We start from the raw sequence: 56398 nt of genomic DNA, 5'->3' as shown, positions 1-56398 counted from the left end.
CAGCCACATGCTCCTCGACCTTTTCCAGAGCCGGCAGGTCGATCAACGGACCAAGAATAACGCCCTCATCGAAGCCGTTGCCGATCTTGAGCTTGCCGACAGCCGTCGAAAGCTTCTGTGAAAAAGCTTCATAGATACCTTCCTGGACGTATAGCCGGTTGGCGCAAACGCAGGTCTGGCCATTGTTGCGGAACTTGGCGATCAGTGCGCCTTCAACCGCAGAATCAAGATCGGCATCGTCGAAAACAATGAACGGCGCGTTACCCCCTAGTTCCAGCCCGAGTTTCTTGATGGTGGGGGCGCTCTGCCTGTAAAGCTCGGCGCCGATTTCGGTGGAGCCCGTGAAGGTCAATTTGCGCACGATCGGATTGGCGGTCATTTCCGCACCGATCTCCCTCGCTGAACCGGTGATCACGGAGAACAGCCCGGCGGGCAGCCCGGCACGCCCTGCAAGCACGGCGATCGCTATCGCCGAGAACGGCGTCTGGCTGGCAGGCTTCAACACCATGGCGCAACCCGATGCCAATGCTGGACCTGCCTTGCGAGTGATCATTGCATTGGGAAAGTTCCAGGGCGTAATGGCGGCAACCACGCCGATTGGCTGCTTCATCACCATGATGCGCTTGTCCGGCTGGTGGCCGGGAACCATATCGCCATAGACGCGCCGACCCTCCTCTGCGAACCACTCGATGAAGCTTGCGCCGTAGACGATTTCGCCTGTCGCTTCGGCAACCGGCTTGCCCTGTTCCAGCGTTAGGATGCGACCAAGATCATCCTTGTTTTCGATCATCAGGTCGTACCATTTGCGCAGAATCATTGCGCGGTCCCGGGCCGTGCGAGCTGCCCAGGCCTTTTGCGCCGTGGCCGCCGCCTCGATTGCAGCTCTGGTCTCCGCAGCGCCAAGCTTCGGCACGCGTGCGATGACGTTGCCGGTGGCCGGGTTGTTGACCTCGATCGCGTTCGATGGATCGGCGTCGATCCATCGGTCGCCGATCAGGGCCGCCTCGCGAAAAAGTGCAGGATCCTTGAGGTTCATCTTGTTCATCCCATTCAGAAACGGTGTCGGCACTGTCGGCATCCTTTGTCCCCGTGTCAAATGACCATAAATTGTTGATCTGGTCCGGTAAGGCGATCCACCCGGAGCGCACCATGGACCAAGCCGGAAATCCTGCTGGTTGCAGATCCTGATGCTGGACGAGGTGTGCTTGGCGCTCCCGGTGTGCAGTGTATCACCAAGGCCCGATAGGCTGGTCGTTCCGCCGGCTCCGCCGCTTGTTAAAGCCGCAGACGCCACCTGGCACTGAGTGACTTACGCCGATCGCGACGCTGGAGTGTCGCCACCACGCAAGGCATGCGGGAGCAAACTGCGCAACTGCTTCGCGCTATCGAAGCCGCCAGAATTGACAGCTTCCGCGAGCAGCTCGCCTGTGTTTTCGAACCATCTGCCGGGCACACGAAGCGCAGCTGGTCAGAGTTTCTGCTGAGACTTTGGACACCGCTCCGCGCTTCCTGAATTTTCAGCTGAGGTTGAAACCATTTCAGCACCTGGGCGTTCATGTCTCTGAATTATAATGGAGAATGGAATGAACAAATTTATCATTGCTGCTGCTTTCGCGGTTTCGTCCTTTGCTGTAACGGCCGCCCCCTCTTATGCCGACAGCGTGACAATTCGTATCGGAGAACCAGGGTATCATGGTCACTCAAGCAACCGATATTACGACAATCGTTATTATCGTGATCGCGATCGCCACCACGTCCGCTACGACAGATGCTGGAAGCAACCCTATCAAGTCCGCAGTCACCATCACGAAATCACCAAGTATCGTACGGTTTGCCGCTAACAGCCAAATTTCCGCCGCCCAGCCCTAAAAGGTTGGGCGGCTTTTTGTGATTGGCCAAGGATCAAGTGCGTCCAGTCCGACAGCTTCATTGTCTTGCTACGAACTTTCCATGGTGACAAAGGTAGGGCGTCTGCAGCCTGCTTCTGACTGCTCGTAAGGGCGATGCCCGGTTCTATCTCGGATCGGATCCGCTGGTACCGGCTTTAACGAACGCTGCCGAACAATTCCGTAAGATGCTGAACACCATCGAGAGCAAAAAGCGTTATTGTAAGCACGCGAAGCAACCGTAGAAAAAGGCCGGCACTCTCAGTGTCGACCTTTCGACGGAGTCTTGCGAAGTTTTAGGTTACCGAACAGCGGTCAGGCCCAAAATAACGCCTGTGGCAACGCTCAACAGCACAAATTGGTTATCGACTCTGACCCATTGCTGGCCGCGCCCTGGTTCGCGCAAACCGTAACGACGGTATTCCCTCACGGCCTGATGGCGGCGCCAATCGGCCATGCGCTGACCTCTGGCCCAGCGGCGCTTTTCCTCGTAATCCCGATAATCCCGATAATCGCGCCTGTCGTCATATCTGCGATCGTGATGGGGTGGTTCGCGCCATTCCTGCGCCTGTGCAAATGGAGCTACCAACATCGTGCCAGCGAGGGCGAGAGCGAAAGGCTTCTTCATAGGGTATCCTCTTCATTGAACGGATGACACCTAGGGAGCGCCTGGTTAACGATGCGTTAAATTTTCTTACGGGAACTGATGTCGCCACCTCAAAATCCGTTCAGTTCCGAACTTGCCTTCGTGAGCGCATACTGCAAATCCCCACCTGCTTTTCCCGAAACCTGAGCAGCGCCGTTCTCAAATGGCCATTTGATCGAGGTCGATCCGTGGGCGGTTCAGTTTTCTGGCTGATAACGGGAACCTAATCGGCGGACCGACATCCAACACATGTACCGAGATAAAACTGTCCGGCCTTTCGGCACGGACGAAGGAGGTTCCATGCATATGCGACTGATGACAGCAGTGACCACGATCTGCCTGCTTGGACTAGCACCTTGTGCACCGGCTGCAGAAAAGCCGACAGACCCCCAGATCGCTCATATCGCCTATACGGCCGGGTCGATCGACATCGAGGCGGCAAAGCAGGCGCTCGCGAAATCCAAGGACAAGCAGGTTTTGAGCTTCGCAGAGGACATGGTCAGAGACCATGAGGCGGTCAACAAGCAGGCGCTGGACTTGGCCAAGAAGCTCAAAGTCACACCGGAGGACAATGATACGAGCAAGGCGCTCACCAAGGCTGCTGCCGATGAGCGGGCAAAGCTTGCCAAGCTGAAAGGAAAGGATTTCGACAAGGCCTATGTCGCCAACGAGGTTGCCTACCACAAGCAGGTCAATGGTGCGCTCGAGACGGTACTGATCCCCTCGGCCAGTAACGCGGACCTCAAGGAACTTCTCCAGACCGGCCTGAAGATCTTTCAGGGCCACGAGCAGCATGCCGAGCACGTTGCCGCCGAGCTGAAGTAGGAGGCCATGTTGATGCGGCATCGGTGGTCGATTATGGTATTCGTGCTGGCCCTCGGTGCCGCTCCGGCGCAGGCGCAGACAATCACGGTAACGATCGAGAAGATGATGTTTACCCCCGCTGAGGTTACTGCCGGGCCGGGCGAGACGGTCGAATGGGTCAACAAGGATATTTTTGCCCACACGGCGACCGTGGACGGTAGCTTCGAGGTGATCATCCCTCCCGGCAAGTCGGCGAGCATCGAGTTCAAGGGATCGCGGTCGGTTGACTACTAGTCGGTTTCATCCCAACATGAAGGGACGGATTGCAACGCCGGGCGGTGACGGGTAGGGGCCGTTCTGGTGCGAGGCCAAGCTCAAAGGAACCGGGATTAATGCCCTTCGCCAGGCCCCAATGGTGGCGTATACAGCTGCGATGTATTCACTAGAACGCCCCGTCGCCTTCGAGCAGATCGTCAAAAAGAGCAGGTTTCTGGCGCTGGGCATTCCGATTGCGAGCGAAGCCGACGCGAAGGATGCACTGGCGACTTACGCCCATGCCGATGCCAACCACAACTGCTTTGCCTGGCGAAGCGGTCAGACCTATCGGTTCAGCGACGACGGTGAACCGGGTGGGACCGCCGGCAAGCCGATCCTGCAGGCAATCGACGGGCAATCGCTCGACAGGGTCATCGTTATCGTCACACGCTGGTTTGGAGGTGTTCTCCTTGGCACGGGCGGCCTGATCCGAGCCTATGGCGGAACGGCTGCCGCCTGCTTGCGGGCTGGCGAGACGATTGAGATCGTCCCGACGCTAGAAGGAAACATCCGGGCAGCCTATTCGGACCTGGCGATCCTGAAGGCACGCCTGGCGGCTTTTCCCGGCGTCATCATCCTGAAGGAGACATTTCATGGCGGCGGCGCTGAGCTGACGATAAGTTTTCCCGAATGGAAGTTGGATGACGTCGAGCGCCTTGTCGCGGACACAACAAGTGGACGCAGCACGCTCTTTGTGAAACTCTGACCGCGGACCAGGCAACCCGCGCAGCCCACCCGTCAGACGGGCAACGGGTATTGCACCGCCCTGATGCGTGTCGATCAACGCCAGCCGAGTGCCGGCGCGACATGTTTCAGGATCGAACCGATGACATGGGCATTATAGTCGACGCCCAGCTGGTTGGGCACGGTGAGGAGCAGGGTATCGGCCTCCGCAATAGCTTCGTCCGATGCAAGCTGTTTTACGAGAGCGTCCGGTTCCGCCGCAAAGGATCGCCCAAATATGGCTCTGGTGGTCTGGTCGATATAACCGATCGAATCCTGTTCCCTGCCACCGCCGCCGAAGTAGGCACGATCGCGATCATCGACCAGCGCGAAGATGCTGCGGCTCACCGATACGCGGGGCGTTCTCTGATGGCCGGCGTCCTTCCACGCTTGCTTGTAGGCGCGGATCTGGGCCGCCTGCTGGACATGGAAGGGTTCACCGGTCTCGTCATCCTTCAAGGTTGAACTCTGCAGATTCATCCCGAGCTTGGCCGCCCAGATCGCGGTGGCGTTGGATCCCGCGCCCCACCAGATGCGCTCGCCGAGACCATCCGAGTATGGCTCGAGACGCAGGAGACCGGGTGGGTTTGGAAACATCGGTCGTGGATTGGGCTCGGCAAAGCCCTCACCCTTCAGCGCCCTCAGAAAGACTTCTGCATGGCTGCGGCCCATGTCGGCATCACTTTTCCCTTCGTCAGGCTGATAGCCGAAATAGCGCCAGCCATCGATCACCTGCTCCGGCGATCCGCGGCTGAGACCCAGTTGCAGCCGCCCCTTCGCAATGAGGTCGGCGGCACCGGCGTCCTCGGCCATGTAGAGCGGGTTCTCGTAGCGCATGTCGATGACCGCGGTTCCAATCTCAATGTTCTTCGTCCTCGCGCCGACTGCGGCAAGCAGCGGAAATGGTGAGGCGAGCTGCCGGGCAAAATGATGGACACGGAAATAGGCGCCATCCGCCCCGAGCTCTTCGGCGGCGACAGCAAGGTCGATTGATTGCAGGAGTGCGTCGCCGGCAGAACGGGTCTCAGACTGCGGCGAGGGCGACCAGTGGCCAAAGGAAAGGAAACCAATTTTCTTCATGATGACTACCGTGAGTGTGACGGTCTGCGCCGTCGGATCGTGATGGTCATAACATGGGAACCGGGGATCGCCATAAAAAGACGGTTGAACGATGCGTTCACCGTTTGCGGCGGTCCGCGCCATCGGACGCAGAAAACGCCGGATGACCACAATGATCAAAGCTCAGCGCGGCGCTTCGACCGGCTTTGCGAATGGAAGGATAAGCAATGCGCAGGTAGTCAGGACCGCAGCTATCATCCAGGCCTCGTTGATCGCCTGAACACTTGCTGCCGTTTGCACCAGCGGGTCGAGTGCCGCCACGGTATCCGGAGTGAAGGTCCCTCCGTGGCCGACGACCTCGTCAGCCGGCGCGCCGACAAAGGCAGCGGCCGCCTGGTCACCCGCGCGCAGCCGGTCCCACAATAATTGCGTCAGCGGCTCTGACCGGGTGTAGATGATCGTATCGATCATCGCGATGCCGATCGCGCCCCCAAGGTTGCGCATCAGGTTGAAAAGGCCGCTGGCATCCGGAACCTGATCAGGCGGCAGGGTCCCGAGGGCAAGTCGTGTCGGCGGAAGCAGACAGAACATGATCGCTGCCCCACGGACCACCTGCGGCCAGAACATCGCATCATAACCGGACCGGGGATTCTCAAACGCACTCATCCCCAATCCGAGCGCAAAGAGAAAAAAGCCGACGGCTGAGAGAAGGCGCGGATCCGTCCGCTTCTCGAGGTAGACGGCGATCGGCGCGGCAATTAGTTGCGTGATCCCGGTCACGAGCATCGTCCAGCCGATCTCGAGCGCGTTTTGTCCCCTGATGAAAGCAAGGAAAACAGGCATGAGATACACGGAACCGAAGAGCCCGATCCCGAGGACGAAACTCAGGGCGGAACCGATGAGGAAATTTCGATCCCGGAAATGACCCAAATCGACGATCGGGCGCTTCCGGCGAAGGGAGCGGACCGTAAAACCGGCCCCAGAGACCAGGCTGGCGACAAGCAGGCCAGCCACAAAGGACGAGGTCCAGCCGGCTGTGGGCGCCTCCTTCAATCCCAGTTCGAGGCTGGCGAGCGAGATCGCCAGCATGACGAGGGAGACAAGGTCGAGGCTCTTGAGTTCGCCGAGGTCTGCCTTGTGGCGCGGAAGGCATCGCCAGGCCACCAGCGCCGAGACAAGTCCCGGAATGATGTTGATCAGAAACAACCAGTGCCAGGAATAGGTCGATGTCAGCCAGCCGCCGATGATCGGGCCGATGGTGGGCGCCAGGACGGCCAGCACGCCTGCGATGGTCGTGGCGATCGCCTGCCGCTCGTTCGGAAAGAGGACGAACACCGCCGAGAACACGGCGGGGATCAGGGTTCCGCCCGAAAATCCCTGCAGCACCCTCCAGGAAACCAGCGTGCTGAAGGTTCCGCTCGCCGCGCATCCGGCGGAAGCCACAACGAACAGGAGGATTGAAACGATGAACAGCCACCGCATCGTAAGAACCCGGGTGAGAAGTCCCGTCAGCGGGATCGCGACCACTTCCGCGATCAGGTAGGCCGTCTGGATCCAGCTCATCTTGTCTGGATCGATGTCGATGCCTTGCTGGATCGTCGGCAGGGACGTTGCCACGACCTGGACGTCCAGGATGGCCATGAACATTCCGGTACACATCGCGATAAAGCCGACCCAAACCATCGCTGACGGCGCATGAAGGGAGGCGGGCTGTCGGTGCTGTGGCATGCGATGGCCTTGCTTTTGATCTATGGCAGAGGTCCGCTTCCGAGGTCATTCAGGACGGCGGAAAAAGGCCTCCAGGCGATAGCCATCGGGGTCGATCATAAAGGCTGCATAGTAAAATGATCCGTATTCGGGCCGGACACCAGGTTCTCCGTTATCGGTCCCGCCATTGGCAACGCCGTTTTTGTAAAAGGACCGAACAGCCTCTTCGCTGTTGGCGACAAAGCAGAAATGCAATCCTGAGTCAATGTCCGGGACAACTGGTCGTGCGGCCCGCTTGATCCAGAACTGCGGCTGTTCGGCGCCGTAACCGACCCAATTGTCGCTCGTTGAAAGCCTGGTGTATCCGAGAGGCGTAAGCGCCTGGTCATAGAATTTGCGTGCACGCTCGAGATCGGACACGCCGATGGAAACATGGTCGAACATCGTTTCTCCCCTGAAGTCGGCAGGTCGATCTCGCTGCCGCGGACATTGGCCCGCGGGGAGACTACAGTGTCGCACCCGCGAAGGAAATGACCTCGAGGGGTCTTGTTTCATCGACACTTTGGACGTGTGACGAGCAGCTGATAGGAAGTGGGAAACTACAGGTTCTGCATGAGCCAGATCTTGCCTGCCATCGTGATGCCGTAGACGGCTTGGTGCTCGTCTGCTTCAGGCGCAAGATTTTGGAGCAGTCCGAATTGTTTCAGATCTTCTACAGTCGCCGTGCTGACAACTTTGACCTTCTGCGGTCGTTCCTTGAATCTGTCGTTCTTCGCATAGGTAACGGTTGCATTCAGATGAGTCCATTTTCCGTTATCGCCACGGAACAAATCTCCATCCTTTGCAAGTTTTAGTCCTCTGACTTGCGCTGGCGTAAGCGTGATCGGCATTATTCCGTCCTTGAATTGTTGGTTCACCTTGCTGTGCAGGGCGATTTGACTGATTACATCTGGAGCCTGTCAGGCAGCTTTTGCTGCAAGGGAGGCTTCGCGAAAGGAAATCAGCTTCCCGTTCGCTTCGTCCCAGAGCACGAGCCTTACACATCTCAGGCTATCATAAAGCGTGATGCGGCCGAGAGTTCTAAGTTCCGGGTAGTCCCTCAATACTTCGGGCAGCCTGTAGTAAGGGATCCTGCTCGACAGGTGATGAACATGATGAATCCCGATATTCCCGGTTATCCATCGAAGCAACGGCGGCAGATCGTAGTGCGAAGCGCCATGAAGCGCAGCTTCGGCAAACTGCCATTCGTCGGCTTTCGACCAGTGAGTCTCCTCGAACTGGTGCTGTACGTAAAAGAGCCAAATACCTGCCGCACCTGCGAGCGTCACGATTGGCAGGTGGATTGCGAGAAAATGGCCAAGACCGACAGTCCAGATCATTCCGAACGAAAGGACTGCGATCGCGAGATTGGTCGTCATGGTGGAAATCCACGGCTGCGGACCTTCGCGCATCATTCCGAACGGCAGGCGCTGCTTAAAAAGGAACAGCCAGACGGGTCCGATGCCGAACATGACCAGCGGATGCCGATAGAGTCGATAAGCAAGCTTCTTCGATCTTGAGAACGAATTGTACTCAGCCACCGTCAGGGTGTGGATGTCACCCGTGCCTCGCTCGTCCAGATTTCCCGCGGATGCATGATGGGTGGCATGGGCCCGCCTCCAGTAGTCATAGGGGGTCAGGGTCAGAACGCCGATGGCTCGTCCGGTCCAGTCGTCGAGACGTCGGCGACCAAAAAACGCCCCATGCCCACAATCGTGCTGGATCATGAACAGGCGCAGCAGGAACGCAGCCGCCGGAACGAGCGCTATCATTCCCACCCAAATTCCTTGGGAGAGGGATATGAAAGCAACGCCCCAAAAAATCGCAAAGGGGATCAGTGTAACCACGATCTCAAAGCTGCTACGCCCGAGGAGGGGTTGGCGGTACGCAGAAAGCGCCTTCAACCACGCGCGATCATTGGCCCTCACCGGATCGGTAAGTACTGCGACACTGCCTTCCATTTATTCTAACTTGCCTTCCTGGGCGACGAAGCGATGCGGCAGCCTCGCCTGTTCTCTGCCGCCAACTTCTGCTTCAGGGACGTCGCCTTAACGAGTGACTGAACCTCGTATCGGGAAACTTGTTCCTTCCCGCGTGATCTTGGCCACACGCTGGGTGCTTTTCGACTTGTGAGAGGGGAAGTTCGTTACGAAGCGCCGAGCGCAGCAAAAACAAATATCGGCAAACAAGTTTCGATGCTGCGTCTTATAGTGGCCACCACTGGGCGTCAACCCTGCAGGAAGGGTCAGGGCGCTTGCCAGATAGGTGCCCCAAAAATGAACTTGCCGCTTCGCGATGGTGCGCGAAGCGGCAGGCACTCGGGCCGACCCAAAGGGTCCGGCATACTCGCGCCCTCCCCAGCAGGGCGCGAATGCTACGCGATACTAGTTTGCCTTCACCCTTCGAGCGAGTGCCATGACATAATCATCGGCAATGTCTGCCAACGTCAGTGCCACTTCTGCTTCCTTCCAGCCGGCACCCACGGCGCGCTGTACAAAGGCTTGGAAAGCCTGTGCAAGCACTTCCTCGCGCTCGACTACGCGATACGGATCATTCGCAGCATAATGAGGATTGTTAATCTGGATCGTAGGATTGGTCGGGTCCATTGCGTGTGCCTCTGAAAGTTGCCTTATTGATCGGAGGGCATTTGCCGTGCACTCCATCTCCGCTGCCTGCACTTGATTATGCTTGATTTTTAGAGGCTTACCCGACCCTTGTCGTTAGCCAAGCATCCGGAAACTTGCAGCAGCGTCCATTTCTGAAGTAGCAACCCCAGGTAATCATAATTTTGGATGGGGAAGGTAAGTCGGGCTCCTTGGGTTGAGCCGACCCCGTGGCCATGGACAGGTTGCCTGCTTACGCTCAATAGCAGCAACAGGCGGAGCGACGGCGAGCTGACCCCCGCGTCCTAACTCGCTGCGTTTTTGAAACGGAAGTGCCGTTAGTCCCGATTGCGATGGCCAAGTGACCTCAGCCACTTGTCAAAGGAATCTGCGCCTTCGACCCCGGAGACCGGTTCGACCGCCTGTCCGAGATAGGAAGGCACGACGATATGTCGCGCTTCGCGCGGGGTGTAACCGAATTCCTTGTTGAAGGCCCGGCTAAAGTGGGCGGCGGAGGAGAACCCGGCGGCAAAGGCGATATCGATGATCTGCTGTCGGTTGGCAGCATCGCTGAGAGCAGCGTGAGCAGAGAGCAGGCGCCGTCGCTGAATATAGTGATGGACGCCGCCGTCGCGCTCGAAAGCCTGGTAAAGCCTGGTCCGTGAAACCCCGAGTTCGCGACATATTCGCTCTGTCGTCAGGTCGTCAGCCGTCAGATTGGCCTGGACGAAACGGAAAACCCGTTCCTTCAAAGGTGGGGACGACGGCAGTTCTGCCGAAGGATGGTCCGCCGCCGACGGCGACACACAGGTCAGGATCATATCACGGACCGTCTGCACCACGTGAGGAAGATCCGTCTCCGACAATTGAGCAAGTTTCTCCTCGAGCCCGTCAAGATAATCGATCAGCAGGGTTGTGCGCGTTCCCGACAGCGTCGTGTTGTTCTTGATCTCGGTGGAGGTGAGATAGAGCAGTTCCCGCGGCAGGTAGAGAGAGAGGATCTGCGCATCCGTCGAACGGCCGCGGAAAGGATGTCCGAGGGTTCGCAACTCTACCTTGCCTGCTTCGCCATGGCAGACGCGACCGTCGACTTCGGTCCATGTCCTTCCACTGCGCACGACCATGACATGCCAGTGGTCCATGAGGCTTGACCGGACCTTTGCCTCCAGGCGCAGAAAACTATGTGCCGGGGCCGTTTGTTGAACAACCAGCATTCCGCCCAGGTTCCACGCTGCGTGGTCGGCAATGAAGCCCGGTTGGGGCGGGGCACTGTCTGGCAGTCGCACATCGACCAACGGCGCCATATATGCCTGCCAGGCAGAGAACTGCCGGGCCGGCTCGAATTCCCGCGTGGTGAAGCGGAGCGGCTTCAGGACCGAGGGCGGAGGGAGCGGCTCCGGCGGCTTTTCCTCACGCGGAAACCGGCGACGTTCGATCCCGGTCGTCTTGCTCTCTTCGGCCCGCTGGCCCTCACTTCCAGGCGGGGGGGCTGCTCGTGATGGTCCGTTGTCCGGCAATCATGCCTCCTTGACGAACCAGGCAAGGACCATCCTCGCCCGGTCCTGAACAGTTTACACCCTACGTCATCCTCAAATCGACGCCCGGGTGCAGTTTCTTCAGGTTCGGCAGGGATTTCATCTGCCAGGACACCTGAGACGAGCCAAGCACCGTCAAATGCAGCTCCGGACGCTTGCGCGCTTCTATTGTCAGTTTAGCAAGCAAATTTATCCCTGAAGAGTTGAGGAATTCAAGCCCGGTCAGATCCAAGGTAGTCTTGCCGCCACCTTCTTCAATAGCTTTCATCGCAAGCGCATGGACTGGCGCATAGGCATCGGGTCCGGCCAGTCTCATCGTGCCGTCGAAATAGACGGTGCCGCCCTCGGACCAGACGCGGTATGCTTCTTCTCTAATCTCCATTCAGCACCTTTGATGTTTCAGGACGGGGGAATTGCCATTGCGGCATAGATCTGGATCCTGGTCGGCCCGGAGTCATCCTCGCCTTCGAAAAGCCAGGCAAACTGCACCTCGTAGTCACTCATCAGCGTCAGGAGGCCGAGACCAGACGCATTCCCGCTCGTCGCGGTCGCACTGGCCTCGATCTGCTCGATGAGCAGCACGCCAGGATCACCGCTCGTTACGGTTGTGAGCAATTGCTGAAACCTGTCGGCGGTTTCGCGGTCGACGAGGTTGGACACGCGCAACCGGAAGCAGTCCGACTGCGCCAGCGCCTCCACGACCACCTCGCCGCGGCTGCGAAATTTGATGGCATTTTCGATCAACTCGTTTGCAAGATAGCCAATATCTTGTCGGAGCTGGTTGTAAAGCCGCTTTGATGGGCGAAATCTCGGCGTCATCATTTCTGCAATGAAGTCCGACGTCATGCCGGAGTGTTTCCAGGCAAGATCAAGCGGGCCGTCAAGCAGACGCAGTCGAACGGAGTGGTTTATCTCCGGCGACGCCAGATATTCCTGTCCAAAAAGCACGGTCGTCATCTATCACCTATGCCGCATCACAACCAGCGTGATGTCATCATGAATTTTTTGCGTTCCGATATAGGCCATGAGGCCGTCGATGATGCCGTCCTTGACCTCCTCGGCCGATTGACCGTGCAGACGACGCGCGCTCTGGCAAAGCCGGTCGATGCCGAACAATTCCCCACTGGAATTTTCGGCCTCGGTCACCCCGTCCGTGTGGAGCACGATCAGGTCGCCTTTCTCGAACGAGATCTCGCGCGTGTCGACGAATGGCGTGATGTCGGATTCCAGCCCGACCGGCAATCCGAGATCGCCAGTATCGATGCGCTCGACCTCGCCGGTCTGGCGAATGACGATCAAGTCTTCATGCTGTCCCGAGATCGTCAGGCGGTCGCCATCGTAATCCAGGAAGGACAATGTAAGGTGCTTGTCGGTTCTCGTCCGCTCGATGTTCTTGAAGATCGCGCTATTCAGATGGGCCAGGAATTTTGAAGGATCCGTTTCTCCAGCCTCCAGCAATGCGCGAGCCACAGACTGCACCATGAGCATCAGCACCCCGCTCTCCAGGCCATGACCGGTCACGTCGCCGATACCGATTTTCAGGCTCCTGCCACTCTGCAGCACGTCATAATAGTCGCCTCCGACCTCGTCTGCGGGACGCATGTAGGCAGCAATTTCCAGGTGCTCGACGGCACCGAGTTCGGCGGCGCGCGGCAGGACCATCATCTGAATGTGTCTTGCGACATCCAACTCCGCGCCGAGACGCAGGTTCTCGCTCTTCAGCTGCGTGTTCAGAGCCTGGATTTCCTCCTTGGCCTCTTCGATCTCCCGTGTCCGTTCGGCCACGATGTTTTCGAGGTTCTCGGTGTGGAAGCTGATCTGTTCGGCCATTCGATTGAAGGCGAGCCCGGCCTCTGCCACCTCGTCCTTGGTACGAATGTCGACCCTGACGGAATAGTCCTTGGCCTGAATGCGCCTGGCAGCTGCCGCAAGCGCACTGATGCCGCCGGTAATGCGCTTCGATGCGGCAAAGACCGCGGCGGTGACAATCAGAAGCGAGATGAGGACCGCAAGCACCTGGTAGATCAGGATACGATTGGTGGCCCTGGTGATTTGCTCCCTGGCCGCGATAAGGGACGCGTAAATCTCTCGCTCGGGAACGACGATGCCGAGTGACATGGCTTCGCGCTTGACCGGACCGTCCACCCACAGATTGGATGGGGTAAGCTGCTTGGTGACAAGGAGATAGGGCACGTCCTCGCCGTTTTCCGTCAACGAGATGCGCTGGACCTTTCCATCTTCGTCAAGCGGCAGAGAGGCGACGGCCTTTTGCGAGCTCTTTGGCAGGGAACGGTCAAGCCCGGTTACGCCGGTGCCGGTCGCTTCATTCGCCGCCCGCAGGCCCATCACCTTCTCGCCAGCCGAATTGATAGCCACGACATTACCGTTCGACATGGTGAGGAAACCGAAGCCGGTTTCTGCCACCTTCACATGCTCGACGACTTCGGCGAGCTGGTCGAGAGTGATGTCGGCGCCGGCCGTCCCGGCGACGCCGCGACGATCCGGCGTCCACAAAGGATGGAAGAAGCTGACGATCAGCTTGCCGGTAATGGCGTCAGTATAGGGCGCAGTTTGCGTGATGTTGTCTGGAGCTGGACGAGACGCGGGATCAAGCGCCCACCGTTCCCATGACTCGTATAGGCCGGGAAAGAAGAAATCCCAGAAGTTCTGGTCATTATGTTTCGGATAGAGGCGGTCGAACGTCTGCGCCTGATCCGTATAGGGCGCGGTTCTGAAGATTGGCCGGTCCTTCGGGCCGATGTAGTACATCTGCAGTTTCGATGCGCCCGTCCGCAGGAGGTTCGGCGCAACGAGATCAAGCACGGCGCTTGTTTCGATGTCGGCCTGGACCCTGGGCAGTGGACGGTGGTCCTTGTCGAGGAGATAGCCCCAGACACTGACAACGGAGGGGGACCCGGGAAGGTTCTGTGCCCAGTTGCCCGTCGCGTCGTAGGCAACCGTCACCCCATTGGGTTCGGCACCTGCCATCGCGGCGCCAACCGCATTATTCCTGGTCGGCTGATCGATCTGGTCTTGCAGAACGCCTGCGAGTGCTTTCACATCGGAATGGACCTGGCCAAGAAGCAGGCTGACCTGCGCGGCCGTCGAATCCGTGGAGGTGCGGATATAATCCTGGCTTGCCTTTTCCAGGCCCTGACCGACTTGTGCGGTCGCGTCCCTTGACAATCGCTGCACGTTCCACAGGGCGAGACCGCCGCTGACGAGAAGGTCGAACAGCACCGCACCACCGACCACGATGATGAATTTCGTGCGAAACGACCGAAGTCCCAGGCGTTGCCTGCCAGCGGTTTCCGTCATAGTGGCTTTTGTCCAGATGCGGCCCAGATCGGCCAGCCGGCATAGCCGCGCGGATGGAGGGCGGCGAAGATATGATCAGCGAACCCCTGCCTGAAACGCTCGATGAAATCCGGGGAGTCGCCGCGCTTTACGGCCATTTCGCCGGCATAGACATCTTCCCATGCCTGGATGATGTCAGCGAACTCCTGAGGATCGCCGTCGAGATTGGTGACCATGAAGCTCTCGATCTTCACATCGTCGAACCCGGCGTCCCGCAACAGGCGTGAGCCCTTCGGCCCCATCTCGACATCCATGTCAAAGTGACGAAACAGCCTGGCGACCTCGGTATAGGTCCACTGGATACTGTCAGCGCGCGGCTCTCCCAGGCAGTGGGAGTTCTTCTCGTTCGTGATGTAGACGCGGCCGCCCGGCTTGCAGATCCGATAGAGTTCCCTGAGGAGAAGTTCTGGCCGGTCGAAAATCTGCAGCGAATGGCGGCATGTCACGAAATCGAACTGGTCGCTTTCGAACAGCATCTGCGAGGCATCGCCGTAGGTATATTCTATGTCCCGGACGCAGAATTTCTCCGCGACGGAGCGTGCGTAGTCGAGGCTTGCCATCGAATGATCGAGTGCAACCATTCTGGCTGGGTTGAATTCCTTCCTGACGAGCATCGCGAAATCGCCGATGCCACAACAGATGTCGGCAATCGCCATGCCGCTACGCAAGCCGTGGCGTGGCAGGATTTCCCGTTCATGGCGCCAGGTCATCTTGGTCTGCGTTCTCAGAATTGGGATGAAACTCTGGTTCTCGACGAAGGTCTGGCCGGGATAGAAGGCGGAATCGTAGATCTCCATCGAAATGTTCGGGGAGAGGTCGCCGAGGTGCCTGAACATCTGCGTTGCCCAAGTCACGACGCTCGATACGACAACGACGATCTGGAGTTCCGGCCTCGAGTGTGACGCGTCAACCAGGACGCGGGTTAGCGCGTGAAAGGCCGTGCTGTTCATATGCGTCACGCGCTTCAGATTGACATAGAAAACGCCCTTTACGGTTTCGATGCCATCCCGCAGGAGCCTGAGGTCGTCGGCGATATCGGCGATGGAGCGAGGGCGGCAGACGCCCGCGGCGAGAAATTCCTGATTGCTGGTGTCGAACTGGGTCGTGAAGGCCGGCGAAAGATTGTTGGCGGTCAATTGAGCAACCTTTCGAGCGGCAAGTCCACGACGAAGGTTAGCGTGTCGGCAGCCGACGACCGCAGCTCGATGCCCGCGTCATAATTGACCGCCAGCCCCATCAGGACCGCTTGCTCGATAGGCGCCGTCTCGTCTGCAATGATCTCGACATAGCCGGCCAGCTTGTTCCCATCCTTTAGAGAGTCGACAACCTCGGTATAGTGCCGTTGCTGTTGCGACGGGCAGGGGAAGCTCAGCTCGATGCGCTCGACATGCTGGTGGCGATAAAAGCCGAAGACAAGTTCACCATCCTGGACGTCCGAGCGGAAGGACATCTCGAGAAGTTCGTTCAGAGCTGACGACAGCAGGTTGGAGTGGCGTAACGGGTCGCGCCGGTCATGGCTGACCATTCGGGCGACATAGTTCGACAGCTGGTCGCAATGCAGCCAATCAGCCGTGAAGGTTGCCATCTCCATTTCGAGTTTGAGCAGTTGCTCGAACGCGGGCTCTTTCATTGCATTCGGACCTTTCAATTGCTTCCCTGGCCGATGGCCATTTGCGTATCCTGGGCACGCGTTGTGCCCGCGGCTGCGCCCATCCTTGCCTTTTTGCCATGACGGATGAACGATCCAAGCCGGTCGACATGCAGCGGCGGGCTCAGGAAGTAGCCCTGCAAACGGTCGCATCCCTCTGCAAGGAGCCAGGACGCCTGTTCCGCGGTCTCGACGCCCTCGGCGGTCACACGCATGTCCAGACCGTGCGACAGGGAAATGATCGATCTAACGATCGTCTGGCTCTTTTCGTCATCAAGCAGATCGTTGATGAAATACTTGTCGATCTTGATGTTGTCGAAGGGAAAATTCTTGAGATAACTCAACGAGGAATATTCGGTCCCGAAATCATCGAGCGAGATCTGGATGCCAAGCACGTTGAGAGTGTTCAAGGTGTCCAGATTATTGGTCGTCCGCTCAAGAAGCACCGTTTCGGTAATCTCGAGTTCCAGGCGCTCGGCGGGGAAACCGACGAGGTCGAGCGTTTGCGAGACGCGATCGGTAAAGCCCACCGTCAGGAACTCGGCCGGGGACAGATTAACCGCAACCGTATAATGGTCCGGCCAGTTGAGGGCGGCCCGGCAGGCCTCCTCCAGCACCCATTGGCCGATTTCGCTCATCAGCCCATCGGCTTCGGCCATGGGAATGAAGGCGATCGGCGGGATGACGCCGAGCCTTGGGTGGCGCCATCGCAACAGGGCCTCAAACCCGGTGACCGTTCGGCAGCGGTCAACGAGGGGCTGGTATTCCAGGAAAAACTCCTTGTGCTGCAGCGCGACCCGCAGGCTCCGCCTCAAGAGCTCCCGCTGCTCGAGGACGAGAAGCATCGCCGGATCGAAGGTGCGTGCGCGTCGCCGCCCCTCTTTCTTTGCTGCATAGAGGGCGACGTCGGCGGCTTTCATCAGTTGCTCGCCCTCGTCGCCGTCGCGTGGTGCGATTGCGATTCCAACGCTCGCCCCGACAAAGACCGTGATGCCATCCACCACGAAGGGCTTCTTGAACTCGGCAACCAGTGTGTCGGCCAGTCTCTCTCCTGCGCTTGGTTGACCCTGTGCGATCTGAATGATCGCGAACTCATCACCGGCGAGACGAAAGGCGGTATCATCTGTGCCGAGTACGCTTCGGATGCGGTTGGCGGCAAGCTTGAGCACGATATCGCCGGCGCCGTGCCCAAGCGTATCGTTGACTGGCTTGAAGTCGTCCAGATCGATCTGCATCAGCGCGAGATTGCTTCCTTTGGTCGGAAGGAGGCGTGCGAGTTCGTCACTGAATCGACGGCGATTGGGAAGCCCTGTCAGCACATCGTGCGTTGCCTGATGCCGCAAGAGCGCCCGCTCGTCGTCCTTTGCATGTGTTTCCCCGGCGAGATCACCGGCGTCGATCTCGATGATTGCAAGCCCATCCTTGGCTGGAAGCAGCAACAGGTCGCAGGGCTCGTCGGTCGTCCTCATCAGGCGGACGGACCGGGGCCTGCCGGATTCGATGACATGCCTGACAAGCGCGGCGATCGGAGGATTAGCGAGCGCCGGATAAACATCCCATAGTTTCGCAGTGGATTGACCATCAAAGCCCTCTCGCTTCGTGAGTTCGTCGGACCAGTCGATAATGACGAGGTCGAGATCCCAGAGCGAGAACGTCGCCGCAGCGCGATGAAAAAATTCGGATCCTTGTGGAACCAGCTTTGGCCAATCCGGACGGTTTTCCGGCATATAGCTTGAACCTCCTCATCCCGCCGCGCTCGGGGTGTTGGCTTCTGAATGCTGCCGGTCGGGGCAGCTTATTTAAGAGCTAGCGTATACCGTGTCTCAGTCAACAGAAAACGCTACCTTAACACAGCATTCTGCACGTTTGTGGCGATCGGCCGGTCAATGCAACGCGAGCTCCCCGTGTGTTTCAGGGCAGGGTTGCATCCTATGACAACCGAATCTCGGTTTCCGCGGCCAGAGGAAGGATTTCATGCAGGCCGGTCCTAGCCCTCACTTGGGGGGCGAATCAGGCGCTTGGACGGAGGATGGCCTATAAAAGTCTCCTGGATTAGACAGCCGAGGGATTGCCTGCCGGTGCGTGAACCAGTGCGGGCCATCCTGTACCACGAAGATGTAATCCTCGAGACGAACGCCGAATGCGCCGGGAAAGACGACCATGGCTCATTCGAAAAACACATGCCCTTGACGAGCGGTGTGCAGTTTCCCCTGATGATGAAAGGTGCCTCGTGGATGTCGAGGCCAAGCCCATGGCCGGCGCGGTGCGGGAGACCGGGGAGGCGGTAGTCAGGACCGAGGCCATGCCGGGCAAAGACGGCGCGCGCCGCAGCATCAAGGTTTTCGCAGGGAGCATCCCGCTTCGCAGCGTCAAAGACAGCCTGCTGGACCGTCGAGCACGTATGTGCGTGTCAGATCGGAGTGATAGCCGTCAATGCGGCAGCCGGTGTCGCCGACAATTCATCCACCTTCAGCATCGTGTCGTTCGGCTGCCACCGCACTGGCCCATGGAGCGGACGGCGAGCAGTTTCTCGAGGCGGGTGACGTTATTCTCGTCGATTCCGGCGGCAGACCTGCCCGTCGCACCTATCCTTCGTCAATCTGTGCAAGCGATGCCGCGTGGTACCCATATTATCAGGCGACGCCCTCGCCCGCTCCCATTCAAAAACCAAGCACTGATTTGATGGCCGAAAGATCTCCCGTCAATAATGTTCCCGCCGGATACGAACTTCCGAAGGTCTGGACCTGGGAGAAGGGTGATGGCGGGCAATTCGCCAATATCAACCGCCCTGTCGATGGCGCGACGCATGATCAGGACCTGCCGGTCGGAAAGCATCCACTGCAGCTTTATTCATTGGCTACTCCAAACGGCGTCAAGATAGGCATCATGCTGGAGGAATTGCTGGCAAAAGGTCACGAAGGTGCCGAGTACGATGCTTGGCTGATCAGGATCGGAGATGGGGAGCAATTCGGGTCAGGCTTTGTGGAGATCAATCCAAACTGGAAAATTCCTGCATTGATGGATCGATCAACCCCTAAGCCGACCCGTGTTTTCGAGAGCGGCGCCATTCTTCTTTATCTTGCAAGCAAGTTGGATGCTTTCCTTCCAAAGGACCATCAGGCGCGCACCGAGGCCATGAACTGGCTCTTCTGGCAAATGGCGTCCGCGCCCTATTTCGGTGGCGGTTTCGGTCATTTCTACGCATACGCCCCCATGCATATAAAATGTGCGGTCGATCGCTTCTCGATGGAGGTCAAGCGTCAGCTCGACGTGCTGGATCGCCATCTTGCCGCAAACGCGTATCTGGCTGGCGACGAATATTCGATCGCCGACATGGCCGTCTGGCCCTGGTATGGCAATCTTGCGCTAGGAAGGGCTTACGGGGATGCGGGCACATTTCTTGATGTGCAGAGCTACAGCCATCTGCAGCGATGGACAAACGAGATCGCTGAACGTCCGGCCGTCAAACGCGGCCGGATGATCAATCGCATCTCCCTCGACCCGTCTGAACAACTGCACGAACGCCACGATGCCTCCGATTTCGACACCAGGACCGAGGACAAGATCAAGGCGGCGTGATGCGGTCCACTCCAAGAAGCGACGGATAGATCCGAAGCATATCTTCAGTCGGAGGACTGCCGGGAGCCGGTCAATGTCTAGGAGGAAACGGGGCTGTCTTGGCGGACGATTGATCCCTCGGGCCTTGCCCGGCTTGAACTAAAGCATTGTGGGTTCGGTCGGCTCCCCGGAGGGTGACACGATGGTCGATCCCCATTGCTCGCGTCCGATCACCCTGATCGCGTCGTCAGGTGCGGGGCGCACGAGCGCTTTTGCGTCCTCCCAAGGCGCATTCAGCCAGATGTCTGTTTCCTCCTGCGTCAGCAGCAGAACAGGCATCGCCCTTTCATGGATCGGCTTTACGACGGCATTGGGGTCCGTCGTCAGGAAGCCGTAAAGATCGTCGGTTGACAGTCCGTCCTTGACTTTGCGCACGCTTGTCCAGCCCGGCACGTGAAGACCGGCAAAGAACATCACGGGTCGCTCCTCATTGCGTGCAAACCACGCATTCGGAACACGGTCGCCGTCGCGCGTTGCGGCGGGATCAGGTTCCGCGAAGGACGTGACGGGGACAATGCATCGATGCTCCCGGCCAAGCCAGCGTTTCCAATGCGCCAGATGAAATTGCCTCACATTGGTTGTCCCACGGTCCGGCTCCATGCGGATCAGGGCGTCCATGTCCACGGTTTCACCCTTCTTCCGGAGCTTTTCGGCACGAGCTTCGGCAGCTTTCTTCTGCGCGAAAAAAGGGGATGGGAGCCCCCAGCGGGCATGAACGAGCTGCCTGCGGCCATCAAGGGTGTTCCTGACGATCGGGCCGGGCTGATCGGGATTCATCTGATAGGCGGGCATGAGATTGACGAGGCTCTCGACGTCGAGAGCCCACTTGTTGACCCAATCCTTGTCGTCCATGCGATACAAATTGCACATTTGCAGCCCATCCCGTTTCGAAGGCTATCACGGTAGACGAGGCCATGACCGGTGCCAACTGCTGCGATCGGTTAACGTCAGTAGGGCGGGCTGAGCGGCACTCTCATTGCCGTAGAATTGGATGTGACGGTTTCGATGCGCTCCATTCTTCCAGCGTCTTGACGAAGCGGGTCAACCACGCGTTCGTCTGATGAGCGTCCAACGCGCGGTGGTCGATCGTCAGGGAGACATAGGCGACCGGTCGGATCTGTATTGTGTCGGTCCCGTCGATAGTTCGCACGACAACCCGCTTTTCTATCTTCCCGACGCCAAGGATGGCTGATTGCGGCTGATTGATGATGATCGGGGCAGCGACAAGCGATCCCGACACGCCATGGTTCGAGATGGTGAAAGTGCCGCCGCGCAGGTCCGCGTTAGTGAGCTTGCCGTCCCGTCCCCTGGTGGTTGCGTCCTGGAGCCTCGCGGCGACGGCGGCGAGCTCCAGATCCTGCGCGTTATGGATGACAGGAACAACCAGCCCCCTGTCGCCGAGAGCGACGCCAATACCTATGTTGAGGTTATCGAAGATCTCCAGATGGTCATCGTGCCAGCGGCTATTGACCTCAGGCGCCGCCTGCATGGCTTCGACAACCGCCATGATGATGTAGGCAGAGTAGGAAAGATCGATGCCTTCGGCAGCAAACTCCGCCTTGAACATGTCACGGTGGCGCATCACGGCAGTGAAGTCGGCTTCGAAAATAGACGTGACGTGGGGCGCTGTTGTCACCGACTCCAGCATGTGACGCGCGATCGACAGCCTCATTGGCGTGTGAGCGACGATGTGCGACGCATGGCGGGCAGGCGGTCGATCAGATTGTCTGGGATCAATGCCGGGCGGCGTTTCGTCGCCGCCCGCCGATTTCCTCGCCTGGAAGGCGACGTCCATATCCACGCGCGTAACGCGACCATTCCGGCCGGTGCCGGCAATGGTTGCCGGATCGATGCCGTATTCCTTAGCGGCGCTTCCCACCGCTGGCGAGAAACGATCTCTGCTGCCCTTTGCGACGGATTTCCCACCCGTTGTCGATCCGTGGTCAGGTGCGGCACTGACCCTGTCGCCGGGGATCGCAACTTCTGTCCGAATTCGTGCCAACACGGCCCCGGGCACGGCATCGGCGCCTGGCATCATGAGGATTTCGGCGACAATCCCGGCAACGGGTGCAGGTATCTCCTGGGTCACCTTGTCGGTTTCGATCTCGACAAGGGGATCGTCCTGCGCAACGGCTTCTCCAGCCTGTTTAAGCCAGTTGCGAACAACGGCCGTTGTCCCCTCCTGTTCGAGGGGGACGAGAACCTCGATAAAGTCGACCATCGTTAGTACTCCAGCAGATCCTTGATTTTCTGTCTGATCCGATCCGCCGACGGCACCGCCCACTCGAGCAGGACCGGATTGTGAGGACTCGGTATGTCCGGCATCGTCAGTCGCGTAACCGGTGCGTCGAGGTCGATGAACGCCTCATTTGCGATGACGGCAGCAATCTCGGCGCCAAAGCCCGCTGTGCCAAGATCCTCGTGTACCACAAGGCACCGCCGTGTCCGACGTACCGAGGAGACGACGCTCTCTCGGTCCCAGGGCATCAATGTGCGAAGATCAATAAGATCCGCCGAGATTCCTTCTGCTGCCTCCTCGCAACGAGGAACCATCGCGCCCCAACTCACGATTGTGATCGCATCGCCCTTACCGGTGAACCGTGCCTTGCCGAAGGGAAGTGCGTAGTGGTCGCCAGGATAGGGTCGACGTGCCCACTGGTGATCGAGCATCGCGCGGTGCTCGAAAAAGATGACCGGATCATTGCCACGCAGCGCCGTGCGCAGTAACCCGACGGCATCTTCCGCATTCGAGGGAACCGCGACCTTCCAGCCCGGTTGATGGATGAAGGCGACTTCGTTGGTCTGACTGTGCCATGGGTCGCCGCATTTGAAGAATCCACCTGGCATGCGCAGGACAACAGGCGCTGCGAACCGGTTGTTGGTACGCCAGCGAATCGTCCCGCAATCATTGATCTGCTCCGTCGCCGGTTCTGCATATTTGCGGAACTGGATTTCCGGAACCGGAACAAGCCCGGCAAGCGCCATTCCGACGGCACGCCCGACGATCCCTTCCTCGGAGAGCGAGGTATCAAACACGCGCGCCTTCCCGAATTTTTCCTGCAATCCGAGTGTCACGGCATGGACGCCACCCTTCTGACCGATGTCCTCGCCGAACAACACGACGCGCTCGTTGATGCTGAGTTCGTGATCCAGCGTGCGTCTGATCGCCGTGACCATGTTGATGCGCTGGCCGTCCGGCGCAGCTTCGTCGCTCGACTCGGGAGGGCGATAGCCGGCGCTGTACTGCCCACCCATCGATTGCAGATCGCCCTCGAAGAAAACATGGCGCACCACGCTCTCGGGCGACGACACGTCCCGGCTCTCCGCCTCGATGCGCGCCTGTTCGGCAATATTGTCTGCTTCTGTTTTTGCATCATCCCATGCGTCTGCACTCATGACCGAAGGGACCAGAAAATCTCGCAGACGTGGCAAGGGGTCGCGAGCCCACTCCGCCTTGAGAAGTGCTTCGCTCTTGTAGGCCTGCGTATCCTGGAAGCTGTGGCCCTCAAGGCGCGGGACACTCAGGCGCAAAAGGGCCGGCATCCTCCGGCTGCGGACGAAGTCGACCGCATGCCGGGTCAGGTGGGCGACATCGACAGGGTTGCAGCCATCGCCTTCAAAAATGGCGAGGTTCCGCCAGCTCGCGAGGTTGGCGGCGATGTTTCCGCCGGGTGTCTGCACATCGGATGGCACCGAGATCCCAAAACCGTTGTCCTCGATGAAGAACAGCATCGGCAGCTTCTGTGTCGTGGCAATCGTCAAGGCCGACCAGAAGCCATTCGACGCAACCGATCCGTCGCCACCGAGAACGACTGCGATTGCGTCGCGGTATTCAGCCTTTCCCATTGGCCCGGCATAATACTGAAGCGCCTCAGCCCAGCCGGCTGTTGGTGTATACTGGGCGCCGACACCGCCGCACATCGGCAAGGCAGAGGCGCCGTTGCTGTTCGGATAGTTGAAGACCACGCCAATGTCGCGACCGTCGGAATAGCCGCCTGCCCGTCCCATGGCGGAGCCGAGGGCATCGGCGGGATCGACGCCAAGGGACAGAAGCAAGGGTCGAGACCGGTAGTAGCCGCAGGTGGCGTCATGCCTTTTTGTCAGTTGCAGGCCGAGAATGATTTGCGCCATGTCATGACCGCGGGCGGAAAACTGGTAGAGGACCTTCTTTTCGGGAACGAGGCGCGCTTCCTCCATTTCGTCGAGGCTGCGCGACAGATGGAGGAGATAGGCCACGCGTGGCCAGTCTATGCCTACGTCAGGCACCTCCCTGTCTCTGAAACGGGTCGCGACTACCTGTGCCATCTTCATTCCTCCCGAACTCATTGGTCCTGAGGAGAGTAACCCAATATCAGAGGCGGAACGTTTCAGGTTTCAGCCTGAATCACCGCCCATTGAAACGTTTATTTCAAGAACGCGTCCATGAGCGTAAGTGTTCAATCAGCCCCGCGCCGAGGGCAGCCAGTGCAGCAGCAGAAACTCGTCGTCCCTCGGCCATTGGGCTGAGGACGTGAAATGGTCAACTCCTCGGCCACACTGCTTTTGCGAACAGTCTAACGAGCGCACGCCCCACGTAAAAACTCCCGTGATGCACACCCGCAGGTCGAGGTTGCAAATTCGAGATGCCACATATGCGGTTTTCGAAGTGCTCATTTGGAAAGCAGTGAGCTATATATTTGTGCAACGCACAAGGAGTTTGACATGAAAATCGGCAACCGGATCGGAGAATTCCTACAGCTCCGCAAAGCATACAGAGACCTTTCCAGATTGGATGATGCAGCCCTCAAGGATATTGGCGTCACGCGCGGCGACATCAAGCGTCTGGTTTACGGTCGCTAATACGACAAGAATATCGAGACCTGCCTCAAGGCCCGCCCGAGCGGGCCTTTGTTGTGTTTAGGTCACCGCGTGGGTCCAGCCTGGACTATAGGCCACCAGATTGGCTCGCGCGTGCCGCCTTCGTCCATTCCGATATGGCGGCCACGGCCACCCCGTTTTGCGGTCAGGTCGACCATGCAACGAGCCGCGAATTCCTGGTGCCGGGGGCATTGTCAGGACGCCACGCGATCCCTTTCCGGGGCGTGGTGGGGCGACGCCAAAAGCACTGACCGCACCAAGCGCGCGTCGTGCCGGAACGGAAATTGTTAACGAGCCGGGCGTTGGATATTAACCATTTGTTAACCAAATCAGCGATAGAAATTGGTCAACGTTTTCTTAACATAGATGACCAAAGTGCTAACTGACGCTCGCTCTATCCGTATCAAGGGCCGCTCCTTCCTCGCGGTCATGCTATCGCCAGATCTTCCCTTCGACGACTGGCTCGTACGACTGGATGATCTTGCCGCACGGTCTGCCGGCTTCTTCCTGGGGCGGCCTGTCGTGCTCGACGTGAGCGATCTTCAGATCGACCGGGCGCAGCTGAAGGGTCTGATTGCCGAGCTTGCTCAGCGCAATGTCAGTATCATGGGAATTGAGGGCTGCCGGCCGTCCCTGATCGGACCAGGAATGCCGCCGGCTCTCAAGGGCGGGCGCCCGGTCTCGGATTTCGAGGTTCCGCAGCAGGAGCCGTCCATTGATGTTGAGAGCAAGACTCCGGTGATCGAAACGCGTGCGGCGTTGCAGTCGATCGTCATTCGCGAGCCTATTCGTTCCGGTCAGTCGCTGATTTTTCCAGAAGGTGACGTCACCGTTATTGGTTCCGTTGCATCAGGTGCCGAGATTATCGCTGGCGGCTCCGTTCACATCTACGGCGCCCTCAGGGGGCGCGCCATGGCCGGTTCGGTTGGCAATGCGTCCGCGCGCATCTTCTGCCGCAAGCTCGAGGCGGAGCTTGTTGCCATAGACGGCATCTACAAGACGGCCGAAGACATAGCGTCCAACTTACGCGGACAGTCCGTTCAGCTCTGGTTGGAGGGTGATTCGATCAAGGCAGAAAAACTTACCTAGGCCCGAAACTGGCTATCACACAGGAGAGAAAGATGGGGAAAGTCATCGTCGTCACTTCGGGCAAGGGTGGAGTGGGCAAGACCACATCCACCGCAGCCCTCGGAGCAGCCCTGGCGCAAAGAAACGAGAAGGTCGTTGTTGTCGACTTCGACGTCGGCCTTCGCAACCTCGACCTCGTCATGGGGGCGGAGCGCAGGGTTGTTTACGATCTGGTCAACGTCATCCAGGGGGACGCGAAGCTTTCCCAGGCATTGATCCGTGACAAGAGGCTTGAAACGCTCTTCCTTTTGCCGGCCTCCCAAACGCGCGACAAGGACAATCTGACCGCCGAAGGCGTCGAGCGCGTAATCAACGACCTGAAGCGCCATTTCGACTGGATCATCTGCGACAGCCCGGCCGGGATCGAACGCGGCGCCACGCTGGCGATGCGCCACGCCGATGTCGCTGTGGTCGTCACCAATCCCGAAGTCTCGTCCGTCCGCGACTCCGACCGCATCATCGGTTTGCTCGATTCGAAGACTGTGAAGGCTGAGCGCGGCGAGCGGATGGAAAAGCATCTGCTCCTGACGCGTTACGATCCAAACCGTGCCGAGCGTGGTGACATGCTGAAGGTCGACGACGTTCTGGAGATCCTCTCGATCCCGCTGCTTGGCATCATTCCGGAAAGTTCGGATGTGCTTCGCGCATCCAATATCGGTGCCCCCGTGACCCTGGCGGACAATCGCAGCGCACCTGCCCTGGCCTATTTCGATGCGGCCCGCAGACTGGCAGGTGAGGAGCTTGCAGTCGTTATCCCGGGAGAGAAGCGAGGCATCTTCGGCAAGATCTTTGGACGGAGGGCGGCCGCATGAGCCTCTTTAACTTCTTTGGGAAACAGCGGACCGCACCGGCGGCCCGCGAGCGCCTGCAGGTGCTTCTGGCGCACGAGCGCGTCTCTGCCGGGTCTGACCTTGTTTCGCTGTTGCGTGAGGAAATCCTTGCCGTCATCGCAAAGCATATCGACGTCGACAACGAAAGGGTGCGCGTGACAATGGACCGCGACGAGCACATGTCCGTGCTTGAGATCGATGTCGAAATTCCCCTTGGTACTTCCGTCAAGGCGGCGTGACTTCAAGGCGGCGTCCCTGACGCCGCCTTTTCATTTCAGTTGCTGGCCTCGTCTCGGATAGGCGAACGCCGTCGCCAGCTATTTCCTTCGCAAGCCGTCCATCAGAAGCCCGATGAGGCGGTTCGAGCGGTCGCGCCATTCCGGTGACGAAGGCAGGGAATAGATGCTTGAGAGGGCGTGCAACAGGTCCGTCGTGTCGATGTCGTTCCGGATCGTGCCCTCTTGCGCTGCTGCTTTCAGCAGGCCATCGGCGGCGCTCCTCAAAATCCCGCTTCCTTCTGCAAACAGGGAAGCGTTCGAGTCCATCAGGATTTTCAGACTGCTCGCCATGCCACGCTTGGCGGCGATATAGCCGACGAAACGGCGCATCCATTCTTCCAGTGCGATATCCGATGGGTGTTTTACCCCAAGCTCGGTAGCCGCCGCGGCAAGTGCCTCCAGCTCCCTGCGATAGATCACCTCGACCAGATGCTCACGTGTCGGAAAATGCCGATAAAGCGTGCCAATGCCAACGCCGGCCCTTCGAGCGATCTCTTCAAGAGAGGCTTCAACCCCACTCTCGGCAAAGGCGGCCGTCGCGACCTCGATGAGCTTTTCGCGATTCCGGCGTGCGTCGGCCCGAAGCGGGGGATGAAAGGACGATGCTGTCGCCGGCGGGGCCGAGGGCAAAATAAACTCCACACACGTTCAGGACTTGACGCGGGACGGCAAGTCACTAGATTAAACGGAGGCGCCTCCATTTATTTGGAGCGGCCTCCACTTCTTAACCCAGAAGGGGGCGTGATGTCATGCTGAAACGTGTCCGGACTTTGCTTTCAGGACGGTAGCTAGCGCACCGGGCTTGTTCGGCCACCCCACTGGTACCTCAATCCCATCCCGAGACGAGAGCAGGAGCTCACCATGACCCGGACGATCCACCTATCTCTGGACATCAATCGAAGCCGTTACGAACTCGATGTCGAGCCACGCGTGACATTGCTCGATGCCCTTCGCGAGCATCTGGGTCTGACCGGCACGAAGAAGGGCTGCGATCAGGGGCAATGCGGCGCCTGCACCGTGCATGTCGATGGCAAGCGTGTGCTTGCCTGCTTGACCCTTGCAGCGCAAGCCGAAGGCCAGCAGGTCACGACCATTGAAGGGCTTTCGTCTGACAATGGCGACCTGCACCCGGTGCAGGCAGCCTTTCTGGAGCAGGATGCCTTCCAGTGCGGTTATTGCACGCCGGGCCAGATCATGTCGGCTGTCGCGTTGATCGGTGAAGGGCGAGCCATGACGGACGACGAGATCCGCGAGGCCATGGCCGGCAACCTCTGTCGGTGCGGAGCCTACAACCATATCGTTGCGGCCGTGCGCCAAGCTTCGGAGATGGTCCGATGAGAGATTTCGACTATATCAGGGCCGGCTCCATCGACGACGCCCGAAAGCATGTCATGCAATCGGGTGCCGTGTTTCTTGCAGGCGGTACAACGCTTCTCGATCTCGCCAAATGCGGCGTTGCCGCCCCGGATTTTGTGATCGACATCAGCCATCTTTCGGACCTCGCAAAGATCTCCGCTGACGGCGACGGTGTCACGATCGGCGCGCTTGCGAAAATGGAGGACGGCGCTGCAAGTCCGGGCATTCGCGCAGATTATCCGGCCGTTTCAAAATCCCTGGCTCTTGCGGCCTCCGCGCAGTTGCGAAACATGGCGACAATCGGCGGCAATCTCCTGCAAAGGACACGCTGTCCCTATTTCCGTGACCCCGCCGTCTTCAAGGCCTGCAATAAACGTACGCCCGGTTCGGGCTGTTCGGCAATAGAAGGGATAACCCGCAATCATGCCGTGCTCGGAACCAGCAAGGCCTGCATTGCGTCCTACCCAGGGGACGTGGCTGTAGCACTAGTTGCCCTCGATGCCGTCATCGACCTTGGCGGGCGTCAGGTGGCTGTGGAAGACTTCTTCCTGCTGCCCTCGGAGACGCCCGAGCGGGAAACACTGCTGGAATCCGGAGAAATGATCCTTTCCATCAGGGTTCCCCGCACGCCGCTGGCGAAACACTCGACCTATCTCAAGGTCCGTGATCGCCAGTCCTACGAGTTTGCCGCCGCAAGTGCAGCCGTCGGATTGGAATTCGAGGAAGACGGCAAGACGATCCGGAACGCCAGTGTTGCATTGGGCGGAGTTGCGACACGGCCGTGGCGGGCGCGGTCCGTGGAGGCCGCACTGAAGGGGACGTCCCTTGACAATGTCGGAGCGATCGCCGCAGCGAGCCGGCTTGCAATGGAAGGCGCCGTCGGCCATGGCGCCAACAATCACAAGATCGAACTCGCCCCGCGTGTTGTGACGCGCGCCATTCTCGAGACAGGAGGTCTGGCATGACCATTGTGGAATCCCGCAGCAAACGTGGCGACTCCGCCGACGGCACGATCGGCGGGCGACTGTCGCGGTTAGACGGTCGCCTGAAGATCACGGGCAGCGCGCCCTATGCCCTGGAACAACCGATCAAGGGGGTTGCCTACGGTGTGCTGGTGCAGAGCAGGATTGCAGCCGGGCGTATCGTCGCCATCGACAGCAGCAAAGCCGAGGCGGCGCCAGGCACACTGATGGTCCTGACCCCGGACAGCGAACTCCATCTCACCGTTGCGTCGGACTGGTATGGAAACCGTCCGGACAATCAGCCCTACTATCCGCTGTCCCGCGATATCACCTTCAACGGCCAAGCCGTTGCAGCGGTCATCGGGGAAACGCTGGAGCAGGCGAGTGAAGCGGCAAGGCTGATTGACATCACCTATGAGGAGGCTCCGGCGATTGTCGGTTTTGACGACCCGGCGGCGAAAGAGGGAAAGCGTCTCGACGCACTGACGGTCACCTGGGGTGATGCCAGGAGTGCGCTTGCAGCTGCCCCTGTTCGCATCGAGGCAGAATACCGGACGCCGCGGGAATTCCATGTCGCGATCGAGCCGCATGGCCTAACCGCCGAGTGGGTCGGCGACACCCTGACCATCTGGGAGCCCAGCCAATGGACGCATGGGATGGCACGCACATATGCGGAATGGTTTGGGCTGCCCTATGAGAACGTGCGGATTATTTCGCCGTTCATCGGTGGCGGTTTCGGTTCCAAGGCGACAGCTTACGCGTATGGCGCAATTGCAGCGGCGGCTGCCCGAAGGCTCGCCCGCCCTGTGAAGCTTGCTGTGACACGTCCCCAGACCTTCACGGCCTTCGGCGGCCGCGCTGCCACCCGGCAGACGATTGCGCTGGGCGCCAATTCAGACGGTGTCCTCCAGGCCCTTGTCCATAGTGGCGCCAGCGAAACAGCGACCTACGCAGATTTTCCTGAGCAGACCAGCGCAGCAACGCCGTTGATGTATGCCGTCGAGAATTTCAGCGCGGAACATCGGCTGGTCGCCGTTAACACGATCGTGCCCGGAGCGTTGCGGGCTCCAGGCAAGAACCCGAGCACCTTTGGGCTCGAAGGCGCGATGGACGAGCTCGCATACGCTGTCGGTATCGATCCTGTCGAGATCCGGCTGCGCAACTATGCGGAACGCGATCCGCAATCGGGCAAGCCCTGGTCCACACGGCGGTTGCGGGAGGCGCTGTCAGCGGGCAGTGTCGCATTCGGATGGCCGCGTCGAAGCCTTGCTCCGCGCTCGATGAGAAACGGCCGGCATTTGATCGGCTGGGGCGTGGCCTGCGGAACGTTCCCTGTTCTGCGAGCCTCAAGCGAAGCGCTGGTCCGCATTCTCGCCGATGGTTCGGTAGAGGTCGTGAGTGGCGCGATCGACATGGGGCAGGGTACCTATACGATCCTTGCCCAGACGGCGGCCGATGCGCTGGGTGTGCCGGTCGAGATGATCAATGTCCGGCTTGGCGACTCATCGCTTCCTGGCGCGACGGTTGCAGGCGGCTCGATGTTAGCCGGCGCCATAACAGGGGCCGTTCACAAGGCAGCATCGGCTGCGCGTGAGGAACTCATCGCGCTTGCCCTGAACGATGGATCTTCACCGTTTCGCGGTACCGGAGCCAACACCCTGACGGTGGCCGAGGGGCGAATGGCGGTACCGCGTGACGGCGGCATGTCGATTTCGATCCGGGACCTGATGTCAGCGCTCGGTCGTCAGTCGATCGAAACGCGAAGGAACACGCTGCCGGATAACGAGCAGGGGCCGGACAGTCACCGGAAGGCATGGACGACGATGGGAAGCATCCGCGGACCAACGGCGGGGGACTATTCCATGCATAGCTGGTGCGCCCATTTTGTCGAGGTCAAGGTCGACGAGGACTTCGGGACGATCCGCGTCTCCCGTGTCGTATCGGCATTCGATTGCGGCAGGATCTACAATCCCAAGCTCGCGGAAAGCCAGTGGCGTGGCGGTATCATCATGGGGATCGGCCAGGCGCTTCTCGAAGAGGGACTGGTCGATCACCGCAATGGTCGCCTGGTCAACAACAACCTCGGTGACTATCTCGTGGCCACCAATGCGGATATCCCGGAAATAGAGGTTATCTCGGTCGGGATCCCGGACAAGGAAGCCTCGGTTCTCGGGGGTAAGGGGGTCGGGGAGGTTGGTATCGTCGGCGTGGCACCAGCAATCGCCAATGCGGTTTTCCACGCAACCGGCAAGCGGATGCGCGACCTTCCGATAACGATGGACAAAGTGTTGGGCTCGTCACCACCTTCCAAGGACTGAGCGGTCACGGCATGATGATCAGGTATTGCAAGGTGGCCCCGTCGGCCACCTGCTGCCCCGGCCCCCACCCGCCCGGGATCGCGTGAGTGCGTTGCAGCCGTTCCGGAAATTTAAAGCCACGAAGGCGCTGTTCGCCTTGTTGAACCATCACCCGCGACACGGAGGATATTCGCGAAGAGGAAAGTCTGGCACGGGAGGGAAGGCATGTCGTCGACAGCAAGCAGGATGCAAACCACGATGACAGAAAGTTCTGCTGCCGACGACAGATTCTACACGTTAGAATACACGCCCGGTTCCCCAAAAAGTTGCCGCTGCTGCATATGACCCTAGCCCCAAGGGAACGGCGACGTGCCGATTCCATCTGGTTCGACTTGTGGCGCAGCGACCTCCCCGGACCATTGAATTCAGCCAAGAAGGTTCAGGCTATCACGAGATGTCCTGGCGAAACGGTCCGGTACTCGCGCCGATCGGCCTCGTATTCCACCGGCCGGATCGGACTCCTCAACTCCTCGACAATTGCCTTGCGTTTCTGGTGGCGGCGGTCGGGAGTCGGGACTGGCACGGCGGCCATCAGCTTCTTGGTATAGTCGTGTTGCGGGTTGCCGAAGATGGCCGAGCGGGGGCCGATTTCGACAATCTCTCCCAGATACATCACGGCCACGCGATGGCTTACGCGCTCGACAACGGCCATGTCATGGGAAATGAACAGGAAGGCGAGACCAAGGCTCTGCTGCAGGTCGAGCATCAGGTTGATGACCTGCGCCTTGATCGACACGTCAAGGGCGGAGACGCTCTCGTCTGCGACGATTACCTTCGGTTCAAGTGCCAGCGCCCGGGCAATACAGACGCGCTGTCGCTGGCCGCCGGAGAACTCGTGGGGATACCGCTGCGCCATGTCGGGAGTCAGACCGACTTTCAGCAACATGTCGGCGACAACATCCCTTGCTTCTTTCGCCGAGCCCATTTTGTGCTCGAGATAGGGCTCCGCAATCGCCTGGCCAACGGTCATGCGGGGATTGAGCGATGCGAATGGGTCCTGAAAGATCATCTGCACCGATTTGCGCATCTCGCGCATCTCTCGCTTGCCGAGAGGGAGTATGTCGCGTCCCTCAACGATCACGGTGCCCGTATCCGGTTCGATCAATCGCATGATAGCGCGCCCCGTCGTCGATTTGCCACAGCCGGATTCCCCCACGAGGGACAGGGTCTCGCCGGCGCAAAGGTCGAAGGACACGTTCTCGACGGCATGCACCCGCCCGCTCACTCGGCCAAGCAGGCCCGAATGGATGTCAAACCGTTTGGTGAGCCCCTTGACCTCGAGGACCGGTTTATTCCCGACCACGGTATCTGACACTTCGACCCCTGCATCGGTTTTGCCGGTGGCAGCGTTGACGACTGGGAAGCGCAATGGCCGCGCGTAAGCCTGCATGGATCCGAGGGCCGGCACGGCCGACAGCAGGGCGCGGGTGTAGAGATGTTTTGCGCGATGGAAGATGTCACCGGTTGCGCCGGTCTCCACCTCTTCGCCGCGGTACATCACGACTGTCCGGTCAGCGATTTCGGCAACGACGCCCATGTCATGTGTGATGAAGAGGACCGAGGTTTTCTGTTCGTCCTGAAGCATCTTGATGAGATCGAGGATCTGCCCCTGGATCGTCACGTCGAGTGCTGTCGTCGGTTCGTCGGCGATGAGAAGCTTCGGTTTTGAGGCAAGGGCCATGGCAATCATCACACGTTGGCGCATGCCGCCCGAAAAACGGTGCGGGTACTCGCCGAAACGGGAGGCGGCTGACGGGATGCGAACCTTTTCCAGCAAGTGGATCGTCTCGGCCCTGGCCTGCGCCTTTGACATCGCCCTATGACACAGCAACGCCTCCGAGATCTGGTCGCCGATGGTAAAGAGCGGATTGAGACTCGTCATCGGTTCCTGAAAGATCATCGAAACATCGTTGCCGCGCACCTTGCGCATCTCGTCCTCGGAAAGGGACAGGAGGTCACGGCCATCAAGCGTGACCTTTCCCTCGATGCGACTTTGATCCTCCTGCAGGAGCCGCATGACGGATAGTGACGTCACACTCTTGCCCGAACCGCTCTCGCCGACGATGGCGACCGTTTCTCCCGGTGCCACAGAGAAAGAGACATTTCGCACGACTGGTTTCCAGCCGCCATCCACCAGAAACGAGGTGGTCAGGTTCTGCACGGATAGAACCGGGTCAACGGGCTGTGCAATGCTAGTCTCTCTGACACTCATTTTCGTTTCCTTCCCTTTATCCCTTGCCGCCCGCCCTTAGTCCGGCCAGCGCAGCATGCCGTCGAAGCGGTGCCTGCTGCGGTCTTCGAATGGGGTGGCGATGATCTCGTTCGAGGCGCGAGCCTTCTCGAGTTCTTCGTGCAGCCGCGCGGCGACGATCTTTTCCTGGCCAGGATGCAGGTTGCAGGGATCGAGATAGAAATGCCGATGCTCGACCTCATGGTCGCGTACGATCACTGGATGGTCGCCACGTGACAGTGCTGCCGCCAGATCCCATGCGGTGATATGTGCTTCGCTTGGCGACACAACGACCCGCAAGCGGTCGAGCGGATTGTTCGTCGGATCAGGTTCGATGAGTGCCGTCACGCCCGGGCGACCATCCAGTGTTTCCTTCCAGAGCTTGAGATAGCCAGTCTCACGTTCCCGAATTCCATGATGATCCCGCTTCTGCCACGCTTCCAGCGCGGCCATGACGCCATAGACGCTTTCCTTGCCAACCTTCATGCCGCGGCCGATCCCCATGTTCTGCAGGAAGGCGCTACGAACCAGTTCCTTCTTGCCGGCAACGATGCCGGAGGTCGGGCCGCCCAGGAACTTGTGGCCGGAATAAAGGGCAATGTCGGCCCCCTGGGCAAGAAACAGCTTGAGATCGTATTCGGAAGCAGCATCAACAATGACCGGAACGCCCCTGGCGTGGGCGATCTCGACGAATTCGTTAAGATGAAGCAAGCCGTAATCGACAACATGATGAGACACGACGTAGACCGCCGCTGCCGTCTTGTCGGTGATGGCATTTTCCATGTGGAAGCGATGCGTCGAGGTTGCCTGGCCGATCAGAACGACTTTCCCTCCAGCAATTCGGATGGCCTGATCGACAGGCGCTCCGTAGCTCACGACATGGCCCATCTGCACGAGGACCTCATTCTTATCGGGCGCCATATCGGGCAATTTTTCGATGGCGAGGAGATTGTTGCCGGTGATTGCACCCGCGACGGCAAGGCTGATGCCAGCAGAGCACGACGCAGTGACAAAACCTGCTTCCGCGCCCGTCAGTCTTGCGATGACTTTGCTTGCCATGCGCTGCAGATCATTGATTTCGACAAATTGCGGCAGGATTGCTTCCATCGCTTGGATCGCTTCCGGAACGACGATCGAGGCGCCGAGGCTGGTCATCGTGCCGGATACATTGATGACCGGGCGCAAGCCGATCTTGGTGCGGATATCATCGGACATTCTATTTCTCCAGAGTGGCGGCGGCTTGCGAATTGCCATCGACAGGTATGCCATAGTAATGTAATAGCGTCTCGCTATCAGACGAGGAACGCTGAAATTGGGCACCGAGACCTCCTCCATAACTCCCCTTGACGAGACGGTAATGGTTGGCGAGGCGGACACGAAGGGCACGCGGCGCTCTCGGGTGAGCGGCATCGATCGTGCGTTGCAGGTTATTGATTATCTTTACGAGACCGGTTCCCCGGCGGGCGCCTACGCGATTGCCAAGGCCGTCCGGGCACCGCTCTCGACGGTCTACGTCATCATTGACGATCTGGTCGAGAAGAACATGCTGGCCCGCAATTCCGACGGGTCGATCTGGCTTGGCTCGCGCCTCTATCACTACGGTCTCGCCTATGCCCGGTCGTTGGACTTCATGAGCGTTGCCACGCATGAAATGCACGATCTTTGCCGCCAGGCGGGCGAGACTGTCCAGGTCTGCGGTCGCGATGGTGACTACATGCTCGTCCTTGCAATGGCGGACGGGCCAAGCCACTTCCAGGTCGCATCGCGGGTTGGCACACGCGTACCATTGAACTGGACCGCATCCGGCAGGCTTCTTGTCGGCCACTTGCCGGAGAGTGAGCGGGTGGAACTCTTCAGGCGCTGTGCCCGCACGTCGCCGACGGGACGCGCCGAGATTGATGCGGCGACGCTCTCTGACGCAGCCGGGAAAGCCTTCGGGGAGCGGCTGTCGATCCAGATCGCCGAGTCGGACTATGCCGTTGCCTGCATTGCCTCGCCGGTCTGTGACCGGGAGGGACAGTGCATTGCCACCATCTCGATCGTGCTGCCTGAACAGAAGGTGCTGTCCGATGAAAGTCACTACACCGACCAGGTACGGGCTTCGGCGCAGCGGATCGAAAAATTGATGGGTTGGCGCAATCACTGATCAGGACCCCTTCAATCGTTCAGCGAGACGATCGCCTCGATCTCGACGGTGATGTTGCCGGGCAGGGACCCGAAGCCCACGGCCGAGCGCGCATGCTGGCCGGCCTCGCCGAAAATCTCGATAAAGAGGTCCGAGCATCCATTGATGACGCTTGGATGGTTTTCGAAGTGCGGCACGGCGTTGACCATGCCAAGCAGCTTGACGACCCGCTTTACCCGGGAGAGATCGCCGAGCGCGTCGTGCATGACGGCAAGCAGGTTGATACCGGTGAGCCGTGCGTGCTGATAGGCCTCTTCCGTACTGACATCGCTGCCAACCTTGCCGGCATGAAGCTGACCATCGGCCTCCCGCGGCCCTTGACCTGACAGGTAGAGAATATTGCCTTCGCGAACGTGGGTAATGAAGTTGGCGATCGGCGGTGGCGCTGATGGCAAGGTAATGCCGAGCGCCGCGAGGCGCTCATAAGGCGTTTGCACCGCTGCCGCGGCCTTTGTTGGTGACGTGGTCACTTCTGCTCCTATTATGCGGGGGTTGCCTTCCGCTCAACGCCACGAATAGCCGTGGCTGTGGCGGACAAGCTTGCGGGCTCGCGGAATATAGCGGCTGGCGGTGATTGCCTCGGGTCCGATCACCGTGTAGCGCGGTTCGAACAGCGTCTGCAGCCGGGAGACGTCGCCGTTGGAGTCGGTGGCTTCGAGGTCGGCATCGACGAGGTCGAAGATGGTGAAATCCGCCCTCGCTCCGATCGAAAGACGGTGTTCCATCGACAGTTTGATGACTGATGCCGGCGCATGGGTCACGGCTTCCACGATTCTGGCGAATGGCATTCCGACCGACAAAAGCTTCGACATTGTGGTTGCCAGGTCCCACACGGGGAAATTCATCGAATGACCGTGCAGGTCGGTCGAGATCGAGAACGGCAGGAGGCCGCGCGCGATCGCATCTTCTGCCACCTTGAAGGAGAAGGACGCGCCGCCATGGCCGATGTCTAGACGGATGCCTTCGCCAGCACAGCGCTCGGCGAGATTGAAGAGGTCCTCGTCTTCCATAATGCTCGATCCCGCCTTGCCGTTGAAGCAATGGGTCACGACATCGCCCGGGCCAAGGATTTCGAGCACCTCATCGTAGAGGGCAGGCGGTTCGCCGACATGCACCATCATCGGGATCTTCAGGATCTTGGCGATCTTCTTGCCGAGCTTGACGGGCGTGACGCCCCATGAGCCGGTGATGACATGGCTGGCACGCACTTTCAGCCCGACGATGTGCTCGCTGTTTTGTGCATAGCATTCGAGAATGCGGTCGAGATCGATGTCGCGAATATCGCGCAACTCAGCGACGCGATTGCACGCGACAAGGCCGATCGAGCCGAGGTTCAGGAAAGCCTTGATGCGCTCTCTGGAGGGCTCGATGATGTATTCGCGGAAGCCGTGGAAGTTGGCTTCTCCGGCGGAACCGGCATCAACGAGCGTCGTGACGCCTCGCTCGGCGCCGCATTCCGAGGGGCGGATCGAGATGTCGGTGCCGCCATGCCAGATATGGACGTGAAGGTCGACCCAGCCGGGTGACATCCAGGCGCCTTTCGCATCGATCCGAGAAGCGTCAGCAGGTGCTGCAAGCGACGAGCCGATCGCGGCAATTTGGCCATCGGCGCCGACAAGGATGTCCGTGGTGCCAGATGGTGCAGCGGCGCCAAAAGCCATGGGCTTCACGTTGGTGATGAGGAGCGGCTTGCCCGCTGTTTCACCGGTCATTCTAGAGGTCCTTTCGAAGTCTTGGATCGAGCATGTCGCGGAGACCGTCGCCGACCATTTGCAGCGACAGCACGGAGAGGATGATGGCGAAGCCCGGGAAATAGGTCATCCAGTCGGCCTGCCCGATATACTGCCGGCCTCCTGCGATCATGGTTCCCCAGGTCGGGATTTCGGGGCTGACGCCGAGGCCGAGGAATGAGAGCCCGGCTTCGGCAAGCATGGCGCTCGCAAACAGGAAGGTGCCCTGCACCAGGATCGGCGACAGGAGGTTTCGAAGCACGTGCCGTGTCATGATGTGGAAGGTGGAGATGCCAAGCGCCTGCGCTGCCTCGACGTAGGGGAGTTCACGGATCACGAGGGTCGAGGCGCGAACGATGCGTGCCAGGCGCGGCGCGTAAACGATCGACAGCGCAACAATGACGGTCGAAAGCGACGGACCGAGAGCGGCAACAAGTGCGATCGCGAGAAGGATGTCCGGAAAGGACATCATTGCGTCGATCAGACGGGCAATCGGCGTGTCGAGTTTCTTGAAGAAGCCGGCAAGCAGTCCAAGCGTGACACCGATCAATGCGGAGAGCATGACAACGGCGGCGCCGACCAGCAGCGAAAGCCTGCCGGCATAGATCGTCCGCGAGAACACGTCACGGCCGAATTCATCGGTGCCAAACCAGAACAGTTCACTGGGCGGCTTGAGCCGATTGACGATCGACAGCTTCGAGGGCGAGTAAGGCGCAATTAGGGGTGCCAGTGCTGCCAAAAGCACGAAGATCGTCAATACGATGATGCCGGCGGCAACCGTCTTGCGTTTAAAAAGGCGGCGAAGAAATCTGCTGCGTTGACTTGCTGCGGTTCGTTTTGTTGTGGTTGCGATATCGGCCATCAGTAGCGCACCCTTGGATCGACCAGCAGATAGAGCATGTCGATTGCGAAATTGATGAGGACGTAGAGGCCGGCAATCACCAGCAACGCGCCCTGGATGACGGGATAGTCGCGCCTGAGAACGGCAGAGACGACAAGATTGCCAACGCCTGGCAGGCCAAATACGGTCTCCGTCACGACTGCGCCTGAGATCAGCACGGCTGCGGTCAGGCCGAGGATCGTCATGATCGGTATCAGTGCATTCTTCAGCGCATGCTTGAGCACGACCTTGCGTTCGACCAGTCCCTTGGCTCTGGCAGTGCGGATATAGTCATCGCCGAGCACATCGAGCATCGAGGCACGCGTAAAGCGCAGGATCAGTGCGGAGGAGACGAGACCGAGCGCGAAGGCCGGCAATGTCAGATGATACATGCGTTCAGAAAAGGATGCACCGGGACCGCCATAGCCGGAGACGGGAAAGATGTTCAGGCGCACGGCGAAGAACTGCATGAAAATCAGACCGAGCCAGAAGCTCGGGATGCTTGCAGCCAGCATGGCGATTGTGGTCGACAACTGGTCGACGAAGGAACCGCGCCGGTAAGCGGCGTAGATGCCGATCGGCAGCGCGATCGCGCTTGCGATCAGGAGCGAGAAGATCGTCAGGAAGAAGGTCGGCTCGGCGCGCTCGAGAAGCGCTGACGTTACGGGCATATTGAGGAAGATCGACTGGCCGAGATCGCCTTTGAGAAGCTGGCCGATATAGAAGAAGTATTGGACGGGAATCGATTGGTCGAGACCCAGCCGGGCGCGCAGGTCGGCAACGTCCTGGGTCGTTGCATCGGGACCGAGCATGACTGCGGCGGGATCGCCGGGTGTCACGCGCACGATCACGAAGACAATCGTGACGACCAGAAACATCACAACGATCATGCCGAGTAGGCGCTGGAGGATGTAGCGTATCATGGAAAGCGGCTCCTGTGTCCGCTGGGAGCGGGATCATGGACGGATGCCGGCTTGAGGGCCGACACCTGCCGCACTTTCGGCCTACTTTTTGATCGACGCGTTCCAGAAGTATGGCCAAGGCGCGGGATTAACGCCCTGAAGCTTCGTCGACATGGCCGAGACGGCGTTGAAGTCGCCAATCTTCATGAACGGCACTTCGTCGTACATTGTCTTCTGGACACTGGCCCAGAGTTCAACGCGCTTCTGAGGGTCAACTTCTGTCGTGAATGCATCGACAACACTCTTTCGCGCCGGGGTGTCCCACCATCCTGGCGAGCTCGGGGAGAGGGAGCCGATGAGAGCTGGTTCCGGAAGGAAGGGGCTATGGCTGATATAGATGTCCCACAGCCCCTTGTCCGTACGGCGCTGTGTCAGTGTCGCCCAGTCGACGACCTGCAGGTCGACCGCAAAGCCTGCGAGCTTCAGGTATTCGGCCGCGACCTGGGCCATTTTGTAGTGGAACTCGTACTGGCGGCTGGTGAGGATGCGGATCGGCTCGCCGTTGTAGCCGGCCTCCTTGGCAGCGGTTGCGGCGCCTTCGGGATCTGCAATGTTGTAGTTGCCCTTGACACCGGCGTCCGTACTCCAGGCGAAATTGCCTGGGTAAATGTTGCCGTCGACCGTGTAGAAGTCCGTACCGCCGAAGGCCGCCGCCATCATGTCTTCCATGCTGAGTGCCTGGCGGATTGCCTTGCGGATCGCCACATTTTTCGCGACGCCGGCAGCGGTGTTGAAGACGAAGACCGGATAGCCGAACGGTTTCAGGAGCAGAGGCTGGGTTGCGGCGGACGACTTCAGCTTGTCAAAGGATTCGACTGGCAGTGAATCGATATAGTCGTACTGACCGGAGACGGCAGCCTCTACGCGGGTATTTGCGTCGGGCACGGGTACGAAGCGGATTTCGTCTAGATACTGATGGCGGGCGCCGCCGTAGCCATCGCTCTCGCCGGAGCGCGGTTTATAGTCATTGAAGCGGACGAGCTGAATGTACTGGTCAGCCTTTCGCTCCTTCAACATGTAAGGTCCGGTGCCGATGAATTCGCTCATCGTGTCGCCCTGTTTTTCCGCAGGAATGATGATCGCAGCGGAATTGTTGAAGGCAAGCAGCGAGACCAGCGGCGCGTAGGGCTGCCTCAGCTTGATAGTAACGGTTGACGGGTCGGTCGCAGTGATCGACTCGATAAAGCCCGCAGCCTGTTTGCCACGCGAGGCAAGCTTGGTCCAACGGTTGAGAGAGGCTGCGACGTCATCGGATGCCATGTCGCTTCCGTCGTGAAACTTGACACCGGTGCGCAGCTTGATCGTGTAGGTCTTGCCGTCGGGGCTGACCTCGGGAAGTGTCTCGGCCAAGAGAGGCGTTACGGCCCACTTCTTGTCGAAGGTGTAGAGCGTTTCGAAGATGTGTTGTGTGACAATACCGACGAGGTCGGCCGTCGAGGTCATCGGATCGAGCGTTGGTGGTTCGCCGATCGTTGCGACGTTGATCACGCCACCTTTTTCCTGCGCCAGCAGAAGGGACGGCGCTGCGATCAACGCCGTTGTGACGAGGAATGCGAGCTTCAATCTCATGTCTATCTCCCGGTTTGTTCCACAATTATGTTATATGCGCTTTTATAAAAGAATACATGGCGCGGCGATCCTGTCAATGCGGGATCGCCTAGCTCCTGCCGCAGTTTAGCAACGGCTGAAATAATATTGGAGGAGTCGCCTCATGGTTGCTGGCGCCGAAGGGGATTTAATCCCTACTGTGCCGCCGAGACGTCCGTTGAGGGGAGCTTGATGTCAATTGAAGCCCGACGTGCATTGATAGCCAAGGCTTTCACGCGCGTCAGACAGGCCGGATGCCCGGTAGAGGAGTCTAGGGAATTCGAGGGCTGGCTGGGGCAATGGGCCCGAGGCGATATTGACATCCGGACCCTTCGTCAACGCTATGTCGAATTGCTGCGTAGCCGGGATGCTGCCTGGCGAGAGAGGCACGTCTCGGTCGATTAGAGGCTTCGTAGGAGCTGGAGGAGGACACTATGATGAGTGATCGAGCGATGGGTTACCTGGTTGCGACGGAGGTTTGTGCCTTGTTCTGGATCGCCGTCGCGATGTTGGCGCTCGGCTCGGCTTAGGCCCGTCCGGACGGACCGAGGCCAGTAAAAACAACGGCGGCGGCAGTCGTCGTCCTGTTCAGGTCGCCTGCGTTGCCAGGCGAGCCGAAAGCTTGGAGTTTTGCAGCCGCTCTGCAACGAGATACTGTGCCGTAAGCCCGGCCACGATGGCTGCCGCCTCGAGAAGCAGCGGGAACGGATAGGCTTCCCGAAGAACCTGCAGTGCAATCGAGATCAGCGAACCCCAGGCAAAGACTGCTAGCCCATGTTTTCCGAGGAGAGTTAGGGCGCCAAGGCGCGCGTTGGCGGCAATCCGTCCACATGCCGGCAGCTGTGAGACGACGTAGGCCAGGGCAAGGATGTGGAGCAGCCGAGGAAGCGGAAGGATGCCCTTGTCGAAGCCGACGAGGAACGCTGGATGGTCGCCCCAGTTCGTCAACTCGTAGTGCTGTCCCTCAATCACGAAAAGCGAGAAGGCAAGGTAAGCAAGCGATGCTGCCATGAGTGTCGGATTGTATCCGACAAAGCTCTCCTGCTTCTTCGATGCCATGCCCGCGCATAGGCCGATGCAGAAAATGAGCTGCCACGAGAATGGATTGAGGAACCACATCCCTTCCGCCGGGAAGTTCGGAAGATTGATATTGAAACAGCCTGCCATGCCCCAGATGCCGACCGACACTGCGATCAATGCCGGACGGCTGATCGAGGCGATTGCCAGAAAGATTGGCGTTGCGGCAATGAGCACGATATAAAGGGGCAGGATGTTGAAATAGCCGAGCTGATGGGTCATGGCGACGAAGCCGGCTGCGGTTTTCCAGGGTGCATCGAGGTAGGAGCCGAGGTTGACGCGGTCAGACAACGTGTCGGTCGCGAGGAAATGGTGGCCGGTCATGAGGATGGCAACTGCAATGACCGTCGTCGCGAGATGCACGCCATAGAGATGGCGCGCACGGCGCAGAATGCGTCCGGTCGCCATCATCGCGTCTCGCTCATAGGCACTCGAATAGGCAAGCCCGGCTGACATGCCTGACATCAATACAAAGGCCTCTGCTGCATCGGAAAAACCGAAGTTTTTCGACGTTATGCCTTCGAGAAAGTTTCCTGGCACGTGATTGATGAAGATCATGACCAGTGCAACTCCGCGGAAGAAATCGAGACGCGGATCACGACCGGCCGATTGAGGGGCAGGATGAGGCATTGCTAGATTGTCCCGACGATTCATTGCGGATGTGACGATGGGGCAAGGGTAGACAGCCCCACCTGAAGCCGAGATGAACGCATGGTTCATGTTGGCTTCCCGAGATCTGCTGGAGACGCCCTCTCGGCGGTCGGCTATTGTTCAGGTCCGTACTCGAGATTAATTGGATATTCACCATACCGCTGCAGGCGCTGAGCAGGATATCATGTCTCAATGTAAATCTGCGGAGTTGAGTCTTTCGGGCAATCTACAAGGCGAGGGAACATGAGCCTACCTTTTCAGGAGACGGCGCTGGGGCGGGAGTTTGACGCTTTCGCCAATGAACTGGCGCTGCTGCCAAGTTCACCCGACGTCACTGCGCTGGAATTGCGCTTTGCGCTTCTGCGAGAAGCTGTCGCCGTGCGGCTGGCGGAGCCTGGGCGGTTCACGTTAAACCTGCCGGCCTCGCTTTTTGATGCCTGACTTGCCCTTCTCTTGGCGCTTGGAAGGATCATCGTGATCGATCTCACCGACAGGGTCTGCGATCACCGCAATCGAACCACTGAAAGAGGAGGGGTCGACCCATGAGAACCGAGCCTCCTGAACCGACGGACCTTGAGTTCTTCGAACTGTTGACGGGAAGCTTTCTCCGGCTTGTCGGAAAGCCGCTTCTAGAACAAGGCCAAGGCCCCGACTGGCTATACCGTGAGGTGTCGACGGTCATCCTTGCCCACGATACCGAACCCGATCCACGATTTATCTACGCCAACGTCGCGGCCCAGAAGCGGTTCGAATATGGGTGGGACGAATTCATTGGAATGCCCTCGCGATTGTCTGCGGAAGCGCCCGACCGGGCGGAGCGCCAGTTGCTCCTCGAGGCCGTCGAGCGTCAGGGCTTCATCGCCGATTACCGGGGCCTGCGGGTAAAGAAGTCCGGAAAACGCTTCTGGATGGAACATGGTGTCGTCTGGCAACTCGTCGACGGGAGCGGCGAAAGGCACGGCCAGGCAGCAGCGTTTTCAAGCTGGACCGACCTCTAGGGCTGAAGATCCGACGCCGATATCAGTAGGAGCCGAAAGACCGCTAACGGAACGCAGACCTTGGCCCGCTAGCCAATCGGTCCCTCTTTTCCAGTGATACCGACATGTTCCCTGCACCCGGCGACCTTGATCAGCAGATTGTCCAGTTCCCGGTCAAGGCTCTTCCAGAGCTCGGCATTGGCTAGTTTCCTGTTTCTCGCCCGCTGGTCGGCACGCCCGTTTCTCCCGCCATTGTTCCTCCAGATCGGTCGACGTTACAGCCTCTCATCGCGTAGACGAAGTCCGACCAGATCGAGCTGACCTGCCTCCTTTGCGAATGGGAAAGCTGGCGGCGTTGAACAGGCTAAGCAGCTCCATCCTGTTATTTGCAGTCTGGCTGCAGCCACCAAGGCCGTGGCCGATTTCGATGCCAATAGGCGACGAATGCCCAGCCTCCCATCGCCGTGTCAGGGTTGCAACAGCCGTCCCCGAAGAGATGGAGGCCTTCCTGAAGAATTGTTGGCCTGAGACTATTGGCCTGAAGACTATTTGCCTGAAGACTATTGGCCTCGACATGAGTGGCTTGACGTTACTGGCTCGGACATGGCGCGATGTGGGTTCGAAAGGGTTGATTTAGTCTAGGGAGAGTCATCTGCCTCAGTATCACTGACGGGCAACGACGAAACAACAAATATCCATCCGCTTTCCATCGTGTGAGCCGTCCGGTCGTGGCCAAGAAAACAATCATCTTATCTCTGGACAATCACACGCGTCCCCGGCTGGACCAGCTCGTAGAGCTCCTCGACATCTTCTCTGTACATGCGAAAGCAGCCGCTCGACGCGTTCGTGCCGATGGACCGCGGGTCGTTGGTACCATGAATGCGAAGCAGGCCGTCGGCAAGATAGATGGCGCGCGTGCCGAGTGGATTGGAGGGACCGGGTTCAACGACCGCAGGAAGTCTCGGGTTCTTGCGTCGCATGCCCGGCGTCGGTCGCCATACGGGGTGCTTGCTCTTCGACGTCACACGCGTCGTGCCGTACCATTGCTTGCCTTGACGGCCCACTGCAATTGGATAGGCAAGCTGTTCGCCTCCCGGGGTGGTGTAGACAAGGGTGTGCTCGCGGGTCGCAATCGTGATGGTGCCCCTTGTGCTCCTCCTATGGGTTCGGCGCTCGGGTAATGGCTCGCTATACTCGGGAGGAGGTAGGTAAGGGTTGTAGTAACCGTCGTCATCACCATAGACCTCATAATCGTCGTACGGCCCGTAGATCTGAGCGTTCGACTGGCACACAGACAGCAAAAAAGCTGCTGCAACAAGAACCAGAAACTTCATTTTCGCTATCCGCCCGTTTATCTGCAAGTTAACCGGGAATTCTGTGGCGGGATTGAGGCATCCGCCGCTCCGGGGTTGCGGGAAATTCGTATGAGGGACGCTGAAATCCATAAAGTGCGATGCAATACTCGGTACATACTTCCGAATTCGCCCCGGATCTCGAGTGAGGAGTGGTGCCGTTGCTCCGAGACCGCAGGTACAGATGATTGATCTTGACGAGCGTACGGTAAATCTTGCCGTGTGTTTGCACCCCGGAATTATCAGGTAGTTAACCGGCATTGATGCAGCGAATCCCGAACGCACGCTCGGGCGGACGACGTCGATATTTGAGGGACACTCACAAATGATATTGTGCCACTCGAATAGGGAACAGTCGTCAGCGCCTGTCACTTGCTGAGTGCTTCCCGTTTAACATCTCGTTTCCTGACATAAAGTTTGGGCCAACAGCAACGGTGGTTTGAGGTCGTCATTCGTCCTCTTTTGGCTCAGTCTGGCCAAGACGGGAGTCAAAACGACACGGGGGTTGCAGTCGGTTGCTGCATCCGTGCGACACGTCCCCCAGCCAGAAGGAGCGCAGGTGCCCAAAAGCAACCCCCCGATCCGGCGACGGCCGATGCCTGGCCTCCTGTCGATGCTGCGCGGTGGCGCACTTGGTATTGGCGTGACCAGTTGCCTCGTTAACATCCTGGCGCTCACGGGCTCGCTGTTCATGCTGCAGGTCTACGATCGGGTTATCCCCAGCCGCAGCCTGCCGACCCTGATCGGATTGATGGGAATTGTTGTCACGCTGTTTGCTTTCCAGTGGCTCCTTGACCTCACGCGTTCGCTGCTGCTCGGCCAGGTCGGGCGGACCGTGGACGAGCGCTTCGCCGGACGTGCCTTTTCCTTGATCGCGCTTTCCGCATCCAGAAAACCGAAGCAAGACGCGGGGGTTCAATCGATCCGCGATATTGATACGGTCCGAGGCTTTCTGTCAGGTCCGGGTCCAGGTGCCCTGTTCGATTTGCCATGGATGCCATTCTATCTTGCCTTTTGCTTCCTCTTCCACACCTGGATCGGTGTGACCGCCGCGACAGGAGCCCTGATCTTGACTGGCCTGGCGTGCCTGGCCGAGTGCAAATCCAGGGAACCGATCCGAAAGACGGCAATCCTCCTCGCCGAGCGGATGGCTTTTGCCGACGCTGTGAGGCACAATTCGGAAGTGGTGGTCGCAATGGGCTTTGCAACCATGCTCTCGACCAGGTGGGCAAGTCTCAACCAGCGCCACCTCGACAGTCACCAGCACAGTGCGACCCTCGTCAATACGCTTTCGACCCTTTCGAGATCGGCGCGCATGTTGCTTCAGTCAGCGGTGCTCGCGGTTGGCGCCGTCCTGGTCATCCGACAGGAAGCGACGGGGGGTATCATGATCGCGAGCTCGATACTCGTCAGTCGTGCACTCGCGCCAATCGAACTCGCCATTGCCCATTGGAGAGGATTTGCCGCCGCGCGTCAGGCCTGGGCGCGCCTGAACCACGAAGCACCTGAGGTCGACGATGCCGAACGTGACGTCGAGCTTCCTGCTCCGCGAGGCTCCTTGAGCGTTACTAATCTCCATCTGGGTGCGCCCGGGTCGAAGACCCCGATCATTCGCGGCCTGTCATTCGATGCGTATGCCGGCGAAGCGGTCGGCATCGTCGGCCCAAGCGCGTCGGGGAAGTCATCGCTCGCACGGGGCATCGTCGGCCTCTGGCCGGCCTTTGCGGGCGACGTCAGGCTCGACAAGGCCTCGCTTGGGCAGTGGTCACGAACAGCACTTGGCCGACATATCGGGTATCTGCCGCAGGATGTCGCCTTGTTCGATGGGACGATTGCCGAAAACATTGCAAGATTTGACGCGAATGCTCCCTCCGATCTGATCATTGCCGCGGCACGAGCAGCTGGCGTCTACGACATGATCGTCGGATTGCCGCTGGGTTTTGACACCGAGATTGGCGAAAGAGGTTCGATCCTGTCTGCAGGACAGCGACAGCGCATTGGCCTGGCAAGGGCACTATATGCCGATCCATTTCTGGTTGTCCTCGACGAACCGAACTCTAATCTCGACGCGGAAGGCGAATTGGCGCTTTCCCGGGCGATCGAGAGCGTGCGATCCCGCCAGGGTGTGGTGCTGGTCATTGCCCATCGTGCAACGGCACTGGCCGGGATCGACAAGGTGCTCGTTCTCGAAGGTGGACGCACCAAGGCCTTCGGCCCGGCGCAGGCGGTCGTCAACACGGCGCCAGGGTCCATGGCCGTTTCCGGCTCGTTCGTGCGGCTCTTGCGTGCCGGTGGGGAGTTGTCGTCATGATCAGGACATCAACGGAAAATGCAATCCGCCGCCTGACAGTGCTTTCGCTGGCAACAGCCGTCCTTCTCGTCGGTGTTCTCGGCGGACTGGCTTGCGCAGTTCGCATCAATGGCGCGGTGATTGCAGGGGGAACGCTCGTCGTCGAAAGCTACGTCAAGCCGGTTCAACATCAGAAGGGCGGGACGGTAAGACAGGTGTTCGTGCGCAACGGCGATCGCGTCAGCGCAGGGCAGGTACTCGTTCACCTCGATGATACGCAAACGAGAGCAAGCCTTGCGATCGTGTTGACACGGTCAAGAGAGCTCGCAGCACGATCGGCGCGCCTGGCCGCAGAACGGGACGGCGCCGATACCATCGTCTTTCCGGCAACCAATGGCGGCGAAAGTAAAGGCGAGGCTGCTGCGGTGGAGAGAGGCGAGCAGAGACTGTTCGACGACCGCCGCGCCTCTTTGAAGGGGCGTACGGCGCAATTGCGGGAAAGGGTCCGCCAACTCAATCAGCAGGCCGAGGGTCTGATCGCACAGCAGGACGGCAAACGCCGGGCGATCGGCATTATCCAGAAGGAACTGGCAAGTCTGGAACCGCTTCTTAGACAAGGCGTCATTCCCGCAACACGCGTTTATGCCCTGCAGCGGGATGCCGCTGACCTGACCGGCGAGCTTGGCAGTCTCATCGCGTCGAGCGCGGAAGTAAAAGGGAAGGTCGCGGAAACGGAGCTGCAGATCATTCAGGTGGGCGACGACCACAGAAGCGAGGTCTCAGAGCAGCTGAGGCAAGCGGAAAGCGACAGCAACGAATACGCAGAACGGCGTGTTGCGATCGAGGACGAACTTGACCATGTCGACGTCAAAGCGCCGCAGGACGGCATTGTCCATCAGCTGGCTGTTCACGCGGCCGGCGCCGTGGTCGGGCCTGCCGAAAAGATCATGCAGATCGTGCCCGATCACGACCTGCTCACCCCCGAGGTTAGATTGTCTCCATATGACATCGATCAGGTTGCCGTCGGCAAAGAGGTCATCCTCCGGTTTTCTGCCTTCAGCTCCAGGACAACACCTGAGCTGAGGGGACGGGTCGCCTCCATTGCGGCCGATCTGACGACGGACGCTCATTCGGGCCAATCCTACTACACCCTTCGTGTTGCTGTTCCAGCGGCCGAATGGAAGAGGCTCGGCGAGCTGTCACCGGTTGCCGGAATGCCAGTCGAGGCCTTCATCGAGACCGGCGATCGCACGGCATTGGCCTACCTTGCAAAACCGCTAACGGACCAGTTGGCGCGCGCATTTCGGGAGGAGTAGCCAGTTTTGGGAGGAAAAAACGCGTTGGGCACGTCATAATCCGAAGGAGTTGACAATGGTAAAGTCAGTACAGAACGCAGTGGGAAATACGCTGTATTATAGCGGCACGTCGACAGCATGGTTTTCGGCGACCGGCTCGGGTCCGGTGTTGAAGGGAACGGCGGGAAACGACTCCATATGGGGCGACAGTTCAGTCAACGTGACCATGAACGGTGGTACCGGCGATGACATCTATTACCTCTATTCCAGCATCAATCGGGCTGTGGAGTCGTCAGGCGCAGGTGTCGACACGATCAACACCTGGATGAGCTACACGTTGCCCGACAATTTCGAAAACCTGACGGTCACCGGCAATGGGCGCTACGCGTTCGGCAATGCAATGGACAACATCATCTCCGGTGCGTCCGGAAGCCAGACGATCGACGGGGATGCCGGCAACGACGTCCTGATCGGGGGAGGCGGAGCTGATACTTTCCTTCTTACCCGAGGCCACGGCAGCGACCTGATTGTCGATTTCAGCAGTGACGACACGGTCCGGCTCAACGGCTACGGGTTTTCGTCATTCGAGCAGGTTCTGGCGCATACCACCCAGGAGGGCGCCAACCTGCGACTGGATCTCGGCGGTGGCGAGAGCCTTGTCTTCGCCAATACGCAGGGTTCCGATCTCAAGGCGAGCCAGTTCCAGTTGACACTTGATCGTTCCCACCTGGCTCTGACCTTCGACGACGAGTTCAACAGCCTGTCGCTTCGCAGCGGCGACCAGGGGACATGGGACGCCAAATTCTGGTGGGCGCCTGAACGCGGCAGCCCATTGACCGGTAACGGCGAGCTGCAGTGGTACATCAATCCGTCCTATGCGCCGACCGCGGCGGCAAATCCCTTTTCGATCCACACCGGCATCCTGACGATTTCGGCAGAACCGGCATCGCAAGCGCTCCAGGCGCAGATCAACGGCTACGACTATACGTCCGGCCTTTTGAATACCCATTCATCCTTTGCCCAGACCTACGGATATTTCGAAATCAGGGCCGACATGCCGACGGAGCAGGGTGTCTGGCCTGCCTTCTGGCTCCTTCCCGAGGACGGATCCTGGCCACCTGAACTCGATGTTGTGGAGATGCGCGGACAGGACCCGAACACCGTCAACGTGACCGTCCACAGCGAACATGGTGGCGCGCATACGATGACGTCCTTTCCGGTCAAGGTGCCAAGCACCGACGGGTTTCACAATTACGGCGTCCTCTGGGACCAGGATCATGTCACCTGGTATTTTGACGATGTCGCCGTGGCGCAGAGCGACACGCCTGAGGATATGCATGATCCGATGTACATGCTGGTCAATCTTGCCGTCGGTGGTCCTGCGGGAACCCCGTCGGACGGCCTGGCGCACGGCTCGCAGATGCAGATTGACTATATCAGGGCCTACGCTCTTTCCGACAGCCCGGTGCTTTTAGCGTCAGACTGGCATATCTGAGCGGCGCGGAACCGCGAGACGCATGATGCCCACCACATGACGTCCTGCCGGGCCGCCACCCCTGGCGCTAGAGAGAGCATAAATCGCGTTAATCGACGGTACGCTGGCCGGTCAGCGCCCTGTCCGGCCAGTCCTGGAGACGACATGCATTCTACTTATGGTGAGTTGATCGACGGCAGGAAGAACTCCACGTCCTTGCGGCGCCGGTCCTCCAGTCGCTCGATACGGTCGTGCCAAAATCTCTCAGCGTCGGGCGGGTCGGCCTCCCAGAGGCGAACAGTCTGGTGATTGTCGTCAATCTTCACCCGTCTTTTTCCCCCGAGCCGGAGATACTCCTCGGCAAGCATGCGGCCTTCGGTGCTTTCCATTTCGGATCACATCCTCTCTGCTCGTGAACTATCGCGAACAGAGAAACGCGCAGTGCCCGCCAATCGTTCCGAAGATTAAGGACTTCCTGAGCATACGCCACGTTGCGGCTCGACTTGTCGTGCTCTGGGAAGATCGTGAGAAATGCACTTCCATTCTCACCAAATCGATTTCTCGATCACGACCTGAACAGTCCATACATTCATCAGGATAATTGCGTTAAATTTGATCACCTTGCTCCAGCCCCTGCAGCGTCCTCATGCCAGGGCCGCATTCCCCCAGGTCAGCGGGATAATCGCTCGGATTGAACGGTTAGTTCTTGTCTGGCCTGGAGAACGGCCGGCAGGACTCTCGTATCGTCAGGCGGCCGGCAAGCACGATCTGTCGCGGGGGCCGTTCCGCACGGTTGCTCAACCGGTCGAGAATAAGCTGGGAGGCATGTTCGCCAATAGCCTGCACCGGTTGGGCGATCGTTGTCAGGTTGGGCTGGAAGACATCGGCCCATGGAAAATCGTCAAAGCTCGAAACCGAGATGTCCTCAGGGCAGCGCAGTCCCATGTCGCGGATTGCCTTCATCACGCCGATCACCATGAGGTTGTTCGCCGAAAAGATCGCGCTTGGCAAATCCGGCAGCACAAGGAGTTGCATCGCGGCATTATACGCATCCCTTTCCCGGAAATTGCCAATGCGCACCAGGTCTTCCTCGCAGGCGAGGTTCGCGTTTTCCAACGCGTCGCGATAGCCCGAAAGCCTGCCGCGACCGGTCGATGTGTCCAGTGACCCTGAGATGTAGCCGATGCGTCTATGGCCGAGGCCGATAAGGTAGTCGATGGCTTCGCGAACGGCGCGCTGGTTGTCGAGGACGACGGCGTCTGCAGCGATGCCATTGCTGATGCGGTCGATCAGGACGACCGGGATGTCTGCTCGCTTCAGGACGCGCTCGAGCGCATGGTCGTCACCAGCCGGCGCGATGATCAAGCCGTCGACCATGCGGTCCAGCAACAGTGAAATCTGCTCTTCCTGCTGATCCGGATCCTCGTCCGTGCAGCAGAGCATCACTGCGTAGCCCGCCCGATGCAACACGTCCTGGATCACCGCGACGACGTCGGTGAAAAACGGGTTGGTGATGTCGGCAATCACAAGGCCGATCGTGTTGGTCGCGCCGGTCTTCAGGCTTCGTGCAATGGTGTTACGCTTGTAACCGATCGCGGCAATAGCGCTCCCGATCCTTTCCCGCAGTTCAGGGGAAACGGGCGCAGTGCCGTTGATCAGGGCCGAAACGGTCGCAGTCGAGACGCCGGCCTTGGCCGCGACATCCAGCATGGTTGGCTGCGATTTCCTGTGTTTGACCGAGGACCGGCTCATGATCGAAACGTTTAGATAGGAGTAATTGCCGATATGGTATGGGAATCCCGTGAAACTGGCAAGGTCGAGCGGTCCAGACGGCGCCGCCGCTTGACATGTTCGAAACGTTTAGACAATCTTTCGCCGTCGCTTGCACCGCGAGACAAAGATGGAAGGGAGGCCGTCATTGTCATGCAGGAAGAAGTCAAGACGTCCCCGACGCGTGGCGGGATCCCGTCGGCCACGCCCATTCTCGAGGCGATCGACGTCTCCAAGTCGTTCGGCGCAATGTTGGCGCTGGACCGGGTCGGGTTCGACCTTTGTCCCGGAGAAATTCACGCTCTGATGGGCGAAAACGGCGCCGGCAAATCGACGCTCATGAAGATATTGTCCGGCGTTTATACGGACTACGAGGGGCGCGTCCTGGTCGACCATGTCCCGGTTCAATTCGAACGCGTGCGCGATGCGGAAGCGGCAGGTGTCGCAATCATCCACCAGGAGCTCAATCTCGTTCCAGAACTCTCCGTAGCCGAGAACATATTTCTCGGCAGGGAGCCTCTGATCGCCGGTATGTTCGTTGACCGCCCGAAGAGCGTGCAGGCTGCGAAACAATTGCTTGGACGGCTGGGCATCGATCTCGATCCGGAAACGCGTGTGTCGTCGCTGAGGATCGGTGAGCAGCAACTCGTCGAGATCGCCAAGGCGCTATCACTTCATGCGCGCATTCTGATTATGGACGAGCCAACGTCCGCGCTCTCGCCCGGCGAATGCAACCGACTGTTTGCGATCATACGCCAGCTCTCCCTGGAGGGCGTCGGCATCATCTACATCTCCCACCGCATAGACGAGGTCATGCAGCTCAGCAATCGCGTGACTATATTCCGTGACGGCCGTCATATCTGGACAAGGCCGATGGCTGAGATAGACGAGAGGACCGTTATTGCCGCCATGGTCGGCCGCAATCTCAACCGCTCGGAGGTTGCCCGGCCTCAGTCCCCCACGACCGGTACCGCGGTCCTGTCGGTGCGCAACCTTGCCCTGTCAGTCGCCGACCGGCGAGGCGTCACGCAGGTTCTTACTGGCGTCAGCTTCGACCTGGCGGCCGGGGAGATCCTTGGGATCGGCGGTCTCCTGGGAGCCGGGCGCACGGAAATTCTCCAGGCAATCAGCGGAGCGACACAGGGAGAGGTCGCGGGCCGGATCCAGATCGATGGACGGCCGGTGACGATCCGCACGCCGGTCGAGGCCCGCCGGTTGGGCATTTCCTTCCTGACCGAAGACCGCAAGACACAGGGCTTGCACCTCGCAGACACGATCACGGACAATGTCGCGCTGCCTCTCGTCGGGCGGATTGCCCGTTTCGGCATCCGCAACGTTCCGGCAGAAAAGGCACTCGCCTCAGATGCGGTTACGAGGCTCGGTATTCGCGCGTCCGGCATTGCCCAGGTTGCCGGAACGCTGTCCGGCGGCAACCAGCAGAAGGTTGTCATCGGCAAGTGCCTCGCCACAGATCCTCGCATCCTGCTTCTGGACGAGCCGACCCGTGGTATCGACGTGGGGGCAAAAAGTGAAATCTACGACCTGATTTTCCGCCTTGCTGCAAGCGGCATGGCGATCATCGTCGTCAGTTCCGAAATGCCGGAGCTCCTTTATCTCGCCGATCGCATCCTCGTCATGTCCGAAGGGCGCCAAACCGGCCTTATCCAGCGCTCGGCAGCGACAGAGGAGAGGATCATGGAGCTAGCCGCCCCACGTTCGCAGAAGACACAGCATGCAGAGGCACTTGCATGACCGTGATGAAACTTGTTTCGCGCACGAAGCTCTACTGGGGACTGATCGCGATGTTCCTGATCGGCATCATATGGTCGCCGCTCACGTCGTCAGGCAAGAACATATTTCTGTCCAGCGGCAATCTCCTCGATGTTCTGCGCCAAGTTTCGACGACGGGCCTCATCGCGACAGGCATGACGGCGGTGATCATTACCGGCGGCATTGATCTTTCCGTTGGCTCACTCATGGCGATCTGCAGTGTTGTCTGCGCCATGCTACTCACCGTGCCAGGCGAGACGCCGGCCCTCATGCTCGGCGTGCCGTCGGTCCTCCTAGCGGCGCTCCTGATCGGGGCGTGGTTGACACGCTTCGTGTTCCTCAATCTGGAAAAGCGCCGCACCGGCATCAGTCATAGCCGCGACCTGACCCTCGATCGGCTGCGCGGCGTCTACATTCCGGCATTGGTCGGTATCGTTCTTTGCGCTGCTCTACTTTTCTACCTGCTGCCTCAGAGCCAGAGCAAGTTTGGGGTACTTGCCGTCCTGCTCGTCGTGCCGGCGGTGGGGCTGCTTTTCGGGGCGATCAACGGCATCATCATTGTTACCGGCCGTCTTCAACCGTTCATCGTCACGCTTGCTATGATGGTAACTGCTCTCGGGATCGCACGGCTTACAGCGGGGCAGAACAATGCTGTTCTTCCAGTCTATACTGGCTCGAATGCTACGGCGGATTTTGATTTCCTGCGCTCTCTCGTGTTCGGCATCATTCCAATGCCTGGCATATTCTTTCTCGTTGCAATCATTCTTTACGCCGTTGTGCTCAACCTCACCCCGTTCGGGCGTTTTGTTTATGCGATCGGTGGCAACGAGGAGGCCGCGCGGCTTTCGGGTGTTGAGAGCGGCAAGATCAAAATTGTAACCTATGCCATCTCCGGCCTGCTGGCGGGGATTGCCGCCATTCTCTACGTTGCGCAGTACAGGCAGGGGAAACCCGATGCCGGCGCTGGCCTCGAGCTTGATGCGATTGCTGCAGTGGTCATCGGCGGCACGAGCCTCATGGGCGGGCGTGGCAGCCTCGCCGGAACGTTCTGCGGCGTGCTGATCTTCGGGCTCTTGTCCAACATCCTGCAACTGCACAACATCAATTCCAACCTCCAGCTCGTGCTGAAGGGTCTTATCATCGTTGGCACGGTGCTCGTCCAAGAGCGCAATGCCCGGGAAATTCTGGCGCGCTTGCGGCTCATTTTTCCGCACCGCGCCAGATCGGAGGCGTCCGGGGAGGAGCGTCCGCGAAAGGAGACCATGTCTCTCAACACTGGAGGAAATGGAAATGAAACGTCGTGACACATTGAAGTTCGCGGTCGCCGCTGCCGCACTTTTCGCCACCACATCGCTTTATACCGCAAATGACAGCGTCGCGCAGGACAAGAAACTGCGCATCGGATTTTCGCAGGCCACCACGATCGAGCCGTGGCGCGCGCAGTTCAACAAGGACATCATCGCCGAAGCCGCCAAACATCCTGAAGTCGAACTCATCATTACTGATGGCGAGGACAAGACCGAAAAGCAGGTTGCGGATGTTGAAAACCTCATCCGCCAGGAGGTCAAAGCATTGCTGATCTCGCCCAAGGAATCGGCCGGCCTCACGGGCGTTGTCACGCAGGCAATCGACGCGAAAATCCCGGTCTTTGTGCTCGACCGCAACGTCGAGACCGACAAGTATGTCCAGTTCGTGGGTGGCGATAACAAATTGATCGGACGCGCGGCGGGTGAGTATGCCGTCGAGCTTCTCGGCGGCGCTGGCAAGGCTAAAGGCAATGTCGTCGAGATCTGGGGAGGCATGGGCACGCAGCCGGCGCACGACCGGCATGACGGGTTCCACGAGTTCACCGACAAGGAACCGGGCATCAAGAACTTGCTCGACCAGCAGTCAGGCGACTGGAAGCAGGACCAGGCCTATAACATCATGGCGACCGCGCTGCGCAACAATGAGAAGATCGACCTCGTTTACGGCCACAACGATCCCATGGCCTATGGTGCCTATCTCGCAGCCAAGGACGCGGGCCGTGAAAAGGACATCAAGTTCATCGGTATTGATGCGCTTCCGGGAGAGGGCGTGACCTGGGTCAACAATGGCGAACTCAGCGCCACCTTCCTTTATGCGACCCCTGGCGCGGAAGGCCTGCGCCAGGCGATCAAGTTTCTGAACGGCGAGAAGGTCGAAAAGAATGTCGTTCTGCCGACGCTAAAGGTCACCAAGGAAAATGCCTCGAAGATCATGAAGGACAATGGCCTCTGAACGCATAGACAGGCATTGATGGGTTGGCACGCTGTCGACCCCTGCCAACGGCTCGGCAGGTTTGAAGGCACCGCATCGGTATCGGGGCTGGCGCCACCATTGGTCGCGCCTGGTTTAGCGCCCGAGGCGCGAACTTGCAATGGTGGATAGTGCGACGATCTTACGGTCGGTCCAGTCTCAGGAGCTTTTGAAGGCGTCTGC

Annotated in this window: 52 protein-coding genes and 2 pseudogenes (2 of these 54 only partly in view); 22 read left to right on the top strand and 32 right to left on the bottom strand. The window is 59.2% G+C overall.

What is annotated here, in order from left to right:
• On the bottom strand, positions 1–1036 hold the 5' portion of the coding sequence (gene gabD / locus RGCCGE502_RS26660; RefSeq protein ID WP_016557320.1) for an NADP-dependent succinate-semialdehyde dehydrogenase. 419 nt of this gene lie to the left of the window's left edge; only the first 1036 of its 1455 coding nucleotides appear in the window; it begins with the start codon at positions 1034–1036; the stop codon falls past the left edge of the window.
• A gap of 547 nt (positions 1037–1583) precedes the next feature.
• On the opposite strand from gabD, the gene RGCCGE502_RS35770 reads away from it, so the two are divergent.
• Positions 1584–1841 carry a hypothetical protein gene (locus RGCCGE502_RS35770; protein ID WP_081647314.1) on the top strand — a complete coding sequence of 86 codons (258 nt, stop codon included), beginning with the start codon at positions 1584–1586 and terminating at the stop codon, positions 1839–1841.
• 346 nt (positions 1842–2187) lie between these two features.
• Here RGCCGE502_RS35770 and RGCCGE502_RS26655 read toward each other — a convergent pair whose 3' ends face one another.
• The gene (locus RGCCGE502_RS26655; RefSeq protein ID WP_016557319.1) at positions 2188–2514 is read right to left on the bottom strand and encodes an RcnB family protein; all 327 of its coding nucleotides are present in this window, start codon (positions 2512–2514) and stop codon (positions 2188–2190) included.
• Positions 2515–2832: 318 nt separating this feature from the next.
• Between RGCCGE502_RS26655 and RGCCGE502_RS26650 the strand changes: the two genes are divergently transcribed.
• The 3 genes from RGCCGE502_RS26650 (at position 2833) to RGCCGE502_RS26640 (ending at position 4357) form a co-directional block, all read left to right on the top strand.
• On the top strand, positions 2833–3357 hold the full coding sequence (locus tag RGCCGE502_RS26650; RefSeq protein WP_016557318.1) for a DUF4142 domain-containing protein: 525 nt from the start codon (positions 2833–2835) through the stop codon (positions 3355–3357).
• A 33-nt stretch (positions 3358–3390) separates the two neighbouring features.
• The gene (locus RGCCGE502_RS26645; protein WP_341875053.1) at positions 3391–3630 is read left to right on the top strand and encodes a cupredoxin domain-containing protein; all 240 of its coding nucleotides are present in this window, start codon (positions 3391–3393) and stop codon (positions 3628–3630) included.
• A 139-nt stretch (positions 3631–3769) separates the two neighbouring features.
• A complete protein-coding gene (locus RGCCGE502_RS26640) occupies positions 3770–4357 on the top strand; it encodes an IMPACT family protein (protein WP_016557316.1) in 588 nt (195 codons plus the stop codon).
• 74 nt (positions 4358–4431) lie between these two features.
• On the opposite strand, the gene RGCCGE502_RS26635 is transcribed toward RGCCGE502_RS26640, so the two are convergent.
• The 14 genes and pseudogenes from RGCCGE502_RS26635 to RGCCGE502_RS35765 form a co-directional block, all read right to left on the bottom strand.
• Complete coding sequence (locus RGCCGE502_RS26635) at positions 4432–5454, bottom strand: LLM class flavin-dependent oxidoreductase (protein ID WP_016557315.1); 1023 nt, start codon at positions 5452–5454, stop codon at positions 4432–4434.
• 162 nt (positions 5455–5616) lie between these two features.
• Positions 5617–7161 carry a DHA2 family efflux MFS transporter permease subunit gene (locus tag RGCCGE502_RS26630; RefSeq protein ID WP_016557314.1) on the bottom strand — a complete coding sequence of 515 codons (1545 nt, stop codon included), beginning with the start codon at positions 7159–7161 and terminating at the stop codon, positions 5617–5619.
• 45 nt (positions 7162–7206) lie between these two features.
• Positions 7207–7584 (bottom strand): VOC family protein, encoded by a 378-nt coding sequence (locus RGCCGE502_RS26625; RefSeq protein WP_016557313.1) that lies wholly within the window; start codon positions 7582–7584, stop codon positions 7207–7209.
• Between the two features lie 155 nt (positions 7585–7739).
• Positions 7740–8030: a hypothetical protein gene (locus RGCCGE502_RS26620; RefSeq protein WP_016557312.1), complete on the bottom strand. Its 291-nt coding sequence runs from the start codon at positions 8028–8030 to the stop codon at positions 7740–7742.
• 69 nt (positions 8031–8099) lie between these two features.
• A complete protein-coding gene (locus RGCCGE502_RS26615) occupies positions 8100–9140 on the bottom strand; it encodes a fatty acid desaturase (protein ID WP_016557311.1) in 1041 nt (346 codons plus the stop codon).
• Positions 9141–9563: 423 nt separating this feature from the next.
• A complete protein-coding gene (locus tag RGCCGE502_RS26610) occupies positions 9564–9785 on the bottom strand; it encodes a hypothetical protein (protein WP_016557310.1) in 222 nt (73 codons plus the stop codon).
• A 335-nt stretch (positions 9786–10120) separates the two neighbouring features.
• On the bottom strand, positions 10121–11299 hold the full coding sequence (locus tag RGCCGE502_RS26605; RefSeq protein ID WP_016557309.1) for a helix-turn-helix domain-containing protein: 1179 nt from the start codon (positions 11297–11299) through the stop codon (positions 10121–10123).
• 61 nt (positions 11300–11360) lie between these two features.
• Positions 11361–11699, bottom strand: a complete 339-nt coding sequence (locus RGCCGE502_RS26600) for a slr1659 superfamily regulator (RefSeq protein WP_016557308.1) — start codon at positions 11697–11699, stop codon at positions 11361–11363.
• A gap of 17 nt (positions 11700–11716) precedes the next feature.
• Positions 11717–12274, bottom strand: coding sequence for a slr1658 superfamily regulator (locus tag RGCCGE502_RS26595; protein WP_016557307.1), 558 nt, complete (start codon positions 12272–12274; stop codon positions 11717–11719).
• A gap of 3 nt (positions 12275–12277) precedes the next feature.
• Positions 12278–14635: a SpoIIE family protein phosphatase gene (locus tag RGCCGE502_RS26590; RefSeq protein WP_016557306.1), complete on the bottom strand. Its 2358-nt coding sequence runs from the start codon at positions 14633–14635 to the stop codon at positions 12278–12280.
• Complete coding sequence (locus tag RGCCGE502_RS26585; protein WP_016557305.1) at positions 14632–15810, bottom strand: class I SAM-dependent methyltransferase; 1179 nt, start codon at positions 15808–15810, stop codon at positions 14632–14634. The genes RGCCGE502_RS26590 and RGCCGE502_RS26585 overlap by 4 nt, the downstream gene beginning before the upstream one ends.
• Positions 15807–16304, bottom strand: coding sequence for a hypothetical protein (locus RGCCGE502_RS26580; RefSeq protein ID WP_016557304.1), 498 nt, complete (start codon positions 16302–16304; stop codon positions 15807–15809). Before RGCCGE502_RS26580 ends, RGCCGE502_RS26585 begins: the two co-directional genes overlap by 4 nt.
• 14 nt (positions 16305–16318) lie before the next feature.
• Positions 16319–18049 (bottom strand): putative bifunctional diguanylate cyclase/phosphodiesterase, encoded by a 1731-nt coding sequence (locus RGCCGE502_RS26575; protein ID WP_016557303.1) that lies wholly within the window; start codon positions 18047–18049, stop codon positions 16319–16321.
• A gap of 267 nt (positions 18050–18316) precedes the next feature.
• Positions 18317–18781 (bottom strand): annotated as a pseudogene (locus RGCCGE502_RS35765) (M24 family metallopeptidase); the annotation flags it as partial.
• Between RGCCGE502_RS35765 and RGCCGE502_RS39300 the strand changes: the two are divergent.
• A pseudogene (locus tag RGCCGE502_RS39300) lies at positions 18773–18893 on the top strand (aminopeptidase P family protein); the annotation flags it as partial. The pseudogenes RGCCGE502_RS35765 and RGCCGE502_RS39300 overlap by 9 nt on opposite strands.
• Positions 18894–19004: 111 nt before the next feature.
• Positions 19005–19901 carry a glutathione-dependent disulfide-bond oxidoreductase gene (gene yghU / locus RGCCGE502_RS26570; RefSeq protein ID WP_016557301.1) on the top strand — a complete coding sequence of 299 codons (897 nt, stop codon included), beginning with the start codon at positions 19005–19007 and terminating at the stop codon, positions 19899–19901.
• 138 nt (positions 19902–20039) lie between these two features.
• Here the strand turns inward: yghU and RGCCGE502_RS26565 are convergent, their stop codons facing one another.
• The 3 genes from RGCCGE502_RS26565 to RGCCGE502_RS26555 form a co-directional block, all read right to left on the bottom strand.
• On the bottom strand, positions 20040–20810 hold the full coding sequence (locus tag RGCCGE502_RS26565) for an SOS response-associated peptidase (protein WP_019280280.1): 771 nt from the start codon (positions 20808–20810) through the stop codon (positions 20040–20042).
• A gap of 103 nt (positions 20811–20913) precedes the next feature.
• Positions 20914–22161 carry a dihydrolipoamide acetyltransferase family protein gene (locus RGCCGE502_RS26560; protein WP_016557299.1) on the bottom strand — a complete coding sequence of 416 codons (1248 nt, stop codon included), beginning with the start codon at positions 22159–22161 and terminating at the stop codon, positions 20914–20916.
• A 2-nt stretch (positions 22162–22163) separates the two neighbouring features.
• Positions 22164–24245 (bottom strand): alpha-ketoacid dehydrogenase subunit alpha/beta, encoded by a 2082-nt coding sequence (locus tag RGCCGE502_RS26555; RefSeq protein WP_019280279.1) that lies wholly within the window; start codon positions 24243–24245, stop codon positions 22164–22166.
• 396 nt (positions 24246–24641) lie between these two features.
• Here RGCCGE502_RS26555 and RGCCGE502_RS35760 point away from each other — a divergent pair, with 396 nt between their 5' ends.
• The 4 genes from RGCCGE502_RS35760 to minE all read left to right on the top strand — a co-directional run bounded on the left by RGCCGE502_RS35760 (position 24642) and on the right by minE (position 26994).
• Complete coding sequence (locus RGCCGE502_RS35760; RefSeq protein ID WP_007797120.1) at positions 24642–24779, top strand: DUF1127 domain-containing protein; 138 nt, start codon at positions 24642–24644, stop codon at positions 24777–24779.
• 384 nt (positions 24780–25163) lie between these two features.
• A complete protein-coding gene (gene minC / locus RGCCGE502_RS26550) occupies positions 25164–25886 on the top strand; it encodes a septum site-determining protein MinC (protein ID WP_016557297.1) in 723 nt (240 codons plus the stop codon).
• Positions 25887–25918: 32 nt separating this feature from the next.
• Positions 25919–26737 carry a septum site-determining protein MinD gene (gene minD, locus RGCCGE502_RS26545; protein ID WP_016557296.1) on the top strand — a complete coding sequence of 273 codons (819 nt, stop codon included), beginning with the start codon at positions 25919–25921 and terminating at the stop codon, positions 26735–26737.
• The gene (gene minE / locus RGCCGE502_RS26540; protein ID WP_016557295.1) at positions 26734–26994 is read left to right on the top strand and encodes a cell division topological specificity factor MinE; all 261 of its coding nucleotides are present in this window, start codon (positions 26734–26736) and stop codon (positions 26992–26994) included. Before minD ends, minE begins: the two co-directional genes overlap by 4 nt.
• Before the next feature lie 78 nt (positions 26995–27072).
• Here minE and RGCCGE502_RS26535 read toward each other — a convergent pair whose 3' ends face one another.
• Positions 27073–27663 (bottom strand): TetR/AcrR family transcriptional regulator, encoded by a 591-nt coding sequence (locus RGCCGE502_RS26535; RefSeq protein WP_016557294.1) that lies wholly within the window; start codon positions 27661–27663, stop codon positions 27073–27075.
• Between the two features lie 231 nt (positions 27664–27894).
• Here RGCCGE502_RS26535 and RGCCGE502_RS26530 point away from each other — a divergent pair, with 231 nt between their 5' ends.
• From RGCCGE502_RS26530 to RGCCGE502_RS26520, 3 genes are read left to right on the top strand one after another with little or no spacing between them, the layout of a single operon-like run.
• Positions 27895–28371, top strand: a complete 477-nt coding sequence (locus RGCCGE502_RS26530) for a (2Fe-2S)-binding protein (protein ID WP_016557293.1) — start codon at positions 27895–27897, stop codon at positions 28369–28371.
• Positions 28368–29354 (top strand): FAD binding domain-containing protein, encoded by a 987-nt coding sequence (locus tag RGCCGE502_RS26525; protein ID WP_016557292.1) that lies wholly within the window; start codon positions 28368–28370, stop codon positions 29352–29354. Before RGCCGE502_RS26530 ends, RGCCGE502_RS26525 begins: the two co-directional genes overlap by 4 nt.
• A complete protein-coding gene (locus RGCCGE502_RS26520) occupies positions 29351–31669 on the top strand; it encodes a xanthine dehydrogenase family protein molybdopterin-binding subunit (RefSeq protein WP_016557291.1) in 2319 nt (772 codons plus the stop codon). The genes RGCCGE502_RS26525 and RGCCGE502_RS26520 overlap by 4 nt, the downstream gene beginning before the upstream one ends.
• 418 nt (positions 31670–32087) lie before the next feature.
• On the opposite strand, the gene RGCCGE502_RS26515 is transcribed toward RGCCGE502_RS26520, so the two are convergent.
• Together RGCCGE502_RS26515 and RGCCGE502_RS26510 are read right to left on the bottom strand one after the other, a co-directional pair.
• Complete coding sequence (locus tag RGCCGE502_RS26515; RefSeq protein ID WP_016557290.1) at positions 32088–33920, bottom strand: ABC transporter ATP-binding protein; 1833 nt, start codon at positions 33918–33920, stop codon at positions 32088–32090.
• Positions 33921–33956: 36 nt separating this feature from the next.
• On the bottom strand, positions 33957–35153 hold the full coding sequence (locus RGCCGE502_RS26510) for an aminotransferase class V-fold PLP-dependent enzyme (RefSeq protein WP_016557289.1): 1197 nt from the start codon (positions 35151–35153) through the stop codon (positions 33957–33959).
• Between the two features lie 142 nt (positions 35154–35295).
• On the opposite strand from RGCCGE502_RS26510, the gene RGCCGE502_RS26505 reads away from it, so the two are divergent.
• Positions 35296–36084, top strand: coding sequence for an IclR family transcriptional regulator (locus RGCCGE502_RS26505; protein WP_016557288.1), 789 nt, complete (start codon positions 35296–35298; stop codon positions 36082–36084).
• Positions 36085–36095: 11 nt separating this feature from the next.
• Here the strand turns inward: RGCCGE502_RS26505 and RGCCGE502_RS26500 are convergent, their stop codons facing one another.
• From RGCCGE502_RS26500 to RGCCGE502_RS26475, 6 genes are all read right to left on the bottom strand, one after another.
• Positions 36096–36593 carry a RidA family protein gene (locus tag RGCCGE502_RS26500; protein WP_016557287.1) on the bottom strand — a complete coding sequence of 166 codons (498 nt, stop codon included), beginning with the start codon at positions 36591–36593 and terminating at the stop codon, positions 36096–36098.
• A 33-nt stretch (positions 36594–36626) separates the two neighbouring features.
• On the bottom strand, positions 36627–37835 hold the full coding sequence (locus RGCCGE502_RS26495; protein WP_016557286.1) for an amidohydrolase/deacetylase family metallohydrolase: 1209 nt from the start codon (positions 37833–37835) through the stop codon (positions 36627–36629).
• A 1-nt stretch (position 37836) separates the two neighbouring features.
• The gene (locus RGCCGE502_RS26490) at positions 37837–38715 is read right to left on the bottom strand and encodes an ABC transporter permease (protein WP_016557285.1); all 879 of its coding nucleotides are present in this window, start codon (positions 38713–38715) and stop codon (positions 37837–37839) included.
• Positions 38715–39656, bottom strand: a complete 942-nt coding sequence (locus tag RGCCGE502_RS26485; RefSeq protein ID WP_016557284.1) for an ABC transporter permease — start codon at positions 39654–39656, stop codon at positions 38715–38717. Before RGCCGE502_RS26485 ends, RGCCGE502_RS26490 begins: the two co-directional genes overlap by 1 nt.
• An 81-nt stretch (positions 39657–39737) precedes the next feature.
• The gene (locus RGCCGE502_RS26480; RefSeq protein WP_016557283.1) at positions 39738–41264 is read right to left on the bottom strand and encodes an ABC transporter substrate-binding protein; all 1527 of its coding nucleotides are present in this window, start codon (positions 41262–41264) and stop codon (positions 39738–39740) included.
• 606 nt (positions 41265–41870) lie between these two features.
• On the bottom strand, positions 41871–42989 hold the full coding sequence (locus tag RGCCGE502_RS26475) for an OpgC family protein (protein ID WP_019280276.1): 1119 nt from the start codon (positions 42987–42989) through the stop codon (positions 41871–41873).
• Between the two features lie 264 nt (positions 42990–43253).
• On the opposite strand from RGCCGE502_RS26475, the gene RGCCGE502_RS26470 reads away from it, so the two are divergent.
• Positions 43254–43451 (top strand): hypothetical protein, encoded by a 198-nt coding sequence (locus tag RGCCGE502_RS26470; RefSeq protein WP_016557280.1) that lies wholly within the window; start codon positions 43254–43256, stop codon positions 43449–43451.
• Between the two features lie 101 nt (positions 43452–43552).
• The gene (locus RGCCGE502_RS26465) at positions 43553–44008 is read left to right on the top strand and encodes an MEKHLA domain-containing protein (protein WP_016557279.1); all 456 of its coding nucleotides are present in this window, start codon (positions 43553–43555) and stop codon (positions 44006–44008) included.
• Positions 44009–44736: 728 nt separating this feature from the next.
• Here RGCCGE502_RS26465 and RGCCGE502_RS26455 read toward each other — a convergent pair.
• Complete coding sequence (locus tag RGCCGE502_RS26455) at positions 44737–45321, bottom strand: L,D-transpeptidase (RefSeq protein ID WP_016557278.1); 585 nt, start codon at positions 45319–45321, stop codon at positions 44737–44739.
• Positions 45322–45934: 613 nt separating this feature from the next.
• Here RGCCGE502_RS26455 and RGCCGE502_RS26450 point away from each other — a divergent pair.
• Genes RGCCGE502_RS26450 through eglC form a run of 3 tightly spaced genes read left to right on the top strand, consistent with a single transcriptional unit; the run spans position 45935 to position 50419 of the window.
• Positions 45935–47650: a type I secretion system permease/ATPase gene (locus RGCCGE502_RS26450; protein ID WP_016557277.1), complete on the top strand. Its 1716-nt coding sequence runs from the start codon at positions 45935–45937 to the stop codon at positions 47648–47650.
• Entirely contained in the window at positions 47647–48945 is a 1299-nt protein-coding gene (locus RGCCGE502_RS26445) for an HlyD family type I secretion periplasmic adaptor subunit (protein WP_016557276.1), read from the top strand. Before RGCCGE502_RS26450 ends, RGCCGE502_RS26445 begins: the two co-directional genes overlap by 4 nt.
• 55 nt (positions 48946–49000) lie before the next feature.
• Complete coding sequence (eglC, locus tag RGCCGE502_RS26440; RefSeq protein ID WP_016557275.1) at positions 49001–50419, top strand: endo-1,3-1,4-beta-glycanase EglC; 1419 nt, start codon at positions 49001–49003, stop codon at positions 50417–50419.
• 155 nt (positions 50420–50574) lie between these two features.
• Here the strand turns inward: eglC and RGCCGE502_RS26435 are convergent, their stop codons facing one another.
• Both RGCCGE502_RS26435 and RGCCGE502_RS26430 read right to left on the bottom strand, forming a co-directional pair.
• Entirely contained in the window at positions 50575–50787 is a 213-nt protein-coding gene (locus RGCCGE502_RS26435; protein ID WP_016557274.1) for a hypothetical protein, read from the bottom strand.
• 310 nt (positions 50788–51097) lie between these two features.
• Entirely contained in the window at positions 51098–52108 is a 1011-nt protein-coding gene (locus tag RGCCGE502_RS26430; RefSeq protein WP_016557273.1) for a LacI family DNA-binding transcriptional regulator, read from the bottom strand.
• Positions 52109–52321: 213 nt separating this feature from the next.
• Here RGCCGE502_RS26430 and RGCCGE502_RS26425 point away from each other — a divergent pair, with 213 nt between their 5' ends.
• From RGCCGE502_RS26425 to RGCCGE502_RS26415, 3 genes are read left to right on the top strand one after another with little or no spacing between them, the layout of a single operon-like run.
• Positions 52322–53920, top strand: a complete 1599-nt coding sequence (locus RGCCGE502_RS26425) for a sugar ABC transporter ATP-binding protein (protein ID WP_040675709.1) — start codon at positions 52322–52324, stop codon at positions 53918–53920.
• The gene (locus RGCCGE502_RS26420; protein ID WP_016557271.1) at positions 53917–55242 is read left to right on the top strand and encodes an ABC transporter permease; all 1326 of its coding nucleotides are present in this window, start codon (positions 53917–53919) and stop codon (positions 55240–55242) included. The genes RGCCGE502_RS26425 and RGCCGE502_RS26420 overlap by 4 nt, the downstream gene beginning before the upstream one ends.
• Positions 55229–56197, top strand: coding sequence for a substrate-binding domain-containing protein (locus RGCCGE502_RS26415; protein ID WP_016557270.1), 969 nt, complete (start codon positions 55229–55231; stop codon positions 56195–56197). The genes RGCCGE502_RS26420 and RGCCGE502_RS26415 overlap by 14 nt, the downstream gene beginning before the upstream one ends.
• 160 nt (positions 56198–56357) lie before the next feature.
• On the opposite strand, the gene RGCCGE502_RS26410 is transcribed toward RGCCGE502_RS26415, so the two are convergent.
• A protein-coding gene (locus RGCCGE502_RS26410) for a hypothetical protein (protein WP_016557269.1) crosses the window boundary here: on the bottom strand, positions 56358–56398 show its final stretch. It continues 343 nt past the right edge of the window; 41 of the gene's 384 nt are visible here — the last part of the coding sequence; its start codon lies beyond the right edge, outside the window — the gene reads right to left on this strand; it ends in the stop codon at positions 56358–56360.

The sequence above is a fragment of the Rhizobium grahamii CCGE 502 genome, assembly GCF_000298315.2.
Lineage (GTDB): Bacteria > Pseudomonadota > Alphaproteobacteria > Rhizobiales > Rhizobiaceae > Rhizobium > Rhizobium grahamii.
The sequence above is the reverse complement of the archived record's forward strand: the minus strand, read 5'-3'. Positions and strand labels throughout refer to the sequence as shown.

Bases quoted from the DNA above. Each gene is read 5' to 3' on its own strand.
- RGCCGE502_RS35770 (WP_081647314.1), top strand. From the start codon at position 1,584: ATGAACAAATTTATCATTGCTGCTGCTTTCGCGGTTTCGTCCTTTGCT.
- RGCCGE502_RS26655 (WP_016557319.1), bottom strand. From the start codon at position 2,514: ATGAAGAAGCCTTTCGCTCTCGCCCTCGCTGGCACGATGTTGGTAGCT.
- RGCCGE502_RS26650 (WP_016557318.1), top strand. From the start codon at position 2,833: ATGCATATGCGACTGATGACAGCAGTGACCACGATCTGCCTGCTTGGA.
- RGCCGE502_RS26645 (WP_341875053.1), top strand. From the start codon at position 3,391: ATGGTATTCGTGCTGGCCCTCGGTGCCGCTCCGGCGCAGGCGCAGACA.
- RGCCGE502_RS26640 (WP_016557316.1), top strand. From the start codon at position 3,770: ATGTATTCACTAGAACGCCCCGTCGCCTTCGAGCAGATCGTCAAAAAG.
- RGCCGE502_RS26635 (WP_016557315.1), bottom strand. From the start codon at position 5,454: ATGAAGAAAATTGGTTTCCTTTCCTTTGGCCACTGGTCGCCCTCGCCG.
- RGCCGE502_RS26630 (WP_016557314.1), bottom strand. From the start codon at position 7,161: ATGCCACAGCACCGACAGCCCGCCTCCCTTCATGCGCCGTCAGCGATG.
- RGCCGE502_RS26625 (WP_016557313.1), bottom strand. From the start codon at position 7,584: ATGTTCGACCATGTTTCCATCGGCGTGTCCGATCTCGAGCGTGCACGC.
- RGCCGE502_RS26620 (WP_016557312.1), bottom strand. From the start codon at position 8,030: ATGCCGATCACGCTTACGCCAGCGCAAGTCAGAGGACTAAAACTTGCA.
- RGCCGE502_RS26615 (WP_016557311.1), bottom strand. From the start codon at position 9,140: ATGGAAGGCAGTGTCGCAGTACTTACCGATCCGGTGAGGGCCAATGAT.
- RGCCGE502_RS26610 (WP_016557310.1), bottom strand. From the start codon at position 9,785: ATGGACCCGACCAATCCTACGATCCAGATTAACAATCCTCATTATGCT.
- RGCCGE502_RS26600 (WP_016557308.1), bottom strand. From the start codon at position 11,699: ATGGAGATTAGAGAAGAAGCATACCGCGTCTGGTCCGAGGGCGGCACC.
- RGCCGE502_RS26595 (WP_016557307.1), bottom strand. From the start codon at position 12,274: ATGACGACCGTGCTTTTTGGACAGGAATATCTGGCGTCGCCGGAGATA.
- RGCCGE502_RS26590 (WP_016557306.1), bottom strand. From the start codon at position 14,635: ATGACGGAAACCGCTGGCAGGCAACGCCTGGGACTTCGGTCGTTTCGC.
- RGCCGE502_RS26580 (WP_016557304.1), bottom strand. From the start codon at position 16,304: ATGAAAGAGCCCGCGTTCGAGCAACTGCTCAAACTCGAAATGGAGATG.
- RGCCGE502_RS26575 (WP_016557303.1), bottom strand. From the start codon at position 18,049: ATGCCGGAAAACCGTCCGGATTGGCCAAAGCTGGTTCCACAAGGATCC.
- yghU (WP_016557301.1), top strand. From the start codon at position 19,005: ATGGCCGAAAGATCTCCCGTCAATAATGTTCCCGCCGGATACGAACTT.
- RGCCGE502_RS26565 (WP_019280280.1), bottom strand. From the start codon at position 20,810: ATGTGCAATTTGTATCGCATGGACGACAAGGATTGGGTCAACAAGTGG.
- RGCCGE502_RS26560 (WP_016557299.1), bottom strand. From the start codon at position 22,161: ATGGTCGACTTTATCGAGGTTCTCGTCCCCCTCGAACAGGAGGGGACA.
- RGCCGE502_RS26555 (WP_019280279.1), bottom strand. From the start codon at position 24,245: ATGGCACAGGTAGTCGCGACCCGTTTCAGAGACAGGGAGGTGCCTGAC.
- RGCCGE502_RS35760 (WP_007797120.1), top strand. From the start codon at position 24,642: ATGAAAATCGGCAACCGGATCGGAGAATTCCTACAGCTCCGCAAAGCA.
- minC (WP_016557297.1), top strand. From the start codon at position 25,164: ATGACCAAAGTGCTAACTGACGCTCGCTCTATCCGTATCAAGGGCCGC.
- minD (WP_016557296.1), top strand. From the start codon at position 25,919: ATGGGGAAAGTCATCGTCGTCACTTCGGGCAAGGGTGGAGTGGGCAAG.
- minE (WP_016557295.1), top strand. From the start codon at position 26,734: ATGAGCCTCTTTAACTTCTTTGGGAAACAGCGGACCGCACCGGCGGCC.
- RGCCGE502_RS26530 (WP_016557293.1), top strand. From the start codon at position 27,895: ATGACCCGGACGATCCACCTATCTCTGGACATCAATCGAAGCCGTTAC.
- RGCCGE502_RS26525 (WP_016557292.1), top strand. From the start codon at position 28,368: ATGAGAGATTTCGACTATATCAGGGCCGGCTCCATCGACGACGCCCGA.
- RGCCGE502_RS26520 (WP_016557291.1), top strand. From the start codon at position 29,351: ATGACCATTGTGGAATCCCGCAGCAAACGTGGCGACTCCGCCGACGGC.
- RGCCGE502_RS26515 (WP_016557290.1), bottom strand. From the start codon at position 33,920: ATGAGTGTCAGAGAGACTAGCATTGCACAGCCCGTTGACCCGGTTCTA.
- RGCCGE502_RS26510 (WP_016557289.1), bottom strand. From the start codon at position 35,153: ATGTCCGATGATATCCGCACCAAGATCGGCTTGCGCCCGGTCATCAAT.
- RGCCGE502_RS26505 (WP_016557288.1), top strand. From the start codon at position 35,296: ATGGTTGGCGAGGCGGACACGAAGGGCACGCGGCGCTCTCGGGTGAGC.
- RGCCGE502_RS26495 (WP_016557286.1), bottom strand. From the start codon at position 37,835: ATGACCGGTGAAACAGCGGGCAAGCCGCTCCTCATCACCAACGTGAAG.
- RGCCGE502_RS26490 (WP_016557285.1), bottom strand. From the start codon at position 38,715: ATGGCCGATATCGCAACCACAACAAAACGAACCGCAGCAAGTCAACGC.
- RGCCGE502_RS26485 (WP_016557284.1), bottom strand. From the start codon at position 39,656: ATGATACGCTACATCCTCCAGCGCCTACTCGGCATGATCGTTGTGATG.
- RGCCGE502_RS26480 (WP_016557283.1), bottom strand. From the start codon at position 41,264: ATGAGATTGAAGCTCGCATTCCTCGTCACAACGGCGTTGATCGCAGCG.
- RGCCGE502_RS26475 (WP_019280276.1), bottom strand. From the start codon at position 42,989: ATGCCTCATCCTGCCCCTCAATCGGCCGGTCGTGATCCGCGTCTCGAT.
- RGCCGE502_RS26470 (WP_016557280.1), top strand. From the start codon at position 43,254: ATGAGCCTACCTTTTCAGGAGACGGCGCTGGGGCGGGAGTTTGACGCT.
- RGCCGE502_RS26465 (WP_016557279.1), top strand. From the start codon at position 43,553: ATGAGAACCGAGCCTCCTGAACCGACGGACCTTGAGTTCTTCGAACTG.
- RGCCGE502_RS26455 (WP_016557278.1), bottom strand. From the start codon at position 45,321: ATGAAGTTTCTGGTTCTTGTTGCAGCAGCTTTTTTGCTGTCTGTGTGC.
- RGCCGE502_RS26450 (WP_016557277.1), top strand. From the start codon at position 45,935: ATGCCTGGCCTCCTGTCGATGCTGCGCGGTGGCGCACTTGGTATTGGC.
- RGCCGE502_RS26445 (WP_016557276.1), top strand. From the start codon at position 47,647: ATGATCAGGACATCAACGGAAAATGCAATCCGCCGCCTGACAGTGCTT.
- eglC (WP_016557275.1), top strand. From the start codon at position 49,001: ATGGTAAAGTCAGTACAGAACGCAGTGGGAAATACGCTGTATTATAGC.
- RGCCGE502_RS26435 (WP_016557274.1), bottom strand. From the start codon at position 50,787: ATGGAAAGCACCGAAGGCCGCATGCTTGCCGAGGAGTATCTCCGGCTC.
- RGCCGE502_RS26430 (WP_016557273.1), bottom strand. From the start codon at position 52,108: ATGCTGGATGTCGCGGCCAAGGCCGGCGTCTCGACTGCGACCGTTTCG.
- RGCCGE502_RS26425 (WP_040675709.1), top strand. From the start codon at position 52,322: ATGCAGGAAGAAGTCAAGACGTCCCCGACGCGTGGCGGGATCCCGTCG.
- RGCCGE502_RS26420 (WP_016557271.1), top strand. From the start codon at position 53,917: ATGACCGTGATGAAACTTGTTTCGCGCACGAAGCTCTACTGGGGACTG.
- RGCCGE502_RS26415 (WP_016557270.1), top strand. From the start codon at position 55,229: ATGAAACGTCGTGACACATTGAAGTTCGCGGTCGCCGCTGCCGCACTT.